The following is a 54,048-nucleotide window of genomic DNA, read 5'->3' on the forward strand; positions in this document are numbered from 1 at the left end:
GCCAAAATCATCGAAATAAGCCCCGTGATAGACCAGAATTTTACCCAATCCCAAGAAGACCCGTAAATCTTGGCCATTCCAATGGGGCCGCTCACATTCTTGGCAGACACCTCGCCCGTAAACATTTTGCCCATGGCCCTCGCATTCACGATCACCACACCAAACGCCCGTTTAACCCCCAACGGAATAGACTCTGCAAACGAATATTGTTTCCTAATTGGCTCCAAAAGGCTTGCAACACCGATCCCAATCGTGTTGTTCTCACTGACCTCAGGGGTCACCGTCATAGGATTTCCGTCACGTTCCAGCGATACTTCCACCCGTCGGTTGGCCTTGTCTTTCAAGGCCTCTTGAAGTTCGTCAAAATAATACACTTTCTGGCCATCGATAGCGGTGATCCGATCTCCTTTTTGCATGCCGGCTTGGGCGGCCCCTTGTCCCGGCACTACCTCACCCACCTCAAAGGGAAAGCGTATCTGTATAAACTTCGACATACTCTCCTCGTTAGAGAACGAGTTGATAAATCCTCTGGGAATGGACACCTGTAATCGCTCTCCGTCCCTATCCACCGTATAATACCCGTTAGTGCTCAAAAGGGCGGTTCCACTGCTCAATTCGTTGATAGACTCGTAGGGCTGCCCGTTGATATCCAAAATCCGATCTCCTGTCCTCAGCCCTATCTGCTCGCCGATATCGTAAGCTACGATACCATGCTCCAATACCTGATCCCTGGAGTAATAGGTCTCACCCCGATCATATACCAAAAACACAAAAATCAATATCCCGGTTACCACGTTTACGATGATACCGCCTAGCATTACGATCAACCGCTGCCACGCAGGTTTTGCCCTAAACTCCCAGGGTTGGGGTTCCGAAGCCATCTGTTCCGTATCAAGGGACTCATCCACCATACCCGAAATCTTCACAAAGCCCCCCAAGGGTATGGCACCGATAGAATACTCTGTTTCTCCGTATTTAAATCCAGCAATTTTTGGCGGAAAACCGATGGAGAATTTCTCCACCCGCATGCCAAACATTTTGGCTGCCAGGAGGTGTCCCGCCTCGTGCAATCCCACCAAAATTGATAATCCAAGTAGCAACTGTGCTACCATTATGAGCGTTTCCATATTATTTCTTTGTGATTAATGCTTCTGTAATTTCTCTCGTCTCACGGTCGGTTTCGACCAGATCAGCTAGGCCTGGCGATGCTATAAAACCGATTTTTTCCATACTCTGTTCAATTAAGTCGGACATTTCTAAAAATCCAACCCGGTCTTTTAGAAACGCATCGACGGCAACTTCGTTGGCGGCATTCAACATACATGCCGCATTTCCTCCCTTTTCCAAGGCCTCATAAGCCAGTTTTAGGTTTCTAAAAGTATGCATATCCGGCTTTTCGAAAGTAAGTGCTGGGTAATCCACGAAGTGAAACCGGGGAAACTCCGCTTTCAGCCTATCCGGATAAGAAAGTGCAAACTGTATGGGGATACGCATATCTGGAAGCCCGAGTTGTGCCTTGATGGACCCATCTTCGAATTGGACCAAAGAATGTACAATGGATTGCGGATGAACAACCACCTCAATCTGCGGAGCAGAAAGGCCAAAAAGCCACTTCGCCTCGATCACTTCCAGGCCTTTGTTCATCATCGAAGCGGAATCAATGGTGATCTTGGCCCCCATGTCCCAATTGGGATGTTTCAGCGCCTGTTCCTTGGTGACCGACTGAAGAAACTCCCGGTCACGGCCACGAAATGGCCCACCGGAGGCCGTAAGGATAATTTTTTCTATGGGATTGTGAAACTCCCCCACCAGACATTGAAAAATGGCGGAATGTTCCGAATCCACCGGGTAGATATTCACGCCTTTTTCCTGCGCCAATCGGGTGATCAGCTCTCCGGCTACCACCAAGGTTTCCTTATTGGCCAAAGCGATGGGTTTTCCTGCCTCGATGGCCCGAATGGTGGGCATCAGACCCGCATATCCTACCAAAGCAGTCAACACCACGTCGATCGATTCCATCTCCACCACTTGGGCCAGGGCAGCTTGTCCGGCATATACCTTCACTCCAAGGGGAAGCAGAACTTCGCTTACCCGATGGTAATGCGCTTCATTTCCTATCACCACGGCATTTGGCACAAACTCCAAGGCCTGTTGAATTAATAAATCGGCGTTATTTTGGGCGGTGAGCACCTCCACCTGAAACCTGTTGTTCTGACTGCGAATTACATCGAGTGCTTGTGTGCCTATGCTGCCCGTAGATCCAAGTATGGCTACGTTTCTCTTTTCTGACATTTAAACGAATTTTTCACGACACCCACCTCTTTCCTGCCAAAACATTGAACAAAAAGTACTGACATGGCAGGTATCGGCTGACAAATTTACAAGGTTACGGGAGTTTTTCGGTTTTTTTCACCGGTTTTTCCTAGATAATGTTTTTGGCATTAAATTCGTTTCCTAGGATAACCGTCTGAGACCTTATCCCGTTTGCAAGCAATAGGAAATAGCAAACCGATGTTGGTTTAAAAACTGAGAAAGCATGCAAAGACATTTCACAACCCTGGCAATTGCAGTGCTGGGAGGTATGTTCGGAACGTGGATTTATTTGGAGATATTTGACCCACATACCTCTACAACCGAAAGCGGGGCGTACGCCGACGAACTACTTTGGAACAAACAAACCTCCTGGATGGAAGGGTTCCGGGATAATTCAGAGGCTGCATCGACACCCCAATCCAGCCAATTGGGCGTAAACTCACCCGTATCCTTTGTGGATGCATCCAAAAGAAGTACCAACTCGGTGGTATTTATCAAGAACTTCTCCGGGACCGATACCCGAAGGTACAGTATTTTTGACTACTTTTTTGGCCAAGGGGTACCTCAGCAACGCGTAAGTACCGGTTCTGGAGTAATCATCTCCAAAGACGGATACATTATCACCAACAACCACGTAATAGACCGGGCAGAAACCATCGAGGTGGTTCACCAAAAACGAACGTACCAAGCAAGCCTGATTGGTGCAGATGCCAATACCGATATCGCTGTATTGAAGATTGAGGCTAACAACCTACCCGCTATTGAAATAGGCAGCAGTCGGGAACTGCAAATAGGAGAGTGGGTCATTGCGGTAGGCAATCCATTCAACCTAACCTCGACTGTCACAGCAGGAATCGTCTCTGCAAAAGAGCGGCAGATAAACATTATGGGTGGAGAATTTCCGCTCGAATCCTTTATTCAAACCGATGCCCCCATTAACCCAGGAAACTCCGGTGGTGCATTGGTCGATGTGGAGGGCAAGTTGGTAGGCATCAACACGGCTATTTTGTCCCGTACCGGCTCCTATACCGGCTATGGCTTTGCCGTTCCGGTAGATATTGCCACGAAAATTGCCAATGACTTGATCAAATACGGGGAGGTTCAAAAAGCTATTCCCGGAGTAGACGTGGTAGAAATCACACCGGAACTGGCAGAAGAGATGAACCTCAAATCACTGGATGGCGTGATTGTCTCCCACGTGGTACGCTCAGGGGCGGCTGAGAAAGCCGGACTGCAACGAAACGATGTGATACAGGCCATCAATGGAATCGCCATCACCGGCAAGGGAAGCTTTGAGGAAGTCCTTTCGTACTTTTACCCGGGAGACGAAATACGACTGAACTATCTCCGCGAAAACAATACCCGAAGCACGTCCCTTACCCTCCAAAACCTGCTGGGAGGAACAGGCATCATCAAACGGGAATTTTACACTTCTACGCTGCTTGGCGCGAAACTGGAAAACGTCAATACACTGGAACGTGACCGGCTGAACATCGAGTTTGGTGTAAAAATATCCGGTATGACCCGTGGATACCTCCGAGACCTTGGCTTGGGTAATGGCTTTGTGATCACGCATTACAACGGCGAAGCAGCCAAGGACCCAAAAGTATTTGGAAAATTTCTGGAGGAATTCAGTGGCAGATTAAGACTAGAGGGACTAACTCCCAACGGCCAGCCATTTATGCAATCCTATAACATTCGATAAGGAGGGGTTACCACCACCCCCTCCTTATCCAACTTGATCAAACGACGCTTTAATTTTTGTGGCCAACCCCTTCATTTCCTCTGCGTCCAGCTTCAGCTTGGGGCGTGAAAAATTGATATCTCCCATGGTCCTTAGCGGAACCAAGTGAATGTGAACGTGTGGAACTTCCAACCCGATAACTGCCACACCTATGCGCGTGCAGGGGATCACTTTTTCTTGGGCAATGGCAACTTTTTTCGCAAACCGCATCAGCGCGGCATAATCTTGCTCCTCTAGATCAAAAATATAATCTACCTCGACTTTGGGTACCACCAACAGGTGCCCCTTTACCAAAGGCATAATATCCAGAAAAGCGATGTTTCGGTCGTCCTCGGCTACAATATAACCTGGAATTTCGCGATTGATGATTTTCGTAAATATGGAAGACATGGTATTTATCTAAGTGGGTTTACAAGGGGCTAAGGTATGGAAAATTTAGCGTGAAATAAATTATTGTCAGTGACCACTATAGTATCCTGAACGCATAGGGGCTATCCACTAACTGTCTGCCTGCTAATTTTTTTTTGAAAATCCGAATGCCGAACATATTAAAAAATAAAATTGCCACCCATGAAATCGGGATATGGGAAATCTAAAGTATATTGCCTTTCCGGCACGGTGTGAATTCACTTTTGTTTTACCGACTACATTAACTTCATGTTATCACGTAAGGAAAATTTGACCCTGCTCCAGCACCTGTTGGACAATACCTCCGATGCTACGCAGGTTTCCTTGGAAAATGGCAATCTCTTCTATATCAATGCGGAAGCATCCAAGCGATTGGGAATAAAACCTAGTGAGGCACACAACTACTATGTGTGGGATTTCGAAGAAATATTCGTGGACCGATCCGTTTGGATGGCTCACGTGGAGGAGTTAAAGCAGATTCCTTACATGGTGATAGAAGGTACCAATGTGAATCAGGTAACCGGAGAGAAATTTCCGGTAGAGGTCACCGTCAAATACCTTTGGATTGACAACGAAGGCTATGTCGTAGCCAATTCGCGGGATATCTCTGAGCGGAAAAAGATCGAAGAAGAGTTGGTTCACACCAACACCTTTTTATCGCGGGCGATGAAAATGGCGAAAATGGGCTCCTGGGAATTTGATTTAGTCTCCAAGGACCTAAAGTGGAGTAAAAACCTCTACAAGATCCACGAGCTTCCTGATGACACGCCAATTACGCTAGAGTTGGCATTAAGCTTTTTCTCTAAAAAGGACCAGATCACGCTTTCTAGGATTACGGAGGAGATGTTAAAAACCGGTCAGGAGGCTGAATTCATCGGTAAAATCAATCTGAGAGGAAGACTGTCTAAATGGGTAAAAATTAAGCTTCTGTTGATTCGGGAAGATAATCAACCCGACAGATTTGCTGGACTCACCCAGGATATTACGGAAGAGCAATTAGCCAAAGATGAGGTGCTCAGACAAATCGAGTTGCAAAGACTCATGATTGACATTTCCTCCACGTATATCAATACAAACATGGAGGATTTGTCAAAGACAATTAGCGAATCCCTTTCCAGAATATGCCGCTTTGTACAGGCAGACCGTGGCTACGTATTTGAGTACGATTTTGTTAAAAATGTCGCATCTAATACCTACGAGTGGTGTGCCGACGGTATAGCACCTGAAATAGATAACCTCCAACAGCTACCGGTGGAACTGATACCCGACTGGGTCGGGCACCACCAGCGTAAAATGACTTTTGAAGTTCCGGACATAGACACCCTCAAGGATATCAGCGTAAAAGAAATCATTGAACCTCAGGGGATCAAAACCCTCATTACTCTACCTATGATCCATCAGGATCAACTGATGGGGTTTGTAGGATTTGATTGGGTAAAAGAAAAACACACTTTCAAAGATGCGGAGAAAAAATTATTGAAAATATTTTCCGAGCTACTGGTGAGCGTTGAAACAAAAAGCAGCCTGGAGCTGTCTCTGATTCTCGCCAAGGAAGAGGCTGAGAAATCAACCCGAGCCAAGTCCGAGTTTTTGGCAAACATGAGTCATGAGATACGGACCCCCTTGAATGGAGTAATAGGGTTTACGGATTTATTGATAAATACCGAGCTATCCGAAGTACAGCTTCAATATGTCCAAAGTGCGCATTCGTCCGCACACTCGTTGCTCGGAATCATCAATGACATCCTGGATTTTTCAAAAATAGAAGCTGGGAAGCTGGATCTGGAAGAAATTGAAACCGATATCGTTGCGCTCATCGAACAAACAGCAGATATCGTCAAGTTCAATACCTCTTCAAAAAACTTAGAGTTTTTGATGGATATCCAAGTAGATATTCCCCGTTTAATGGTAGTAGATGCCATTCGTTTAAAGCAGATCCTTGTCAACCTGTTGAGCAATGCCCTTAAGTTTACCGACCAAGGGGAAGTTGAACTGAAGGTATCCTTTGAAATGGACGAAGAGAATCCATCCGAAGGGCAGTATACGTTTTCCGTGAGGGATACAGGAATCGGTATTTCAGAAGAGCAGCAGAAAAAACTGTTCAAGTCGTTCTCTCAGGCCGATTCGTCTACCACCAGAAAATTCGGAGGGACAGGTCTGGGGCTGGTTATCTCCCAGATGCTTGCTGAAAAAATGGGCTCGGGAATACACCTTGTTAGCGAGGTCGGCAAAGGTTCTACTTTTTCGTTCACTATTAAAAGGCCATTCATCCAGTCGGCCGATGCCGTAGTAAAGGAATTTTCCAGTATCAAAAGAATCCTGGTGGTAGATGACAATGCGAATAACCGACGGATTCTGCGGGATATTTTATTCCATTGGAAAATTGAAACCGAAGAAGTAGATAATGGGCTAAGTGCACTTCACCTACTGGACCAAAACCGGTCATTTGATGTGCTCATCATCGATTACCAGATGCCCTATATGGATGGACTTACCACCATTGCGGAAGCCAAAAAAATTCTGTCAAAATACAAGGGGAAAAAACCGAAGATCCTGCTTTACAGCTCGGTGGATGAGGTGCAGTCCGATGCCCGATACCAAGACCTGGAAATCGACGCAAAACTGATCAAACCAGCCAAAATATCCGAGTTGTTCAATTGCCTGCTAAGCCTTGCGGAAGACCGTGTCTTTGGTCCCAACGAGAAGGATCTGCACTCTAAAGCCGTCCATTTGACTTCCCATGATCCCCTGAAAATTTTGATCGCCGAAGATGTGTCGCTGAACATGATTCTTCTGAAAACGATTTTGAGGGCGCGGTTTCCGAATTGTCAGATTTTTGAAGCTCAAAATGGCCAGGAAGCAATTGACGCCTATGCTTCGCAAGCCCCTGATTTGATATTTATGGATGTACAAATGCCCATAATGGATGGTTACCAGGCCACTAAAGAAATCAGGAGATTGGAAGCCATCTCTGGGTCAGAGGTGCCCATCATCGCGCTTACCGCGGGTGCACTTCCAAGTGAAAAAGAGGCCTGCCTATCTGCAGGCATGAACCATTTCATGACCAAGCCATTGGAAAAACAAAAAATTCTGGATCTGGTTCAGGAGTTACTTCTTCCAGATACAGCCGCTGACCTTTCCTATACCCAGAAGGAATTTGATCAGCAAGCGCTGCTGAACGTCCTGTCCGGAGACGAAGTGCTACTTAGAGATATTATGTATCAGGGATTGGCTGAGATCGAAGATGCCTTCCAAAAGCTCCTAAACCCCACCCTTTCAGACGACCTAGAGGTTCAAAGCCTACTTCATAAAATCAAGGGGCTATCCGGAAGCTTGTGTCTGTATCGACTTGCAGAAGAGGTAGCAGAGATGGAATCCATAGAAGATCCGATCGTTGTACTTGCTATTGGCAAAAAGGTACTTGCATCATTCAAGGAGCTGAAAGCCAAGATCGCGCAAAAACTTTCGGGCGGTCTAGCTACGTAGAACTACCCGCCCAACGAAAAGTCAAGAATGGGAGATCTCCAGGATTTCAAATTTCAACACTCCTGCAGGTGCCTTTATTTCAGCTATTTCACCCTGTTTTTTGCCTAGAAGCCCTTTCCCAAAAGGGGAGGCTAAAGAAATTTTGTTGGCTTTCAAATCCGCTTCCTCTTCAGAAACCAGTGTATAGGAAACCGTCATTCCATTTTTAACATTTTTAATCTTTACCGTGCTCAGAATACCCACCTTAGAAGTGTCCAGTTTTGAATTGTCCAATACCCGGGCGTTTCCGATCACTCCTTCGAGTTTGGCAATCTTTAGCTCCAAGTGCCCCTGCGCATCTTTGGCTGCATCATACTCAGCATTTTCACTCAGGTCTCCTTTATCTCTAGCCTCGGCAATCTGCCTGGCTATGTCCGCCCGACCTTTTGTCTTCAACTCATGAAGCTCGTCCTTTAGCTTCTTAAGTCCCTCCTCGGTGTAATACTGTATATTTCCCATAATCGCTATTCGTTAACTCCCAATAAATAAAATAACGGTCTCAGCTACGAGACCGTTTCATATACGTTTTCCATATGTAAGTAGTGCAAAGATATAGCAACTATTATTAATTCACAACGCAAGCGCCCAAAATTTGATCACCTGGGGAGCATCCATTTCCCTGCAATCTTCTGTACAAGTACCTGATTTATTTTGACATAGGATTCTACCGTCCACCCGGCTACGTGAGGGGAAAACAGGACGTTTGGCCGCTCCGTCAACCGCTGAAACGAGATCTTTTGCGCACTACTTAGTGCTTGAAGGCGCTCGTTTTCCAGCACGTCCAGCATTGCACCCTTCAGTATGTTTCTAGAAAGAGCCTCGTTTAGCGTGTCAAAGCCAATGACCTCTCCACGTGCCGTGTTGACAAGGTAAAGGGGCTTGCGAAAGCCTTCCAACACCTCCATGGTGAAGAAATTGCGGGTCTCCGGTGTAAGTGGCACATGAATGCTGAGGATGTCTGCCTCCGCCTGTAGCTGCTCAAACGAGGCCTCCTTTACCCACTCATCTCCAAAATCAGACAGGTACTTGTCGTAGGCCATTATGCTAACGTCAAAACCTCTTAGCCTTTTGGCAAAGGACCTACCCATATTCCCATAACCGAAAACCCCTACCGTTTTACCGGAAAGTTCCTCTCCTCGATTGCCCTCTCGATCCCAGATCCCACTTCTAACCTGCCGATCTGCCTGCCCGAGCTTGTTGAACATCATCAGGATCATTCCTAGCGCATGTTCCGCTACGGCATCTCTGTTCCCCTCCGGGGCGTGATGCAACTCGATGCCTCTTTCCTGTAGAAACGTGAGGTCTATATTATCCAACCCCGCCCCGGCCCTAGCCACAAACCGAAGATTTGTGGCCAGCTCCAATACCTCTCTGTCGATTGGGGTTTTGGATCGAATGACCAACCCATTGTAGGCCCCAACACACTCCAGAATCTCCCTTCGGGTAATGTCCGGCCGGTAATCTACATCATACCCCTCCGCTTCCAGCAAGGGCACAATACTCGGATGCATTTGATCGATGATTAACACCTTCATGTATCAGGCCTTTATAAATTCAACAGTAACATAGCCACGGAGAAATAAACCGCCAACCCCAGCAAATCATTTGCCGTCGTGATAAACGGACCGGAAGCCATGGCCGGATTTATACCAATTTTATCCAGCACAATGGGTGTCAGGGTACCCATAAAAGACGCCAATAGCACCACCGAAAACAAGGCAATAGAAACCACCAGTCCAAACTTCATGGGCTGCCCGTAGAAGAATACCACCGTGATAAACACGAAAGTGGCCAAGACCACGCCATTTAGCACTGCTACCACCAATACTTTAATGAATCGCTTGGTGAGGCTGTCTTCGAATACGGATTTGGCAGCCAAAGACTGCACAACCAACGTGGAAGACTGAATACCCACATTTCCGCCTGTAGCTGTGATCAGGGGAATAAAAAATGCCAAGGCCGTTACGGCACTTAGACCTTCTTCAAAAAAACCGATAAATCCGGCACCCAGCAGGCCTCCAACCATTCCGATCAGCAGCCATGGCAGGCGGGCTTTGGAAAGACGGTAAACGGAATCTGATTCCACTACGTCATCGGAAATACCCGTCATGGCTTGTATATCCTCTTCGGCCTGCTCCCGAAGTAAATCAAGGATGTCATCCACCGTGATCCGACCTACCAGCTTGTTCTTTACATTGACGACAGGAACAGCCTCCAGGTCATATTTCCTCATTATTTCAGCTACCTCCTCCCCTTCCATATACGTGGGCACAGAGATAATATTCTCATCGTACAGGTCTGCAATCTTGGTGTCAGAAGCCGCTAGAATGACCTTCTTGAGTGCAATTCGGCCCATCAGCTTCTCCTTGTTGTCCACCACATAGATGGAGTAAATTTTATCTACGTTTTCGGCTTGCCTCCTGATCTCGTCGATGGTCTGCACCACGGTCCAATTCTGATTGGCCTTGATGAATTCTTTGGCCATCAGACCGCCTGCGCTATCATCGTCGTACCTAAGGAGCTCCATGATGTGGAGGGTCTTCTCCTTTTTCTCCAAGTGGCCGATGACTTCTTCTCTATCCTTGACAAGCAATTGATTTAGGACGTCCACCGCGTCATCAGACTCCATTTGGTCTATCAGCAGGGCCAGCTCGGAAGGCTCCATGGTCTTGATGACCTTGTACTGCGAATCCTCATCCAATTCGATAAGAATGTCCGCAGCGACGGCGGGGTCCAGCGCCCTTAGCACAAAAAGTGCTTCCTCCATGTTGAGTTCATCCAAGATGGCCGCTATGTCCGCCTTGATGGCATCCTCCATGGAGGTTTTTATGAAGGCGATATCCGCGCCTTGTATACTTTCTTTAAGCCTTTCCAGGTATTCTTTGGAAAGCTCAAACTTTACGATTGATTCCAAGAGGCTTGTAGTTTATTGGTTAAGTATATAAACTCCGGTACACCTAGCTGCTCAGCCCGCAAATCCAACATGGGGTCTAAGCTGAAATCACCGGCTCCGCCGAGACTCTTGAGCGCATTTCTCAGCATTTTTCTTCGGGTGCTAAATGCCTGCTTTACCACCCGGAAAAACAGCTTTTCATCGCAACCCAGGGTGCTCACCTCGTTACGCCTGAGTCGGACCACCGCGCTGTTCACTTTTGGAGGTGGGTCAAACACATGCGGGGGCACATCAAACAGGTACTCCACCTCGTAAAAGGCCTGCAACAATACGCTGAGGATTCCATAGGTTTTGTTGCCTTTTTTCGACGCAATACGCTCTGCAACTTCTTTTTGCAGCATGCCAACTACTTCACTTACGCGGTCACGCTCCTCCAGCACTTTGAAGAAAATCTGCGAGGAAATATTGTACGGAAAGTTTCCCGCTACCACGTAAGGGACAGGCAAAACCTCTCTCAAAGGCGTCTTGAGATAGTCTGCATGCACGATCCGATCAGTAAGAAAAGGATATTTCTTCTGTAGGTAAGCAACCGACTCGCCGTCTATCTCCACCAAGTATAGGTCCCAGGCCGCCGCAAGGAGAAAATCTGTGAGCACTCCCATCCCCGGACCAATTTCGAGTACCGCTTTTGCGTCCCTATGGCCGGTAACTGCCTGTGCGATCTGTTCAGCGATCCGCAAATCTTTGAGGAAGTGCTGCCCCAAATGCTTCTTTGCCCTTACTTTATCCATGTTGTGCCGTTATTGGGTACCGATATCCAAAAGTAAAACAATATTACTGAATGACCACAGGTAAGCCGTTACTATCCGGGAAATCTACCCTTTCCCGATGAAGGGTAGCTCCGGCATACCGCCATGCGTGAGGCTTGAGCATAGTAAATGCCAATATTTTACTAACTTGCACTCCGTTCATCCGTCGCAGGCGACGGATATTCATGTGTAAGCGAATTACGACACTCTATGAACATTCGAAAAAACAAGCCGGTAATCGGAATCAGCATCGGAGACATCAACGGCATAGGCGCTGAGGTCACGATGAAGGCGCTACAGGACAACCGACTCCATAAATTAATCACTCCCGTCATCTACGGGCACGGCAAGGCCCTCAGCTTTTACAAAAAGGCTCTGGGCCTAGAAGATTTCAACTTCATGCAGATCCGAAGCATCGAAGAAGTACATCATAAAAAGGTAAACGTCATCAATGTGGTGCCCGACTGTCCAGAGATACATCCCGGAGTGGAAACCGTAGAAGCCGGTAAAATGGCATTTGCCGCATTAAGCCAGGCCACCGACGACCTGAAAAACGGCCACATCGAAGCTCTGGTGACTGCTCCGCTGAACAAAAACAATATACACACCCCAGAAAACCGGTTTATCGGACATACCGAGTTTCTTTCCGAAGCCTTTGAAGTTGAGAAAAGCCTCATGTTCATGGTTTCCGACGATATGCGGGTGGGGCTAGTAACCTCGCATGTCCCACTTCGACAGGTCAACGAACTATTGACTCCCGCCACTATCCGGGAAAAGCTAAAACTAATGATTAAGTCTCTAAAAGAAGACTTTGGCATTGCCAAACCACGGATAGCCCTACTGGGACTGAATCCGCATGCAGGAGAGGACGGTCTGCTTGGGACAGAGGAGCATGAAATCATCCAGCCCGTGGTAAAGGAATTCAAAGACAAGGGCATCTTGGTCTTTGGTCCGTACCCTTCTGATGGTTTTTTTGGCATGATGCACTATAAGAAATTTGACGCGGTGCTAGCCATGTACCACGATCAGGGACTGATACCGTTCAAAACGATCTCCTTTGAAACCGGCGTTAACTTCACCGCCGGGCTACCAGCGGTACGTACCAGTCCGGACCACGGCACAGCCTACGACATCGCCGGAAAAAATACCGCCAACGAGGGATCCATGAGGGCTGCGATCTTTCAGGCGTGTGAAATTCTAAAGCAAAAGCAGGGCTGGCAAGAAAGCTCAAATAATTAAGCCCCGCTTTTTTATTATCAAAAATAAATCTCTAAATTTGCGGTCTTAATTTAGGAAAAGGAGGGAGAAGTGAAATTCTTGAAGAATTTTGACATTGATATCATTCGCCTAAAGGATGGAGAACACGCTTTCCCTTTTGAAATCAAAAGTGATTTCTTTGCATACTTTGCTGGCAACGATTTCGTTTCGGACGGAAAGCTGAAAGCCAATGTCATCCTGAAAAAGCAAGCAGGCGTCATAGAAGCTTGGTTTGAGATCAACGGGACGGTGCTTTTGACTTGTGACCGAAGTCTCGACGAGTACGACCATGAGCTGATAATCCGCGAGCGTATTCTTTACAAATACGGTCCGGAGGAGGGGGAGTTGAACGAAGAGGTTTATCTCATTACCAACGAAACCGCCCACATCAATGTGGCCCAGTTGATATATGAGTTTATCCTCCTAGCGATTCCCGCCAAAAGGTTGCATCCTCGATACCAAGAGGAAGAACTCGACGACGAAGATATAGAGGGGACGTTGGTATACAGCAGTGCGCCGGACGAACCGGAAGAAGAAACGGAACCCGACAATAATCCCCTTTGGGAACAATTAAAAAAATTAAAGAATAAAGAATAATTAACCATAACTGAGAAATGGCACATCCTAAACGGAAAATTTCGAAAACCAGAAGAGATAAGAGAAGGACGCATTACAAACTGAATGCTCCTGGGCTTTCACAATGCCCTACCACAGGTGAAACCCACCTACGACATAGAGCTTTCTGGCTAGATGGCAAGCTGTATTACAAGGGACAGGTAATCATGGAAAAAGAGGTATTGGCCTAATAGCCGTTACCCTGTTTTTCGTACAGATACAAACAGCCAACCTGATGCCAGGTTGGTTTTTTGCGTTGGAGCCCGGCGTAACGGGCAGCTAGACCTGAGTGATTATTTCTCCACCTCCATTTTTTCCCGAAATTTCTCCTGAATGATTTCCTGTACCGATCGGTTTTCGATTTTGCTCTCCAGCCAAGATATGATATCCAAATAGAGGAACGCCCGTTTTTCATAGGGATGCTGCTCAAAGGGTTTCAGCCGCTCACGCAATGCCACGAATGCCGCCTTGAGTTGATAATCATATATCTGACCCAGCTGACGAATAAAAGCCATCATCTCCCGCTGGACTTGGTGTAGGTCATTCATCTTTACCAGTACTTTATACACATTCCTTATCTGCTGATCCAGATCTTCGTCCATCCCTGCTTCGTAGCTGGCAATCAGCTTCAGGATATGGGCAAAGCACTGCAAATCCTCGCTTAGCCCGGCCCCCGTTTGCTTGATTACTTCATCTAAGTAGAAGATTGCCTCCGGGTTTTCACCGGCGCCAAAATATAGACAGGCTACTTTGTAGTTCAACACTGCCTGATGATGTACGTCTAGCTTGTTTTGCAGTGCCTGAAATTCTTTTTTAAAGGTCGGCATAATGGCTTCAATGCCCAATGAAAACTCTCCACGCATAAACCGTATGTTCAGCGCGTTGGTGTAATAATATAGAAATGCCAGCACCGATCCGTTTTCGTCCAGTTGAAAATCCGGAGTCCTCAGGTTGTCCTCAAACTTTTGCAGCACTTCGGTAAACCTTTCGTAATACCCCAGGTAAAAAAGGGTGTCCAATAGGTAATGATACGCCTTCAAATAGTTGCCTGTGGCCACCTTTCGCATATCTGGAAATTCGTCAAAGAGGTCCACCCATCGCTGTGCCGCGCGGTAGCAAAGGGGGAAATCCTGAACAATATGGAAAAACCAAACCTGTGCCTGATACAGGTAAAGCTTCTCATAAAACCCCAGCTCCTGAATCTCAAACTGAGGCATATTGGCCGCATAAAATGCCTCCACCCGCTTTCTATCTTCCGCGTCTTTTACATACCCTGTTTTCAGGTACAATCCGTATAACTGCAACGAAAGATTACTGAACGCATTCTTCCTGGATATCTGTACCGACATGTCCGTGGCCTGCTGACTTAGTGTCTCTGCCCGATCCTGCATACTGCGCGTGATGTGCTGGGATTCGATCACCTTTTCCAACTCGACTATACGGAGCACCAGCGTGTCTAAAAAATACCGGGTGGCCAGTTGCTTTGCCTTTTCCAGCACTTTCAGGCTCTGCATATACAGGCCCTTTGAATACAAAATACGGGCGAAGTCAATTTGCTCATTTAAGTGTAATTCAACATTTCTATCTGCATAGATCAACCGCAAGCTCACCAGTAGCTGCTTATATAAATGGGATTTCAAGTTGGCCAGTTGTTTTTTGGCTACAGGAAGTTTCTTAAGAAGGGCTCCTTCGTCGTAATGAGACATCTTATCCAAGACATCAAAAAGCTGCACAAACTTGGCATTTTCATTGGCCTCCATCCTTTTGGCAAAAAGCTTGAAACTTCTTTTTTCAGCCGGGGAGAGATTTTTAATCAGCTCAAACAAAAAATCTTTCTTGGAATTGGATATCATATTTTCAAACCATACATTATATTGATTTTCAACACTTTAAATAAACAACTAGCTTCGTTGGATATCAGAACATTAAAGATATACCAATTTTCGTTCCGTGCACAAGGTTTTACATTAGATTTTAGAAAACCAACGGACATATGGATAAAGGACACGTTTTAATTTTTGACACCACCCTAAGAGACGGGGAGCAGGTCCCCGGATGTAAGCTTAACACTCCACAAAAAATTGAAATTGCCCAACGTCTGGAAGAACTTGGCGTAGACGTTATCGAAGCTGGATTTCCCATCTCAAGCCCGGGAGATTTCAAATCTGTCGTAGAAATTAGCAAAGCGGTGACAGAACCCATCGTATGCGGGCTTTCTCGCGGCGTTAAAAAAGATATTGAAGTGGCCGCTGAGGCCTTGAGATTTGCCAAGCGCCCCCGAATCCACACAGGGATAGGCACCTCGGATCATCACATCAAATACAAATTCAAAAGCACCCGCGAGGGCATACTGGAATGGGCTGTGGATGCTGTTGCACACGCCAAAAAGCACGTAGAAGACGTAGAGTTTTATGCCGAAGATGCCGGCCGGACAGACAATGAATACCTAGCCCGCGTATGCGAAGCGGTCATCAAAGCCGGGGCCACGGTATTAAATATTCCTGATACCACCGGATACTGTCTACCCGATGAATACGGCGCGAAAATTAAATATCTGGTAGACCACGTGAGAGGCATCGAAAACGTGATCATCTCAGCCCACTGCCACAATGATTTAGGCTTGGCAACGGCCAATGCGATAGCTGCCGTAATGAACGGAGCCCGGCAAATAGAATGCACCATCAATGGCATCGGAGAGCGGGCAGGCAATACCTCCCTCGAAGAAGTGACCATGATCATGAAACAACATCCCAGGCTTCAGGTCACCAACCGAATAAATTCCAAGTTACTAAATCCAATCAGTCGGTTGGTCTCCGAGCGCATGGGTATGCAGGTTCAGCCCAACAAAGCCATCGTCGGATCCAACGCCTTTGCACATTCATCGGGCATTCACCAGGACGGCGTGATCAAACACCGGGAAACCTATGAGATCATTGACCCCGTAGAGGTTGGTGTGGATGAATCTACCATTGTCCTTACCGCCCGTAGCGGACGTGCCGCGCTCGCCTACAGACTGCATAAAATCGGTTATCCGGTAACAAAACTGGAATTGGACGGTATCTACGAATCCTTTTTGGAGCTAGCTGACAGACAGAAAGAAATCAGCGACGAGGACCTACGGACCATCATGTCCGAATCTGAGGTGACCCAGAAACAAGAGGCCTAGACGGTCTGATCCATTCATCTAGCATACGGAAGAGCATCTTTTGAATCAAAAGATGCTCTTTATCTTTTCACCAATTGGAGTGCATAGTCGGTGCAAGCCTGGGTGGGTGTTTATTTTCGGTGCCCCCCATTCGGGTCATTTTATCAGCCATAACTTGAAAAATCTTTGGTGGTGAGGGACATTTTAAATATTTTTGCCAGTCCGTTTCAAATATAGTTTTTGAGAAACGAAACAAAACCACACATAGGATCTTGAAAAAGGGGCACAAATGCAACGTTCAACCGCATCGTCGGGATCCTAATTTCCAATAGAAGTTTGATGAATCAATGAAGAAAGTCAGAGCGGTAATAACCGGAGTGCAAGGATGGGTTCCTGAATATGTGTTGACCAACCAAGAACTGGAGACCATGGTAGATACCAACGATGAGTGGATCACCTCCAGAACAGGTATCAAGGAAAGAAGAATTTTAAAAGGCGAAAACCAGGGCACATCCGTAATAGGCACTGAGGCGGTAAAAGGGCTGCTCGAAAAGACAAATACCCGTGCAGAAGACATTGACCTCATTATCTGCGCCACTGTGACACCCGACATGTTCTTTCCCTCCACGGCCAACTTAGTGGCCGCCAATGTAGGGGCGAACAATAGCTACGGGTTTGATATCTCTGCTGCTTGCTCCGGCTTTCTTTATGCCCTTACCATGGCGAGCCAGTTCATAGAGACAGGTATGCACAAAAAGGTCATCGTGATCGGCGCGGACAAGATGTCCTCTATCGTCAACTACGAAGACCGTACTACATGCATCATCTTTGGTGACGGCGGGGGTGCCGTTTTATTGGAGCCCACGACGGAGGAACTAGGGATTATGGACTCTATGCTACATTCAGACGGAAAGGGTGCCGACTTCCTTCATATGAGGGGCGGGGGCAGTCTACACCCGGCAAGTTTAGAGACCATTGCAAACAAAGAGCATTATATTTATCAGGAAGGCGCAACCGTATTTAAATTTGCGGTCACGAACATGGCCGATGTAAGTGCCAAAATCATGACCAAGAATCACCTAAACGGAGATGATATCGCTTGGCTGGTCCCGCACCAAGCCAACAAACGAATTATCGATGCAACAGCAAACCGCATGGGCATTGGGCCCGACAAAGTGATGCTCAACATCGAAAAATACGGAAACACCACTGCCGGTACGCTCCCCTTATGCCTTTGGGATTACGAACCCCAACTCAAAAAAGGGGATAACCTGATTTTAGCGGCGTTTGGAGGTGGCTTTACCTGGGGTGCGATCTACCTGAAATGGGGCTACGACCCTAAATAACAGTAATCAACTCAAAACCAACAAAATAACATGGCAAGTACCGCAGACTTTAAAAATGGCTTGTGCTTGGAATTCAACAACGACATCGTCAGCATTGTGGAGTTTCAGCATGTCAAACCTGGCAAAGGCCCCGCCTTTGTTAGGACCAAGATGAAAAGCCTAACGTCCGGAAAGGTTTTAGAAAAAACCTTTAGTGCTGGTGAAAAAGTAACTACCGCCAGAGTGGAGAAGAGGCCACACCAATTCATCTACGCAGATGACATGGGCTACCATTTCATGGACATGAATACCTTTGAGCAAATTCCCATCGAAGAATCGCTGATCGAAAGACCCCAACTTCTAAAAGAAGGGCAGATGGCAGACATCTTGATCCATGCAGAAACCGAAAAACCATTGGGTGTAGAGTTGCCTCCCTTTGTAGAATTAATGATCACCTATACCGAACCGGGGATCAAAGGGGATACCGCCACCAACACCCTAAAGCCCGCTACCTTGGAGACCGGAGCGGTGGTTATGGTGCCCCTTTTTGTGGAGCAGGACACCATGATCAAGGTAGACACGCGTGACGGCTCCTACTCAGAAAGAGTAAAGTAATTACCAAAACTTTGTGATTTTTTCACTAAATTTCAAGGTTACACTAATCAACTGTAAAAATAAGCACGCCTAGACCAACCCCTAGCGGAATGTGTACTGGCAAAAAACGATAACGTATGAAAGCGAAAGAGATACAAGAATTGATTGATTTCATATCACAGTCAGGACTCGCTGAGGTGAAAATAGAGACAGATGAGTTCAAGCTGTCTGTCAAAAAGAGTGTAGAACCAAGTTCGGCAAAGGCTCCTGAGGTATATGCAGCTCCCGCCATGCCGGTAGCCACCGCTCCAGCCCCAGCTCCGGCAGCTCCAACCCAGGAAACCCCTGCTGCAAGTGGAACCTTGGTGGAAATCAAATCACCCATGATCGGAACCTTTTACCGGACACCAAACCCGGATTCTCCCTCATTTGTAAATGTAGGCGACACCATTCAAGCGGGCCACACGGTATGTATCATAGAGGCGATGAAGCTATTCAACGAAATCGACTCCGAAGTGTCTGGAAAGATCGTCAAAGTATTGGTTGAAAACGCTTCTCCTGTGGAGTTTGACCAACCTTTGTTTTTAGTAGATACAGCCGGTTAAACCTTGTGAAACCTGAATCGAATAAACGTGTTTAAAAAAATATTAGTAGCCAACCGAGGAGAAATAGCGCTGAGGATCATTCGGACCTGCAAAGAGATGGGGATCAAAACAGTAGCTGTATACTCCACCGCTGACAAAGACAGCCTACATGTACGTTTTGCGGACGAAGCGGTGTGCATAGGTTCCCCGCCGAGCAGAGATTCCTACCTGAATATCCCCCGAATCATTGCCGCCGCAGAGATTACAAATGCAGATGCCATCCATCCCGGATATGGCTTCCTATCCGAAAACGCCGAGTTTTCCCGGATATGTGAGGAATACAACATCAAATTCATCGGGGCGAGCCCCGAGATGATCAATAAGATGGGCGACAAGGCCACAGCAAAAGCCACCATGGCGGAAGCGGGTGTACCCACCATCCCAGGATCCAAAGGCCTACTCCAGGACATGGATCAGGGTATCAAAGTGGCCCTGGAAATTGGGTATCCAATCATCCTAAAAGCCACCGCGGGTGGTGGCGGACGCGGGATGCGAATTGTGAAGCAGGAGAGTGAGTTTAAGAAGGCTTGGGATGACGCCAGACAGGAATCGGCTGCCGCCTTCGGAAACGACGGGCTTTACCTAGAAAAATTCGTAGAAGAACCGCGACACATTGAAATACAGGTCATAGGAGACTCCAGGGGTCGGGCATGCCACCTATCGGAAAGAGATTGTTCCATTCAGCGTAGGCATCAAAAGCTCGTTGAAGAAACGCCCTCCCCCTTTATCACAGACGAACTGAGGGACCAAATGGGCCAAGCTGCCATCAAAGGAGCTGAGGCAATCGCCTACGAGGGTGCCGGCACCATTGAATTTTTGGTAGACAAGCACCGCAATTTCTACTTTATGGAGATGAACACCCGTATACAGGTGGAACATCCCATTACCGAGGAAGTAACGGACTTTGATCTGATCAAAGAGCAGATAAAGGTAGCAGCAGGAGAACCCATCAGTGGTAAGAACTACTACCCTAAGCTATATGCCATGGAATGCCGTATCAATGCGGAGGATCCAGCCAACAACTTCCGTCCAAGCCCTGGGAAAATCGTAAACCTTCACCTACCAGGTGGCAGAGGTGTGCGAATCGACAGTCACGTGTATGCTGGGTACGTCATCCCACCCAACTACGACTCGATGATCGCCAAACTCATCGTGAGTGGTCAATCCAGAGAGGAAGTGATCGTTCGGATGAAACGTGCACTGGAGGAGTTTGTCATTGATGGTATCAAAACCACCATTCCCTTCCACCTGGCACTTTTGGAGGACGCAGAATTCAAAGCAGGCAACTTTACTACCAAGTTTTTGGATACCTTCGATTTTTCGAAGATTAAAAAGTTCAACTAAGGAAGCGGGGCTGCTGAATGGCAGCCCTGTTTTTTCTCCGGTTTTTCTTAAGGCCACCGGATTCCAAGAAATGGCCGTTTGCCACTTTTCAGGTCAATTTTTAATCCAGACCCCTTGCACTTTGCCATTTCCCCGTCAATAAAAAAACACTTGTTATTTCGCGTAATTTTGCTCATTTTGGGGATTGAAAAATAAACTCATCCGTCCCAACAATGCCCAAACAGTTCATTTACGTAATAGCACTAGTTGTCATCTCTTTGTCCGCATGTACGAACAAAAATTCCGATCAGGCGGGAAACCTAAAAGAGAGCGACCAACTCAGCTATAATTTTCACGTACGCCCCATCCTTTCGGACAATTGCTTTGCCTGCCATGGACCGGACGCCAACAAGCGGGAAGCAGGTCTAAGACTGGACACGGAGGAAGGTGCCTACGCAGCCTTGAAGGAAAATCCTGGCGCACATGCCATCGTTCCTGGCAAGGCGAAGGAGTCTGAAGTGATCAAACGACTGTTTTCCGACGATCCAAACGAGGTAATGCCTCCACCCGAGTCCAACCTCAAGCTCACCGAGGAGGAAAAGAACATCCTCATGAAATGGGTTTCGCAGGGCGCAAAATACGAGCCTCACTGGGCATTTGTTCTGCCCGAAAAACGAGCACTTCCTACTACCAAACATACAGATTGGGTGCAAAATGAAATCGACCATTTCATTGCCTCCAAGATGGAGTCAGTAGGCCTTACACCCAACAAACGGGCACAGAAAGCCCACCTGCTCAAACGGCTTAGCTTAGACCTTACGGGCCTTCCCCCTTCCCTGGAACTAATAGAAAAGTACCTGAAGGACGACAGTCCGAAGGCAACAGAAAACGTAATCGACGAATTACTGGCCGATCCTGCCTTTGGGGAGCGTATGGCTGTATTGTGGATGGACATCTCCCGCTACTCCGACTCCTACGGGTATCAGGACGACAATATCCGTACCCAATGGCCTTATCGGGACTGGGTCATCCATGCGTTCAACAAGAATATCCCCTACGACCAGTTTATCACTTGGCAGCTTGCCGGCGATATGCTACCCGATACCAACAAGGAAACCATTCTTGCTACAGCCTTTAACCGTAATCACAAATACACCGAAGAAGGCGGGGTAATCGAAGAAGAGTACCGGGTGGAGTATATTGTGGATAAGACCAATACGTTCACCAAGGCGATATTGGGCCTTTCGGTTGAATGTGCGCAGTGCCACGACCACAAGTACGATCCCATCTCCCAGGAAGACTATTTCAGCATGTATGCATTCTTTAACAACACCCCCGAAAAGGGATACGAGGGTGATGTGAGCGTTTCCAAACCGGCCAAAACGCCCATTATGTGGATAGAACGCAAAGACTTGCAAGATATATTGGGATTCGTAAACCACCGCGACACCAGCCGAATCATGGTTTCGGTAATGGAGGATTTCAAGGATACGCTACGGACCACCTACATTTTGGACCGTGGTCTCTACGATGCTCCCAGCCGCCCGGTCACTCCAGCCACTCCAGTTTCCGTGCTGGCTTTTGACGAGCAGCTTCCAAAAAACCGGTTGGGACTGGCCAAATGGACCTTTGACGAAAAAAACCCCCTCACTGCCCGGGTATTTGTTAACCTAATGTGGCAGGAACTTTTCGGTGTGGGTATCGTAAAATCCGCCGGAGACTTCGGCATGCAGGGCGATCTGCCTTCCCACCCTGAGCTGTTGGACTGGTTGGCAGTAGATTTCCGCGATAGCGGATGGGACATCAAAGGCCTGATCAAGAAAATGATCTCTTCAGCGACCTATCAGCAGTCTGCCGAGGTGACTGCCAAAAAGCTGGAGATCGATCCCGAAAACCAATATCTATCTTGGTCTCCAAGGATCCGGCTCAATGCAGAACATATACGTGACATTGTCCTGGCAAGCAGTGGTCTCCTTAACCGGGAGATCGGCGGACCCAGTGTGAAACCCTATCAACCCGAAGGGCTTTGGGAGGCATCTACCTCCGGCAGGGGTGAGTTGGCTGTTTACCGTCAGGACAAAGGCGAAGCGCTGTACCGAAGGGGGCTTTATACCTTTATTAAGCTGACCTCACCGCCTCCCAAACCGATCATATTTGACGGAAGCAACCGGGATCTGTGTGAGGTCACCCGGGGAAGGACCAACACCCCACTTCAGGCACTGGCTATGTTAAACGATCCGCTGGTGCTCGAAGCCTCCCGGGTACTTGCCTACAAGCTGCTACAAAGCCACGGCGATAAACAGGACCCAGCGATCACTGAAGCATTTACACGAATCCTGAGTAGACCACCCCATCAGCAGGAAATGGAACTGTTGCGGGATTTCTACCAGGACGAATTGACCCGGTTCAAACAACGTCCGGATGACATTACACCTCTCATTAGCATTGGAGAGTTTCCAATAGAAGAGGGTATGAATAAACCTGAAGCAGCTGCTTTGATGCAATTGGTAGTTGCCCTGTACAATTTGGAAGAAGCAATAACAAGGACCTAAAATGGAAAAAGAACGATTAGAAGGCGGACTAAACGAGAATAGGCGAAAATTCCTATCTAAAGCCAGTATTGGCTTGGGTAGTTTGGCTCTCGGTTCTCTATTGATACCTGATTTGTTTAAGGGAAGCTCCTCACTGGACACCGAACGGATTATGGCCAACGTTCCACACTTTGCCCCCAAGGCCAAGCGCGTAATTTATTTATTTCAAAACGGGGCACCCTCCCAGTTGGAGTCCTTTGACTATAAACCAACCCTCAATCAGCGCATGGGGGAAGAACTGCCTGATTCGATCCGGCAGGGGCAACGTCTCACGGGCATGACTTCTGGCCAGGCGTCCTTTCCGTTGGTAGGTTCCTATCACAAATTCAATCAGTACGGTCAGGCCGGTGCCTGGGTCAGCGACCTGTTCCCCTATACTTCCAAAATTGTGGATGACCTTTGCATCATCCGCTCCATGCATACCGAGGCGATCAATCACGACCCTGCGCTTACTTTCTTCCAAACTGGTGCCCAGGTGGGCAACCGTCCAAGTATGGGGGCATGGCTGAGTTATGGACTGGGAAGCGATAACAACAATCTGCCCAGTTTTTGTGTGCTGCTTAGCCGTGGCAAGGGAAATGGCCAGGGTGTGTATTCCAAGCTGTGGACAAATGGATTTTTGGATTCGGTGCATCAGGGGGTGCAGTTTTCCAGCGGCGAACAGCCGGTGCTTTACCTTGCCGACCCTGAAGGGATGTCTAAGGAAGACCGCAGAAGAATGTTGGATAAACTGGCTCAACTGAACCAGATGAATTACGAATCTTTCGGTGACCCCGAGATAAACACCAAAATCCAACAGTATGAAATGGCATACCGCATGCAAACGGCGGTTCCAGAAGTGACCGATCTGACCAAGGAGCCGGACAGCATTGTCAAGCTATATGGCCCTGAATGTCTGGTACCCGGAACCTACGCGGCGAATTGCCTGTTGGCCCGAAAACTTTCGGAGAATGGCGTCAGATTCGTCCAAATATACCATCAGGGATGGGACCAACATGGTAACCTACCCAATGAAATGGCAGGACAGGCACTCGACACCGATCAGGCCTCTGCCGCTCTAATTACAGATCTCAAGCAAAGGGGTCTGCTGGATGAAACCTTGGTTATCTGGGGCGGAGAATTTGGTCGGACCAATTACTGCCAGGGCCGCTTCTCTGCTGACAACTACGGACGCGACCACCACCCACGAGCCTTTTCCATCTGGATGGCCGGCGGTGGCGTGAAGCCGGGCGTTGTCTATGGCGAAACCGATGAGTTTGGCTACAACATCGTTAAGGATCCCGTGCATGTGCATGATTTCCACGCCACCATGCTGCACCTGCTGGGTGTGGACCACGAAAGGCTCACCTTTAAACACCAAGGCCGACGCTATCGGCTGACCGATGTGCATGGACATTTGGTAAATGATATCATTGCCTAACCAGAACCTCCCTAATAACCGTTACTTTATGATTTCAGAAAAATGGAAAACAATCGCCGGGCAGGTGCTCTTCGCCGCCCATGCGTTTGTTTTGGTGTTGGTTCTCGCCGAAGGCCGACTGGCAATCCCCGCTTGGCTCCATGTGTTTGGCCGGCTACATCCGCTGCTTCTTCATTTCCCCATCGTCATCCTATTGCTGGCACTTGTGCTGCTTTTGTTTCCCCACTGGGCCAAAACCAAGGAGGACGGAATGGAATACGGCGAAAACCTGCTGCTCCTAGGATGCCTTACCACCGCGTTCACAGTAATTGCAGGGCTGTTTTTGTCTCATGAGCCGGGATACGATCAGGAACAACTAGCCTGGCATAAATGGTCTGGGCTGGTGGTTTTTTGGCTTTCATCCCTTTTGTATACCTATCTCAACCAACCCTTCCCGGTCTGGCAAAAAGCCGGCATGGGAGTGATTGCTGTCAGTCTGTTGGTATCTGGTCATCTAGGTGCCTCCATTACGCATGGTGAGGGTTTTGTGACGGCCCCACTAGCTTCCGACGCACCGCTGGTGGCGTTGGAAGATGCGGAGGTTTTTTCGCACGTAGTCATGCCCATACTTGAGCAGAAATGTGTGAGTTGCCACAAGGCCTCCAAACAGAAAGGAGGTCTACGCATGGACAAGCCAGAGTTACTCACCAAAGGCGGCGACTCGGGCCCAGCCTTCGTAGCAAATGACCCCATGGGAAGCCTGATGGTGCAGCGGATGTTATTGCCGTTAGACGATGAAGAACACATGCCTCCCAAGGGCAAACCCCAACTCTCGGAAGACGAAATAGCCCTGCTGGAGGCTTGGATAGCGAGTGGATCCGATTTTGACCGAAAATTAACTGCATTTAGCGACACGAGCTCTCTTTTCCTGCTGGCAGTAAGTAAATTTAGCAACACCAAATCCTACGATTTCAAGCCAGCCAGTGCCAACACGGTCAAGGGCCTTAATAATTTCTATCGCAAAGTACAGGCATTGGGAATGGATTCTCCTGCCCTGTCTGTAAGCTATTTCGGCCGTTCCGCATTTGATCCCCAGTCGCTTTCCGAACTTAAAGATATCTATCAGCAAACTGTCTCCATCAACCTGAACAACATGCCTTTGGAGGATAAGGACATGGCCGTACTGGGCAATTTCCCTAATTTGGAGCGGTTATTCCTAAACTTTACAGACATAACTGGTGAGGGAATAAAACACTTGCAAGGGCTGGAGCAACTTCGTTTGCTCTCATTGGCAGGGAATTCATTGGATGCAGCTGCCATCACACACCTTTCCGAGCTGAAAAACCTGAACCACCTCTACGTATGGAATACGGGTTTGGAAGAAGCACAATTACAAGCTCTAAAATCTGCCCTACCAAATACTACAATTGAAACCGGCTACAAAGATGACGGCACCGTTTACCAATTAAATCCTCCCGTAATCAAGTACGACCGTGCGTTTTTCAGGGATAAGCTAGAAGTGAACATACAACACCCCATACAGGGCACCAGTATCTTCTATACACTTGATGGAACAGAACCGGACAGCAGCAACCACATCCTCTACGAAGGACCTGTAGAGATAACCGAAAACCTGACACTTAAAGCCCGGGCTTTTGCTCCTGGCTGGACGGGCAGCGCATTGACAAGCGCAGAATTCATTCAGTCCGCCAAGAGCCCGAAAACCTATTCACTCAAATACCCGCCTGCGGATCGCTACAAGGGCGACGGTGCAAAAAGTCTTTTTGATGGACACAAAGCGGTTAGAGATTCGTGGAACCTCAACTGGCTGGGCTTTCGGTTTACACCCCTGGAGGTAGAGATGGAATTCGAAGAACCCACTCCCATATCCGAAATGGCCTTGTCTATCTGGTATAACAGCGGCGGCTGGATGTTTCCCCCCCAAGAAATCGAAATCTGGTCCAAAAAAAGTGAAGGAGACGATTGGAAACTGGAAAAGAAACACAGGCCTAGCCAACCTCGAAAAGAAGATCCAAGCATGTTGACACGGGTTCCCATTCCCTTTCAAGCTGAGGATACCAGGTTCCTCAGGTTGGTTGCGCACCCCATAGCCGCTCTTCCCGAATGGCATGGAGCAAAAGGCCAAAAAGGATGGATCATGGTGGATGAACTGGTAATTAACTAAAAACCAATGTATGCCTTTCGACTGGAAAGCGCATTCACACCCCTACCAATACAACTACAAAAAAGATCGCAACTAAACAGGTATTCTCCCGCTAGGTATCATGGGAAGCCTGTTTAACCGCTGTCCGGTTGCGTCGTAGATGGCGTTACGGATAGCAGGCGCCACGCATACGATGGGAGCCTCGCCTGCACCAGCAGCGGGCAGATCTTTGCGGTCCATCAAGACTACTTCAATAGGTGGAATATCCTTAAACCGAGGAACACGGTAACTGGATAAAAACGGATTTAAAACCTCTCCGTCTTTGAAATCCACTGCTTCGAACAGTGCCCCCCCCCAGACCTTGCAGTACACAGCCAACTACCTGACTTTCCAAATGCCGGGGATTGACAATGGCGCCGCATTCAAAGGAGACTACCAGACGCGTTACTGTAACCTCACCGGTCCCGGCGTTGACTTCCACCTCCGCACAGGTGCCCACATATCCTCCTTTTACGGTACCGCAAGCGATGCCAAACCCAACACCCGGAGCTTTTGTTCTACCCCAACCAAACTTCTTTGCCGATGTCCGCAATGCGTCCAACAAGCGCTCATCCGACAGATGCCTTTCCCGGAAAATCAACGGATCCACCCCAGCCTCTACGGCAAGATCGTTAATGTGAGACTCGATGGCAAAAATATTGGCAGTTGATGCGAGTGCGCGATAGGACCCCTGACGTAGTGGTGTATCTGAGGGGATAAACTGATGATGTGTAGCAGAAATATCGTAGGGTGCTTCAATACCGGCACCACCGGAATTATAATTATAGAATTCCCATACTGACAGCTTGCCTTGATGATCTAACGCAGCACTTACCTCTATCACTCCCGCGGGTCGAACATAGGCCCACTTGAATTCTTCCTCCCGGGTCCATGTCACCTTTACAGGCTTTCCTATGGCTTTTGCCAGACGGGCAGCTTCAATCCCTGCCTCTCCGGTGTGCTTGCCACCGTATCCCGAACCAGTATCCGGCATCATCACCCGGATCTTTTCTTTGGGGATGTCAAAAGCCCGCTGAAGTTCCTCTTGCACTCCAAAAGGACGCTGAGTCCCTGTCCAAACGGTGAGCTCCTCCCCTTTCCATTCAGCCACTCCTGATCTCGGCTCTAGGGGAACGTGTGCGATATAATCGATTACATACGTATTCTCCAGCTTCTTTGAGGCCGCAGTCAGTACATTGGAAACGTTTTGTTCTGGACTTTTACCGTTGCGGGCAGAAGATTTCAGATGATCAAACAAGGCAGCCCGTGAAACCTGAGGAGTCCTGTCCCACTCTGCTTCTATCAAGGCGATCGCTAAGGAAGCAGTTTGTGAATCTGCCGCAGTAACTCCTACAAAATCACCGTCCCGTACTACTTTCACTCCGGGCAATGCCTCTGCCTTTGCCGTATTCAATGACTTAAGTTTGGCGCCATTGGCAGGGGCACGCAATACCTTGCCGTATTGCATAGACGGCAATACCATATCGGAGACGTAGCGATGCTTTCCGGTAATAAACATCGCACCGTCAACTTTCGGAATGGATTTGCCGGCAACTTTCCATTCTGTGGCCGGCACCAAGGAACCGGTTGGATCAATCGGTTTCAGCAGTCTCTTACCCTTTGATAAATCGGCGTAGCTCAGCCTTTTTCCATTGGTGGGGTGAAATACAATCCCCTTCTCCAACTGCAGCGACCCCTTAGCCACGGACCAATCATTCGCCGCCACTTCCTTCAACATCTCTCGGACGGACGCCGCTGCTTTTCGAAGTATAGGGGCCATCTGAGGCGTAGTCAAACTACCAAAAGTACCCCTATCGTAAGGGGTCAACTGAGTATCCCCCATAATCAGACGTATATCCTCCATGGAAACAAACAACTCCTCCGCTACAGCTTGGGCCAGGGAAGTCCGAATGTTTTGTCCGACCTCCACCTTTCCGGTAAAAACGGTGATTTTCCCCTCCTCATTCACGTGAATCCACGCCGCAATATTGTTTTCATCCACCGGGGAATCCAAAAAACCTATCGCTTGCGCAGACAACAAGTCAGATACCACTACAAAAGAGGCAATACCGAGTCCCATCCGCTTGAAAAAACGTCTCCTACTAAGAGGCGTCCGGTTAAATCCCTGTTCAAACAATTCGTATTGCTCTGGGTATAAATCGGTCGTTTGACCTGCTATTTGTTTCATCTTTTTCTAGATTTCGGTTACGCCAATTTCTTACTAGCCTGATATATCGCCTCGACTAGTTGAGGATAGGTGCAACAACGGCAAATATTACCATTCATCGCATCTACGATTTCCTCACGGGTAGGAGCAGGATTTCGCTCTAAAAAAGCGACCGCGGTGACAATCATGCCAGAGGCACAATACCCACATTGGAAGGGATCCACTTCCAGAAAAGCCTGCTGCACCGGGTGAAGCTTTCCTTCTTGCTCCAATCCCTCAATAGTTACCACACTTTTCCCCTGTGCCGATACGGCGGGCGTAATGCAGCTTGGAACGGGATTACCGTTTATCATTACCCTGCAGGCCCCGCAAACGGCCTCCCCACACCCGTATTTTGTGCCGGTAAGCTCTAATTGCTCTCTGATTACTTCCAGCAACATGGGATTTCCATCCACTTGTACGGTTCGCTCCTTGCCGTTTATATTGATTTTCATCTGTTTATAATTTGTTCTTTAACGGTCAGATGGAATCTCGCACGAATTACAATCGTTCCTCCGTGTGTCGCTTGCGTCGTGCTCGATTTCATGTGTCTATAATTGTTTTTTGGGGTACCCGCCTGATGGTTAAGAACCTTCTGACGGGTTTTCATCGGTCGATAATGAATGAGACAGAATACCTAAAGTACGTATTAATTAGCTTAATACCAAGCAAAAAGCGCTGGACGGTACAACCTCCGCTAGCCTATTCGGGCACTTCTACACCCAATCACCTTATCGTGATGCCGCCCGTTTTCGGAAAGTATACCTCCTTTTACCACAGCCAATACGCTACGTTTACCCTTTAAAATATGCATTTCATATAGTAAAATTTCTCTTTTAAAGAAGATAAGCAAAATTCTATCTCATTAAATTGATAATAAAAACTAAATTATTTATCTTGATATGGTTTATGCGTCACATACCTAACTAATCATTCAATGAAAAATTTACCGAAAGAATTAGCCATTAAACTTGAAAAGTTCGACCTATCAAAAGCAACTGCGCTTCATTTCCAGATGAAAAGCGGCTGTTGAAAAAGCATCGAATGGCAGGGATTTACCTGAATCCAACAGGTAAATCCCTTTTTCTTTTTTCATCCTATGGAAACCAAACAGCAATTACAGACACTTAGTCACGCAGTGATTTCACGTATTCAATCAATTGGTCTGCCAAAAACGCTACGAGATCATGTATTGGCTGAGGATGTGTTGCGAAATCACCGCGGATACCTCATTCCACTTTGTTATGCGCTTTCTCCCGCGTTTGGGAAATTGGAGCATGATGAACAGGTTACCATATGTACAGCCATATTTCTAGGTGCCATGGGTGTTTACGCATTAGACCCCGTACTTGATCTTCAAATTACAGGACATGGCGTTAAAAAGCCGATAAGCGACAGCTTCCTGCTAATTAGTGCCTCACAGCATCTGCTAAGCGAGGTGATTCCTCCAAAATCAAGGTTTTGGAAGAAATACCAAGAACGCCTAAAGGACCATTTCCTAGAAATTGAATTGAGCGAAGTCAGTGAATCAGACCAAAGAGAATGGAATCAAGCAGCCTACCACGAATTGCTCAAATTCAAGTACTCCCTATTTTACCTTCCCCTGGACATTCTTTTCCACCTTACCGGTGAAAGAGCCAAAACCAATTACTATTATCTCAGAGAGGCATTCTTCCAATTTACCATCGGTTTCAACATCCCCAATGAAATAGTTGGCTTTACATCCGACAGTTCTCTTGGCTTGAAAAACTACGCTTGGGTACGACTAGCCGAATACCTGGAGAAAGAAAAACTGGACAAACACCTATTCACCACCGAAGAACTGCATAAACTGATCTACCTTAGCGGCATCGCAACGGAGTTATATGATGAAGCCCTTCAAGCCTTTGAAGAATGCCTTTCCATAGTCAAACCCATGAAACTGCCTCTGTTTGAGAAAATCGTCAATGATCGAATTAAAGTCACCTTCAAAGAAAAGGAAGCTCTTAAAACCTACCTGCAAAACATTTCCTAAGCCATGGGTTTACTGGAGGCTCGCCTGTTGCTTTATGGAGTGATCTTTGTCCTCTACCACTTGACAGAATTTGGTCTTCACCGGTTTATACACGGTCGCTTCGAGTACCGTTCCCTGCTGTTTTCTATTCCCTACGTTTTGGCCCAACTCACCCTGATAGGTGAATACCTTCTCACCCAGCCCTACCTCTCCACACCAACCTGGACGTTTTATGTGGGAGGTTTCGGTATCTTGCTGGGTCTTGGCTTTCGATGGGTCGCGATGCTAACCGCACGTAAATCCTTTCATCACCTCGTCCAAACAAGACGAAGCCAGAACCACCACCTGGTGACTAAAGGGCCATACAAGCTAGTTCGACACCCCGCCTATTTGGGCTGGTATCTATACAGTCTGAGCGTTCCGCTATTTTTAGGGACACAGGTTTCCCTGTTCCTTTTTGCAGGTATTGGCTGGTATTTTTTCAAACAACGAATCGCCTACGAAGAAGAATGGTTGATTTCCTTTTTTGGAGATGCCTATCGCTCCTATAAAGCTCATACGCACTCGGGGATTCCATTTATCCCCTAATTGAATCGCACCTATTAGAAATTGCCAACAGAAAAAACTAACCTTTATTTCACATCATACGTATATCATTTTGATATCATTTTAACACTTTAAAAATCATGGAAAAAATCGTCACTCCCTCTTCCGGCTATACTATGTTGGGCAGCGCAGCCCTCCTTGCTACCGGTGCTGTGCTCTCTATTATGTACAAGATCCCCCCTACCGCTGTAGTATGTACGTTGGGCACTTTCTTTCTGATCCCCGGATTCTTTACCCTTCAGCCTAACAAAGCCGTCGTTTTGATCCTTTTTGGAGCCTACAAAGGCACCGTTAAAGACAACGGCTTTTTTTGGGTGAACCCCTTTATGCTCAAACAAAAGATATCCCTTCGGGTACGGAATTTTGAAAATAAACCCCTAAAAGTGAACGACAAAATCGGTAACCCGGTCATGGTAGGTACCATCGTGGTTTGGCAGGTGGAGAACACATTCCGTGCGACTTTTGACGTAGAAGATTATGAAAACTTTGTGCACCTGCAAACAGATGCCGCCGTGCGAAAAATGGCCGGAAAGTATCCTTACGATGATTTTGAGGCAGAAAATGCCGAAATCACCCTGCGATCCGGCGTAGAAGAGGTCAACCATTCCCTAGAAGAAGAGATCTCTGACCGACTGAAGCATGCGGGCATCAAGGTGATAGAAGCTCGAATTTCCCACCTGGCCTATTCCTCAGAAATTGCTTCGGCCATGCTTCAGCGGCAGCAGGCAACTGCAATCGTAGCAGCGCGGCGCAAAATCGTGGATGGCGCCGTCGGAATGGTGGAAATGGCGTTGGAGGATCTCAAGCTAAAGGGCATCATCGATTTTGAGGAGGATAAGAAAGCGGCCATGGTGAGTAATTTGATGGTGGTGCTTTGTTCAGATCGATCGGCCAGTCCCGTGTTGAATGTTGGAACGCTAAATAACTAGCGCCATGGTTGTAAACGAGCGCCAGGACTTTCGGGGCAGCATACTCATGTGGGGCATTATCATGCTGGAAGCACCCACTTTGATCCTGTTAACTACGCTCTATTTCACCGGACACCTGGGCGATGAAGGGTGGAAAGTCCTGCTCGTGGTATTTGGAATCATGGCAGCCACCTTTTTCTTTGTATTAAGTATCTCGGTGGAGCTTCGGGCAGATGAAACAGGCATTTCCTATCGAAACCCACCTTTCTTCTATACTTGGAAGAAAATACCTAAAACAGATATACGCTACGCAGACGTTAAAAAATCGGGTGGGATGATGGACTATGGGGGTATGGGAGTCCGGGTTAGCAAAAAAAGAACGGCATATATTTTCTTTAGCGACCATGTATTGGAAATCCAGAGATGGAGCAACCCGAAAACGCTAATTTTCAGCACGCACCGACATCGGGAGTTACAGCAGTTAATCGAAGTTTGGCAAGTAGAGCAGGATAAATCATGAGCAAAACACTATTCAAGGAGACGCAAAAATTCAAAGATCTATGGATCTGGCTAACCATCTTTCTTACCGCAGTGCTGGCGTTATGGATCTTGGCACAGGCCGCGCTGCAGGAGGATATGACCGACTGGAAGGGAGCTATAATTGCGGTCATCGTATTGATATCCGTGGCTGTGCTACTGTTTATAATGGAGTTGGATGTGAAGATAGACGAACGACACCTAAGGTTTCGCTTCTTCCCTTTGCTTGCCGAAAGAACCTATCCCCTAGAAGACATCGAGAGCCTTTCATTGATCCGATACAATTCCCTGCTTAAGTTCGGGGGTTGGGGGATCCGAACAAATTTCCGGTATTGGGTATACAATACCGGTGGCAACCATGGAATAATGGTAAAAACCAAAAAGAAACAATTCTTGTTGGGCACCCAACAACCCGAAGCAGCTGCGAGGGCTGTCAACTGGTTTAACCAACAAAAACTTCAGCGAAATGCCGAATAAGAAACCCTTTGCTTTACGGATCGACGAGCGAATGATGAAGGCCGTGGAAAAATGGGCCGCGGACGAGTTTCGCAGCACCAATGGCCAACTGGAATGGATTATCCATGAAGCACTCAAAAAAGCTGGCCGGCTCCCCAAAGGGGATTAACTCCCTTTTTTAGTTACCGAGGTTTGGTAAACCGTACCACCTTCGGTAGTTTTGTTCACTCACTCAACACCCTACTCCATGAAGATCCGGGCTATTTGTACCGATATAGACGGGACATTATTAGATAAAAACCGACAAATTTCAGCCAGAACCAAAGCGGCCTTTGCCCGTTTACCGAAGGATTTCCCAGTGATCTTGGCCTCCTCCCGTATGCCTTCGGCCATGACGCACTTGCTCGAGGAATTGGGCCGGCCCGACCAGCCATTGATATGCTATAACGGAGGATACCTTTTGGCACCAAACATTCAGACCAAGCAGCCACATCCGATTGAATCTACCGCGATATCCTTGGCCCATTGCGCCGAAATTTTGAAGCTAGCGAAAGACACATCCATCCATGTGAGCTTCTACGCCGAAGACCTTTGGTATGCACCAAGAATCGATGCTTGGACAGAAAAGGAAGAAACCGTCACCAAGGTAAAATCCGTCCTCAAGCCCGGAGAGGAAGTACTTGATTATTGGAAAACGTCCAATACCGGCGCCCATAAAGTGATGTGTATGGGTGATTCCGCCGAAATCCAGTATCTATACGACCGGCTTGAAAGTCTATTGGGCAACGAATTACACCTATACCGTTCAAAGGATACGTACATCGAAATTGCCCCCAAACAGGTGTCCAAGGCATCGGCATTGGAAACTCTCTTGCGATCCCATTATTCGTTTGGAATGGAGGAGGTGATGGCCTTCGGAGATAACTACAACGATGTGGACCTGATCGCACGGACGGGATTTGGCGTTGCGGTAGCCAACGCACGCGATGAAGTAAAGGCGGTGGCCAAGCATGTTACCGCCACTAACAAAGCGGATGGGGTAGCCATTGCGATCGAATCATTTTTACTGTAAGGTTCGTTGGTTCTACCAAAACCTGCGCCCCGAGCCTGTTTTTCATCAAATCAACCCACTCCCGTCCTCTACATCTTCCAATGCCCGGGACAGAAAATCATTCAATGGCTTTGCCCGTTCAAAAGCCTGCAACGCAAGCATCTTGTACACGCCATTGCTTACTTGTTCATCCGTGAGTGGCTTAGAAAGTATAAAGCTCTTGTGCCTCAGGTAGTCAATGTAAGGGTGATCGGCAGGATAATCTCTGGGACTGGTTTTTAATCGATCACCCTCAAGGCCGTTAAAATACCCTTTTATCGTAGGTTGCCTCAGGAACTGATCCAGCTCTGCGCCGGAATAGTCGATTTCCTGCCGGATCCGCTTTAACACATCCGCCGGAGGCATCCAAACTCCACAGGCCAAAAAACTGCCCCCCGGCTCCACGTGCAGGTAATAGCCGGGACCGGTACTTTTTTTACCACCCACCGCGAAATACGCAGCCATGTTGGTCTTATACGGTCGCTTGTCTGCCGAAAACCGGATATCTCGATTTTGCCGAAACACGCAATCCTTCGGTTTGAGGGGTTCCAGCATCGGCTCGAAGGATACCAATCCGTGCAAAAGCTCCGCTACCTCAGAAAGAAGGAATTCCCTCGCCTGTAGGTATCGTCTCCTATGGGCATCCATCCATTCTTTGTGGTTATTTTCGGCAAGATCTTGTAAAAAGGGAATCAAGGGATTTTCCATATAGGGTCGGATAACTAGGGTTTTCTTTATCACTACAAAATGATCTGAGCAAATTTAGAAAACTTTTCATCTTTAGAAATGACGGTCATCCTTTCAAATTTAGCTTGTGCGATGATAATTCTATCAAATTCAACTAGAATATCTAGATCACTCCCGTCCGTCAGTTGATTTCTGGCATAGGAACCAAAAATAGCTAGGTTTTTCAAGCCATATTTACGGCTGAGTCTTAGCTTGTGAGCAATAAGCGTATCCTTTACGGTTTTTAAATGCAACATATTCAAATGTATGAAATGTTTGATTTTGATGCAATCAACCTTTGCTGCCTAATCGGGTCAGGCAGAGGAATCTACTCACCATCTTTAGGATTTTTAGCACAGCGTCCGTGATTTTCAATTTACCCTCAGCTTCACCCTGCACTCCCAAAAACCGGAACAGGCTGTGCGTGAGATACTCACCTGCTTTCCTCGCCGGGACAGCCATTTCCATTTCGGTTATTAAAATTGACCCGATACCTTTTTTTGTCCATGCTCTTGATGGTTGTCGATGGTTTGATGTGACCTTATTTCCTTGATCGTTAAATTGTATCTTGGAGAAAAACCACATGCTTAATTTATTTTCCGCCTTGCAGATTTTGGCGTGAAGAAATCCGGGCAGTGCGGTGACAAAGGCAGAGGCATGTCTGACGAGGTTTTTGGGCTGTAAATTATTTTTTGAAGTACTTGTACTTTCCAAAAACCGAGGAGTTTGCCTATGCGCGGGCTGAGCCAGGATTTTAGCCAAAAGATGCACAGCTGCGGGGTTTTTTGGTTACTTTTTTGACCTGTGGCAAAAAAGTAACAAGAGTTCAATATCCTTAAAGTTGGCCATCTGAAGGCAAACGGCCTCTACACCGGTTCATTGCGATAATACCTGAAAAGCTAACCTTTTGCCTTCATTTTACTGACGGGGTTTTCATGCTTGGACACGACCCAAAATAGCAACAACGATGACTGGGACACCCAAATTTATCAAAAATACGCCTTGGGAGTGTCTAAATACACTATCGCAAATCTACCGAGGAAAACAGGAAAAAACCGATTATGTTGAGTTAGGGCTTCTAAATATGAGCAAAAATTGGGTCAGGCAAGGGAATCTACTCACCGTTTTTAGGATCCTTAGTGGTGTCCGTGATTTTCAATCCGCCTATATACACCTCAACTAAGCAACCCGCTAGGCTTCTGTTCCGCCGCGGCGGACGGGCATCACAGGCTAAGCCAGAAATTTCGCCGCGCTCCACTTCGGTTTAGCCTTGTATGTTTGGGTGCATATTCCCTCATTCTATCGTAAAGGATACTTTTTTGCCCAACCCGATTTCAAGAATCCTATACAATGTAGATAGCTGAATATCACTTTTCCCATTTTCAATCCTTGAAATGAAGCTCTTTTTTGTCCCGGTTTTCAGCGCAAGTTGTTCCTGGGTCATGTTCGAAAGTCTTCTTTCTTCCTTTATAAGCTCCCCAATGGCAAAAGCCTTCGCCTTTGCCTCAAATGCTATTCTTTGATCGGTTCCCGGTGCCCCATATCTTTTTTCTAAGTGTTCTTCAAAGGTTGTCACATGCTTTTTATCCAAATTTTCCATCTTATCAGAGGTTTTGCTTTTCTTTAAAGTAGTCAGCGTTTAGTCTCAATGCTTTTTCTATTTCCTTTCTTGGTGCCTTTTGGCTCTTTTTCTGAAAGCCATTGAAGAGAATCACCAAATTACCGTCATCAAAGCAGCAAAAAATTCGGTAAATGTCGCTGCTGAACTCCACCCTGATTTCGTAAAGACCATCGGTACCCTTCATATGTTGAAAAAATTTTAAGGGGATTCTTTCCAAGACCATCACCAAATACAGTACTTGGTCTATTTAATCCTGGACCTTCACCGGCAGATTCTCGAAGAATTCAGAGAAATAATTCTTGTAAAAAATCAGGGTTCTCTTCCTATCTATCCCGTAAAGTTAACGAATAATGGTACAAAAATCTTGAGGATCGTTCATTTTTTTGGTATTTGGATCTTTAAATGCACCCCAATCTGGTCAGGCCCGGAAACCTACTCACCATTTATCGGATTTTGCGGCGTTCGCAATTTTCAATTCACCCTCAACTTCCCACGGAACTCCCGAAAATAGGGACAGGCTGTGCGTGAAACGCTCACCTAACATCGATGTATCTAAGGCTCATCATGCTTATGCCGATCGGCAGTCAGGTTAAAAAATTGCCCGGCACTAAGATGTACTTAAGGTCGAACCAATTTTCCAGTTTCAAATACTCCCGGAGAGGTTCCGTGCTGAACATTCAATCCGGAGTTATTCAAAGTTCCCGCAGATGCCGCAGATTTGCTTCCGACCCACCTGCGTAATCAGCTGGGAAATAATTCAGCTGCGCTCAACTTCAGTTTAGCCCTACAATGTTACGGCCAGTAATTTAGATCTCATTTAGTAAACCGTCAATTTGAATTTTTAAGGCTGGTAGTTCTCTTGTAATAATTGTCCAGATAACTTCATCTGAAATATTATCATAACCGTGTATGATTCTGTTTCTTGTACCAATGATATTTTTGGCGTCTTTTAATGGGAATTTTTGATCCATTTTTAGGATTCTATTTACAGCCTCACCTATGATTTCCAAATTTCTTTCGACCGCCTTTTTTGTCTTTATGTCTTTGCGATATGAGAAAAAATCCCGATTCTCTCCTAAGAATTCATATATCTCGTCGATTGAGTCTTGGATGTCAAGAAGCCACGCTTTAATCTTGATGTCCATATATCAAAACTTTACTTTTCTCAAGTTCTTGACGAAAAAAACGATTTCTTATGGCTCTTTCTTCTAATAGGTCAACTTGTCTTTTTAACAAATCTTCAAGCTTTTCCTTAAGATTGAAATATAGATCAGTGTATCTGAATGGGTCGTTCTCCTCAAAGTCAACGATCAGATCCACATCTGAGTTTTCATTGAAGTCGTCTCTTGTCACGGAACCAAAGGCAAACAGTGTCTTAACCTTGTTGTTTTTACAGAGCTCCTTGATTTGATTTATTGTTCGTCCTTCAATTTTCATATTCAAAATTAGTTAAAAATCCGAATTTTCGTCAAACCACTATTCATAATCGGGTCAGGCAAGGGAACATTACCCTTACCTTCCCACGGATCCGGACATGAAAGTCTCACTTCATCCGACTCTTCACGTCTAAAAAGCGCGCGGTACTAAATATACCTAAGGTTGAAGTGATTTCCAATGTTCAACTACTCCCAGAGAGGTCCCGTGCTGAACATGCAATCTGTAACCATCCAAAGCTCCCACAGATTTTCGCGGATACGATTTCTGCGGCCATCTGCGTAATCAGCTGGAAAATAAATTCCACCACGCGTTACTTCGGTTTAGTCCTGATATGTTAGCGGCTCGGACTTCCTCGTCCACGAAGGTTTGAAGTCTTGTGTTTGTCGTTATGTTCCTGTTTACTTTCGTCCATAGTCCGCTGGAATCTGTCCCCAAGCACCAGTGTTCCATTTTAAAATTTTGGTGTCGTAGTGATTGTTTTGAAGCCAAGTCTCTGCTCGTTGTTTGAGTTCAAAAACTTTCTCATTTGTGTCTGTTTTTCTATATTTGGTTTTACATTTTTTCTGTTTAACCCAAGAAATAGCGTTAAAACTGTCGCTGTAAATAATTTTAAGTTCTTCACCCTTTTTCTTATAAAGAGCAAGTGCGTGAACAATGGCTAAAAACTCGCCAATATTGTTTGTCGCTTCTTCCAGTTTAAGTTCAAATATTATCTTCTTTGTCTTGGTGTCAACACCACGGTACTCGGTTGGTCCAGGATTTGAAATTGTTGAAGCGTCAACGCAAATACTGTCAAGAATCGGCTCGTCATCAGTAATTTCTAAATTAACATCTTGGCTTGAATCGTTCCCAGTAGCAACAAAAAGGTCTGTCAATGTGTTCTTAATTGTCTTTAAGTCATTCGGTAGATTTTTCTTGCCAGACATTACTTTGCCTAATTGCTCTGCTTGTTGGAAGTCCTTAGAAAACTTGACATCTCTTGAATGCTGAAACGAAATTGAATGTGAGTTTGCTGTAAGTACTTTGTCCAACTCAAGCCAAAGGTCAACATGCTTTCTCTTTTTAAACCCTTTCTTTTTCCATTTCTCTAACCAGCCTTTGGTCAAGGTGTCAATTACATAACCATTGGTCAAGTAAACAATAATGTTACTTGCCCCCCTTACTCTTTTGAGCCCTTCAGTTATTCCAACGATGTCCATTCGTGCATTTGTCGTGTTGGAGAAGCCGCCCGAAATTTCTTCTGTCCGTTTTCCGTTAGTGCATATCACAACTCCATAACCACCATTACCAACAACCTCATCGCTGTCAAGTCGCTCGGAAAAGTGGCATGAGCCATAAACAAATATTTTCACTTCATCTTTCATTCGTCGTTGCTGTTTTTATTACTGTCCGCCGGGTTACGCGTCATAGCATGGCAGCTAACGTTTCGGCGCATGGAGCAGCGGCGAATTTCGGATTTGTGCTGCCCTTTGGCGTCAGTAGTACACTTCATTAAAATACCACAGAAGCTGATGCGAGGCAAAACTTACCGGCAAGGCAGGTGTTCAATTAACCACATGTTGTGCTGAGATTGCCGAAGTATCACCTGCAGTTGAGCCAAACGCCTGTTAAACAAAATCTTCGCTAGCGTCGCCTTTCCGATTCCTTCCCTAAGATATTGAAATTTTCGAATAAAAAGGTATACACAGACCTCACTGTCATGGCTTTTAAGAAGAAAATATTCACGACCACCGTGCAGTAGGAATAGGTCATCGTGGCGGGATTCGGAGAGGCTTTATCACGGTTTGAAGAACCTCAAAAACAAACGGAAGATCAGCCAACAAAAAGATCCGGAAAGGCGCTGGAAAATTGCAAACCATCAAATAATCACATCGGACTCACAAGAAAGGATCAAAGGAGGACTGAGCATTAAGAATAATCTTATAGGAACTTCTTAGCGAGGGGCTTAGCTGTGGGAAGGAGGAGACCCGTACTTCCTGTCCCGAGTATCGGGATCTAGTGGTGTGGGCTTATATTCCGATAGGGAGGATCTTCAACCTGAGCTATTTAGCTCAGGTCGGGCTACCTCATTAGCAGCAGTAGTTTTTCGCTAAATTCCAACATCAAATCCATTCTCTTCTTTGTCAGTAATTAAGGAATGTCCTGTTTTAGGGTAGTCTTTTATTCTCACACTAATGATACTATTATCCCAATTAGGAATTATTTCATAAGTTATTCGATGATCTTCATTGTCATTATTTACAGTTAGTTCAATTGGTTCATTTATTTCTTCAAAAAGGCTGGGATCTGTCAAGTTACTAATTAGACCGCCCGAAATGTTAAAACGTTCTTCGTCTATTTCTCTAGTATGTCTCCAAAGAATTGAAGCGTATTTGTTTTTAGAAGTGTTCTTGATATTGAGAGAGACATTATGATCACCGTATTTTTTCATAATACTATTTTTATTAACTGACTAATGCTGCTAACCTGAAAGCATTGGCGATGTGGCCCGATTCATGGCTTCGTCCACCTGGCTACCAATGCCCGATAAAGGTAGAATGGTTAAATTCTGCTGCCAAATAGCGTAACTTCTGCCGGAACTGAAGCCAATTTGCAAATCGTTTGGCCAATGCCTTAACGTCCTGCCGGCCATAATGCCAATGCAATGTGAGTGCCCAGCATGGGCATCTGGTATCGAAGATACCATAATATTCCAGAGGCTGCAATACCTGTCCCGATCTCTCGGGATCCCTCATCCCAAGAGCGACAGGGCCTTAGCAGGGTAACGCCCTAAAGCGTTAGCCCCACTAATGCGGGATTTCCACTTTGTTCCAACAAGTCGCATAGTCTGCCTTGTATTTCACCGGGGTGGTTTCCCTTGCGAGAGACAAACGTTTTATAATAAACCCTATAGGTTATTTTAACGATAGTCTGTCCTGATAGCGGAGTGTATCGGGAGGCCAGGATGCAGGAAAGAAACATAATCCACACTGCCTGTGGTGTGAGAGCCTCAACCTGAGCTATTTAGCTCAGGTCGGGCTACTCATTGGGTTTAGTTTTTGTTTTCTTTAAGTTTTAGTGTTCCCTAATTTTTTATCCGGCAATATCCGGCAAGTTCGTATTGTCTTAATATCGCGTAAATAGGCTGATTTAGCTGTTTCAACTTAGCTATCCGGCAAAGTCCGGCAAAACTCCTAACAAACCAATTTAATCCATTAACTGGCATTATCCGGCAAAAGAACATTCTTGCTTAATATCTTAAATGGCTGTATATCTGGGTGTAATTATTCATCCGCTACCATTATCCGGCATTATCCGGTAATTTTTTATTAGTTTTTGAATATCTCGTCTGAGGACCATCTCCAATCTTTTTAAGCCATCCCCCTTCGGTCAGTTTTTGAAGATCCATTCTGGCTGTTCTATCCTTAATATCTCCCATAAAAAACTCCATATAATCTTCGCTCGAATAAGTTTGATCAGGATTCATCTCACTAAGAAATTGAACCATTCGGCTACTCACTTTAATTTCTTCTTTTCTGCCATAGAGTGTCAATTTGGTATAACCACTTTGAAAAGTCCATTCGGGAGATTTTAAACCTAATTCGTCAAACTGCTTTTTAATAAGTGAAAGACCTCTGCCAAGCTTCTCCATTTTTCCTCTCAGGAAAAACATGTGGGCAATGGTTGGATTTCTTAGAACAGAATGATGAGATTCTATTCTGTTTTTGCCTTTTATTATGTCAGAAGGAATTTCACCCGAATTGATAATCTCAATTTTGTCAGAATGGATATTGATAGTTATCTCACCACCCATATCGCCATAATCTCGATGAACCATTGCATTCACAATGGCTTCATCTAAAGCGGCAAAAGGATACTGTTCACGATCTTTTCTTATTGGGCTATCAGCACTAAACTCACTTATAATCGGGTTGTTCTTTTTGAAATAACTCATTACTCGATTGAAAGAGATAAAGAGATTGTCTTCTATTATTTCAATGTCATTGAACTTATCACCAGTAGAACCCTCTGGCATATTGGTAATACGAACTCTACACTGCGTAAAGAATTTGGTAGGTTCATGACCATACATAATAACCGCTCCATTCTTCACTGCCGAATAATCAACTAGCTGAAAGTAGCTCAAGAATTCTTTAGGACTTTCGGGCAATGAACTGGCTTTTCCAAGTTTATGCGCCGCTCGTATGGTATTGTTAATTTCTTCCTCATTGAGGTCTCTAAAAGTTGCATCAATGGCAGTCTGTTTTTCCCAACTGGAAGTATATTGATTCGCTGATCGTAATATCAAACTAATGTCATCAGGGCTTGCTTCTTGGGTATGACTGGCTCTTCTGATATAATATTTCTTATTATACGAATAAGGCTGTCTTGATCCTTTCAGAACATTTAAAAGCACCACAGGATTTTCATTAATCGTTTCTAATTGAACATAAATAAGTGGTTGCGGAAAAATATTCTCCAAGGCATTTTGCTTGAGTTGATTTACTTCTTGCTCATTAATGTCAGGTAACCCAATTATTTCTTTTTCATTATGTCCAATAATTATCCAACCACCTTCTGTGTTTAGAAAAGCACAAATGGTTTTTAAAATAGCATCTACATTCCAATCGCTTTTAAACTCTAGGGAGGAATGTTCTTGCTGGCTGATTAGCTCTTTTATAAATGATTTTGCACTCATATTTCAATTCCTTTAGACTTGTCAATTAATTTTTGAACGCGCTCTGGATATTTGAACTGACTCTCTAAATGCATCTTTATATCATCATAGCTGATATAAGGCTGCACCCAATTACCGGTTCTTTTAGATGCAGGTCTTTCCTTATCTTTTATAGCTTCATTGTACATTCTGATACATCTTGTATCCATTACACCATTGTCTTCAAATGATATTTTATCGAAATCAATCTTTTTTGAAGTCATATCTTCAATAACGAATGAATCTTTAAATAAGGCTCTTGTAAACTCAACCCGATAATCGGCTAAAACGAATCTTGGAATGTTGCGATTAAAGGCTGTTTCAAATTCAAAATGGGTGATTGATTTCCCTCCCTTATCTAAAACGCCCGAACCATAGTCTGGCCTGATGAAACCAACAAAAACATCACATTCTTCAACACCATCCGTGCAATTTTTTAGATTCGATTGTAAGCTATCAAGCAAAATGGTGCCTTTGTGCGACATCAGTACGTCATAGCCGTAACTATCCAACTGCTCATAAATTTGCTTTAATTGGTATTCAAAATTGTATACCGTTGACGCAACAAACACTCTTATATGATTCCGTTTTGCTATCATAGTTGAACTTTCGTCTTTAATTTCTTTTTTAGCTTTTTCACTTCTTATCTTTTTTTCAGCATGACGCACAACGGTATGTCGCTTCCATCTGAGCGGAATTTATGGCGGAAATCTTTGTGATGCAATGAAAGTACTTAAAATCCACAAAGTTGCCAAGGCACGGTTGGCCCCGCTTTGATGGAAGTGACATGTTGTGTGTTGTTTTCCTCCGGGGGGCCTTTTTTGCGCGTTGGCCTTCATTTGATCTGGCAGTCGGGGAAAACACGTCAGTTTCTAAAAAACTCATTCCTCTCTCCACTTCCTCGCTGCTTTAGCTTTTGCAATGCCTGTAATCCTGGGATTATTGTCGTTTCAAAAGCGGGGTTGCGGCCCCATCACAACGCCATCCGACGGGCGCTACACATGACTTTGGGTTTGCAAATGGATCTATCCTCCCCTTTTTTTGACCAAGGGCCATTCAGGAAATCTACAAGCCGATACGGCATTCCAAGACTTCCGGCTTATCTTTCTTATTCTTCTCCTCTACGTTGGCCTGAAACCTATTTTGCCCAGGCACATCCTACAGGCTAAAATGCCGGCTTTCTCCAAGAAAAGTTTGTTTCTAAAATTAAGGCTTTCTTCCATAGGAAAAAATACCCTGATAGGGGTATTTTGTATGGGCTAGGAGAGTTGTCCGGTTTAGTTGAAGCGATTTTTACCCTCTAGCTGCCGTTCGCCAAGAGGATGCAACCTACAGCCAATCCCGCGGTAGATAGACCAAGTGTAGGAAGCTGGGGGCTGAGAATGCTCCAAAATTGGAGGGTAAAAAAAAGGAAAAAAGGGGATTCTGCTTTACATTTCTTTGTTTCCTCCAAAGCGGAGTTCTTAAAGAAGGAACTACTTCTCTGGTATTATTTTTAAGCGGATTAGATGGTTGGCCTATTATCTCAATGTGGGATTGATTGTCGCACCTTTGGTGCTTGCGGGGATGGAGATGACATGTCTGCATAGCCCTGGCAGGCCATGCTAATGATTACCGCACCGATGGTGCTTATTGAATTACCAGCACCAACGGTGCAAAATCATTAGCCTTGGGCAACGCCCAAGGAAGAATGGGAATACACCACCCAAGCGCCAAAGGCGCGGAATCAATAGCTTGGGACATCACTCCGCTTTGGAAAATTAGTAGGGCGCAGCACTGCCAAGCGAAGCCGACCTTATCGGATCCAAGTGAAAAAATGAGGAACTTCATCAGCAAATTATGCCTGCTGCACTATGATGGGACAAGTCAGAACTAGCTCCAGGAAGAAGGCATACTTATTATCCGGGATGTTGATCGTAATCTTTCTCATGGTTGGATAGGCATTTTTTGAGCATTTCCATTGGTTTTCATAGAACATCACCCCCGAATCTTTGGACCCTGCGTATTCCGAATAATAATTTCGGGATTAATCAACTTTTTATTTTCTAACCGGAGCGCTGATGACCCCCAGGTACCTTCCCATCCAATACGGAAGTAAATAGGTATCTCCTGCACTGAGCTCCGATCTTCTGTCGCCTGCGTCCAATTTGAATAGGTTTCGGTTATGCTTCAGTTCAGGCCGCTCGTCCGGAGGAAGCACCTCCGCCGTCAGCTGTCCCCAAAATCCAGGCTCCGTCATCAGCTCGATATCCTTCCGATGGCTGTTTTCGGTTTTATATTCGATCATGTCCAGGGGAAATTCCTTCAGATGCCAGATGGACTCTTCCAGGTCAAATTCCTTCGCCCCCGTCATGGCATAGCAGAAATTCCAAAGTGCGTTCTTTTCTGGCCGCTCAAATTCCCAGTGATCTTTGATCGCTTCCCGGTATATCGGCTTTAGAGTATCGTGCAAGGCATACGGATACAGTCCCCAATAAGCCAGAAAGTACATTTCGTCGTCACTGTGGTTCCATTCCTCGGAAAGCATCTTGCTCCATGCATCTGCATCCTCGGGTGCCTGTGCGATTTGGCTGAAAGGTCGGGTCAGGTTTTCCAGATACCCGTGATTTCGGAGCAGGTCCTCTGCACTATGCTTGTAGATTTCCTTTCCGGTAAACTTGTAGGCAGCCTGCAAAAAAGCGATCAGGTTGGACGAATAGACTTTTCGGTCCCCGATCATGGTGCCAAACCGGTTGACGAATTCGGGATTCCACCTGCCCCAGAGGGAGGGTTTGCCATCCACATCCACCAGGGTATAGTTATTGGCTACGATATAGCCCATCAGGTCGTCCAGCAGCGTGATGGCCCGGTTTCTCCAGTCTTCCTCATCGATATACTCCGCTATCAGGATCAAGGCAAACATCTGCCCCACGGCCTGATCGCTGCTGGCAGAAGCCCTCCAATCCCACTCCGGATCTTCGGAGTGGTTCCAGCTGACGTTATTGTTATAGCCCTCATACCAATAATTTTCCACGTAATCCCGGTATTCCTTTCGGAATTCATGATAGCCGCTACGCTCGAAAGTCCTTCCAAAAAGGCCCGGAATCTGGGTAATGTGATGCAACCTCTCCATGGCCTCAAAAGCCTCGTAGCAATTTTGCTTGGCCTCCTCGGATTGGGTAACCAAGTAGCGGAAAAGCTGACTCCCCAGGTACATCCCTGTCCAGAGATTGTCGCTGTCGGCGATGCTGTTTTGTGTGGTTGCCAACTGATGGTTTTGTAGACGACTTACGTTCGCATTGATGCCGTAGCGGATATGACGCTGCCTCACCTGTTTTTCAAACACCATGGCCTTGTCCTCCAGCGTCATTTCTTCAAAGACGATCTGACCCAATCCTCTGTCGGTAAGAATCAGCACCGACTGTTCAGGGCCCTTGGAGATATGAATGACCCGCTCCCCCGGAAGCCACCGCTCCCCATGGTAATAATTGAACTTCCCATCCTCTTTGAGCATAAATGCTCCTTTGGTAGATCCAAACCACAGCTTTCCGTCAATCTCTTGGATGGCAGTGAGTGCCGGCCAAGGCAATTTAGCGTTAAGAGGTCGAGTCACTTTGCCTAAGGCATCGACCACCACATATCCTTCCTCAGTGCCCAAAGCGATTTCCCCGGAAGCCATCAAATCAAAGGCTGTCAGCCCCACACCGGAATAAACCTGCCGTTGCGCTCCTGCATTTTCCGAGATCCGGTAGAGGGCAGTGGAAGTCAGCACATAAAACTGGCCGGTTTTCGAATCGTACTTGCTGTCCAAAACAGGCGATTCGACCTGGCCTGAGAATTGTGTTTTTGAATCCCGGATCAAGTTATAGGAATTTCCTGTGGCGATCAGAAAAGAAAAGTCCTTGCCGCCTGCCAACACATCGGCTTGCGAAATTTGATGCCTGGAAAACAATTTTCCGGCCCAGGCATTGCTAAATACTGCTTCATCATCCAGATAGACAAACTGATTTTGGTACAGGATGAAATCAGCAACCTTTTTGTCAAGCATGGGCCGGTACCGGATGTCCGGATCCATGGTGCCGGGGTATTGAAAATGCCCGTTGACGGGATTCATCAAGCCTTTGGAAGTCAGGATTTGGATGATCTCATTTCTATCGACAAAAACCTTTTTGAACGTTAACTGCTCATCATCCGAATAAAATTTGACCGCAAAATCCTGTTGGTAGGCCACATCCTGATAAACCGAAAGGGATTCCGTTTCCTGTCCTGCTTTTTCCCCGCAGGAGAATAGTTGTAAGACAACAAAAGGAAGGAGGTACACTAATTTCTTCATGGCGTTGGACGGGGGATAGCTTGCATTTCTAAGGGTCCTGAAATGAACATCCAGGATGGGGTTCGTATGGGAACTAGGAATTACCGTTTGATCAGCCACACATCGGATACTCTGGAGTAATCTCTCCAGCGGATATGAGACTCTTCGGGACGGTCAAAACTTACCGTGATTTTACCGTCACCGACCACATCCCTGGGCACGATAAATTCCTTCATTCCGCCCAATTCCTTTTCATACACCAAAGGTTCCAAACGCCTGCCATCTATCCGTATTAAGGCCTCCCCAAAACCGGTCACCCGAATCAGATAGCGGGCATTGGGGTCCAGATCGTCATATTTCAGAATTGGCTCGACCTGGTAGGTTTGGGAAGAAAGTCTCCACCGGCTATAGCCACTGTCCCACCATCCAAAATCCACGGCATCATATACTGTAGTGGTGACATGAGGGCTTTTGGCGATATTGGATACGTCGTCGTAATAGCCACCTTCGCCCGGATTTTCCCAGTTGGCGATAAATTCCAGCCTATCTTGCTTTTGTTGTTCTGAATCCAGCTTGCGAATGCCTTCAAACTGGTCTGCCAGCCACCACCTGTTGTTGAGGGGATAATCTACAAAATCCAGGATGCATCCCCTTTGGGAATTGCTCGCCTGGAACTTGTCTACACTGGTCTGCAGGCCAATAGACGTAAACAGGGCGTGGGCATAGTCCTCGATTTTCTTTCTGGATTCCCGCTGAATAGGCTGGGAATCCGCCAGGTTGACCAGTTCCAACGCCCGATCCATGGCGGCTTCTACCCCAAGTGTTGGATATTGGAGTAGGACCTTATTGGCTTGCTTTTCTAGGTCGGTTTCGTAGATTTTTCGCTGACGCACATAGGCATCGTAGTAAGCCCTCATCACCAGCATCTGCCACCTCCAGTTGCCGGCAAGCTGGGGATTGCCCGATTCCAGGTTTTTCCAATAGGCCAGGGTTGGCTCTATACTCCCGTTGTCTATGATGGAACCGTCCCAGTTTTTTTCCAAACCCAAAATTCCCTCGGCAGCTTTTCTATCCAAGCTGGCATCAAAGAAATACCGGGAATACTCAGTGAGAATATCCAAGATGTTCTTGTCCGGATCCCAACCTCTTTGGCTCCAAATAACTTTATTTACATCGTCATGAGCCCCATCCGAGTAGGAAACAAAACCGTCTGTAAAAGGAGCATATTTGTTGTGAACCTGTCCATAGAACACCGGCATCGGGTTGATCCCCTCCCGACCAATGGTCAGGGCAAAAGCTTGGTCAAAATTTGGTACCGGGTAGTCACACCGCACATTGTGCGTGATATCGGGATAGTGCCTGTGCTTATACTGCTTGGGAAGCCTGAAGCGGGTCTCTGCAATCGGAGGACTACTGGGCCCCGACACTACGCCCCGAAGCCAGGTCGGTTGGTGTTGATCCAAATAGTGGTAAAAGTAATCCACCTGCTCCTGACTAAATCCCTGAAGGGAAATCCAGATGCCTGCGTTGGGATGGTATTTGATCAGCCGCGCATGCAGATCCCTGAGAAACGGCATAACCTCCCTAGGATGATTATGTCCGGGGTCTCCGCCCGGGAAAAAGATATTGTCCAGCCTGGGCACTTTGGGGTAATTGGCCTCGTGGATGTCCAGTTCTTTGGCCCGAATCGCCGGATCGCTCAAGTCCACGGTGGCCGGAGTCCAAATCCAGTATTCGATATCGTACTTCTCACAGATCTCACTCATCTTCACGTTCATCTCCTCTCGGGAGATTTTGAAATGTGGACTGTTGTCCTGGCCTCCGTCCGGAGGAATGTTTTCGATGGCATTGGTGCCAAACAGTACCAGATCACGGATATATTGATCGTATTGCGCCACCGACCAAGCATCGTAGGAATTGGCTATATTTCGGTAACCGATTTGATGTCCTCGCAGGGAGTATTTCGGTGCAGAGGCGAAGTCGAGTTTGTCGTCAATCAAAAACTGTCCTTTGCCCAAAGTGGCGGTTCGGAGCAATTCTCCAATTCCGAAGATCACTGCTCTGGAATCTGCCCCGATAATCCAAAGGACATTGTCCTCCCAGACTATCCGGTAACCTTCCGGCTGCATTTCAGGCGAATTACTTCCCTTGGATTTCGGGAGGTTTTTCCCTTCCAATTGGGCCGAAGATGATAAGGCAAGTGCGATCGTATATTTCCCGGCTGCATTCCAATTCTCAATCGGTCTTACGCTTAGTTTGCTTCGCTTTCCGATTTCTTCCCGCAAAATCTCCAGTGCCGAAGCCCGGACCTGGGATTTGATATCCGTGGATATAAGGAGGTTTACGTTGGATAAATTGATAGATTCCGCAGATGCGGTTAATCGGAAAAGAAACAAGCAACAAAAGAGTAAGGCGATTTGTATTCTCATGGACAATGTGGCTGACAGAATGATTGGATTTCGGTAGAGTGATTTTTCAATTTCTCCCACACAATACTCGCTGTTTCGGAATTTGGGCTATCCAATAGCCTGTACGTACCGAAGCACAGTATGTTAGGTAGAAATTTCAGTGCTTCATTTATCCCCTTGAAACGCCCTTCAACATACACGAATCCATATACCCAACGTCAACCTGCCGGACAATTCCCAACCCTTGGAAATTCCAATCCAATTATTGGGGAAGCCACGTAACCCAATCTTGTGAATGAAAAATCTGTTGAATATTCTACTTCTTTTCCTTTTGATGGGACTTCCAACTGCCCGACTTTGGGCCGAAACCCTACCTACTCTTGAGTTCAGTCAGGTAAGCATCGTGTTGGGTAATGAGTCAGGAAGTGTTGAAAAACGGGTGGCAGCATTGCTCAGAAGCCGGATACTCGATAAATCGAATATCCAAATTTCAATCACGCAGGAAGATCCTGGCACTACGACAAATGGCCTGGTCGTCCTATTGGGAAGGCCGGAGTATCATTCCTCCATCAAGGCTCAATTCGACCAAAACAGGATTCCTGTATTGACCGACTTGGCTCCCGGGAACGAAGGTTTTTTGCTCAAGCAACTGGGCCCTAAACTGCTTATTGCAGCCGGCATAGACGACCGGGGCTGCCTCTATGCGGTGGGGGAACTGCTCCGGCAGCTTCAGTTTGGAATGGATTTTATCAGAATCCCTGCTTCCCTACACATTCGCACAGCTCCGGCTTTTGAAATCCGGGGGACACAGTTTGGGCAGAGCGGAGTGGCAAAAAGCTTGGCGAAAGTCCGAGACTGGACCGATACCGAGACCCAGCGGGTAATTCTTGATTATGCACTTGCCGGAGCAAATACCTTCAGCGTAGATAAGGGGCCGATGGTTGATTTCATTCAGTCCTTTGGTCTGATGACCCAGGGAGGATTTGGGGCCAATACTGCGCCTGAAGTCAAAAATCCGGTTTGGAAGGCGTTCGAATCCATCGGCAGGGAAGGCTACGTCTGCCCCTCCGTGCCTGCGGCCAGGGAATACATGCTTCAAAAGTTTGAGGAATTTGCCAAGGCAAGCCCCTCCTTCGACCTGCTCAAATTCCATGGAGGCGATGGAGGCGGATGCGAGTGTGACCGCTGCGATCCCTATGGACTGACGTTTATACAGTTAGTAGAGGACATGGCGCATTTATTCCACCAATACCATCCCCAGGCAAAGATTTACTTCACCAATCAGAAGTTTGACAATGCAGACGATCAGGCCATCTTCCACTACCTCCGGGAAAAACCCAGGGACTGGCTATGGGCCTGGGGCTATGGCCCGGGTTCGGATGCGACCACTTGGCAGCCTGGACACCGCCAGACACATCGCATGGATTTGTTCCGATATCCGGGATTTGGACCCTATGGGTTGTATCCCCAAGAGATCAACCGGCAAATGCCACCGCAGCACAGGCTCTTGTACTACAACGAACTCACCCACTGGAAATACGCCCAACATGCCTACATTCAGATGTATCCCCGTGCCGACAAAAACGGCGACCTGCCGCCCCATTGGGGCCATGACATTTATGAGCGCCGACCCGATCAATACCTGACTCAAGTTTATAACCGGCTGACTTTCTACGCCTGGCCCAAACACTACTATCGGGTGTTCCATGATCTGATGCGTCATGGAATCGGAGACATCACCCATTCATCCGGCAATCACGATCACTTCAATCAATGGATGTGGCAGCGATTGCTGTGGAATCCAAGAGCCTCGGTAGAGCAGGTGGTAGCCGAATATGCCAAAAACTGGTTTGGTCCCGAAGCAGCTCCGCAGATGGCCAAGGCGATTTTCCAGCTGGAAGAAAACCTGGAAGAAATCCCCGGTAAACCGCTGCCAGAAAAAGAAGGCATCCTGTCTTACTACCAGCTGGTAACCGAAGCCGGCAAGGTGATGCCCGAAAATTGGAAGAATGAAAACTGGCTCCGGAGAGTGTACCTGCAAAAAGGTGCGTTGGATCGCTACACCCAGCTAATGGTCAATCAACAATTGAACCTGCAAAAAGAAATCGAGGAGTTGCTACGAAGCCATCTGAAAAACGGAGTTACAAATTCGGTACTACATCAGGCTTTGCAAAAATTGAAAGCTATGCACGACGAAAGCCCCGAGATGGTGGCTTTGAAGTCGTTGGCTTCTCAGCTGGGAGAAGAAAGCAATACCCTATTTGGTACCCGAAGCGAAGGACTTTACAACTTGGAGCACGATTTTATCGGTTTGGGGTGGCTGGATCGTCAGCTTCGCCGGGCTTTAACAGCAGAAGGAAAACAACGAGAGGAGCTTCTGTTCCTGATCACGGATTATGACAATCCCGGAGAAGGCGGACAGTACGACAATCTCGGCACTGCCAATCATGCCCCCAACGTCGTTTTTGGCTATCCTTATGACCATGGGCAACCTTATGTGCCGCAGATGCTTTCCGAGGGCAATCGCCCCAGTCAGCGATCCATGCACTTCACCCAAGACGAGTCTCAGGGGGTTACCCTACACTACCGCGATCTCGATCCCGATGCCCGATACAAAATCCGATTTACCTTGGTGCGTCCTTGGTATCAGGAGCGCTATGCCATGCGGATGAACCAGAAATTCCAAACCATCTTTGCAGATGATCAGGTACTGGCCCAAGACCTGGAACTCCCGCTGCAGATGAGCGATCACTTTACCTTTGAAATTCCTGCAAACCTGACCAAAGACGGAGAGCTCGTCATCCGGTTTCAGAAAGCTGCCGATGTGGCCAATGGTGACCGGGTCACCGTGGAGCAATGGCGCAACTCGGGGGGATGGGGAACCTTGGTATCTGAGGTATGGCTGATTCGGAAATAGAAACAGGCAGAAGAACATCGGCTCTTTCCTCACCGTCCTATCCCATCTTTACTTGCAATAATCAGCGTGTTTCTTGCAATTACAAATTGGTTTGGATACTTGGGGGCTTTTTTAATCAATAAATTTCAGTAGCGCTTTGATCTGACTATCAGAGATATTCTCCTTGTCGGACTTGTCGTAGATGGAAAGCATAAAGACAGTGTTTTCAGCCACATAGAAATGAGTGATCACCCTTGCCCCTCCGGATTTTCCTTTCCCTTTTGAAGCAATGATGAGGCGTATTTTGTAGCAGTTATTCCCGAGAGCTGTTCCTAAAGTGGGATCAATGGAAAGTTGCCTGCCGAGTTCCGCTAGTTCGTCTTTAAGTGAAGGGTATTTTTTATTAAGCTTTTTGGCCGCCTTGCGGAAAGGAGCAATGGTATCTACCTTATAACTCATTAAGAAATTCGCTTAACGGTTGTGCCTTTTTCTTTCCGGCCTTGATCTGGTTAACTTCCTCTATCGCTTCCCTCAATCCTTCCAGCACTTCAGCTTTGTGAGGAGAAAGCGGCTTTGCCTTCACAAACTTGAAGTTGCTGAGCAGTTCCATGATGAAAGCTGCTTTATCGTCGTTTATGTCCAATAATACCTTCATTTTTTTTTGAGTTATTAAGTAAATATTGTTTTGACTTTTACGTTCTGGATCACGTTATCGGTGAGAAAGAACAAGGACTTTTTGTTCTCTAGTCTCGCCGTTTAATATCGCCATTCCACACAGTTAACTCTTTGTCCTAGCTGGAAAGTTCACCTTCGTCTATTACGGAATACAACCGTACGGGTGGGATTGAAAATACGCTGTCTTTTCTCTCGTATTTCATTGCAAGATAATCAAAGTGTGTCTTCCAATTACAAAATAATTTGGATACGAGGGTGTAGTTGCAAACTACACCTCTAGTCAGGGGGCGGTGAAGAACGTCATTGCGATCGACGCAGGAGCGAAGCAATTTCGTTTTTTGTTGAATCGTCGATCTGTCGAATCGTTGGACCGAGCTGTTTACCATCTCGATCTTAAGCCTGTCTCATATCTTACCTCTTAAGTCTTACCTCTTCAATGGGGATTGTTTCGTTGCAGCCCGTCATTGCGAGTGACGCAGGAGCGAAGCAATCTCAATTCGGGGGTTCAGGCGGCAATATAGGATCGAAAGTTTCGCGAGTCTGACGTCTTATGTCTTAAATCTTACGTCTGGACAAGGAGATTGCTTCGGCTTGATACTACTTATCAACCTATTGAACGATTCCGATTGTATCCTACTCCGTATCTGAATTACTTCATATCTTCAAGCCTCGCAATGACGGGGAGTGCATTGGCTTAGATTGGGGTCGCTTCGA

General features: G+C 46.6%; 48 protein-coding genes (1 of these 48 cut by a window edge). 21 read left to right on the plus strand and 27 right to left on the minus strand.

Annotated features, from left to right (window positions below; all coding sequences use genetic code 11):
• Window positions 1-1,127, minus strand: partial view of an RIP metalloprotease RseP gene (rseP, locus tag JJU34_RS04015; RefSeq protein ID WP_228691036.1) — the 5' portion only. It extends 193 nt beyond the left edge of the window; only the first 1,127 of its 1,320 coding nucleotides appear in the window; the start codon lies at window positions 1,125-1,127; the stop codon falls past the left edge of the window.
• 1 nt (window position 1,128) lies between these two features.
• Complete coding sequence (locus JJU34_RS04020; protein WP_228691037.1) at window positions 1,129-2,292, minus strand: 1-deoxy-D-xylulose-5-phosphate reductoisomerase; 1,164 nt, start codon at window positions 2,290-2,292, stop codon at window positions 1,129-1,131.
• A 244-nt stretch (window positions 2,293-2,536) separates the two neighbouring features.
• On the opposite strand from JJU34_RS04020, the gene JJU34_RS04025 reads away from it, so the two are divergent.
• Window positions 2,537-4,018, plus strand: coding sequence for a trypsin-like peptidase domain-containing protein (locus JJU34_RS04025; RefSeq protein WP_228691038.1), 1,482 nt, complete (start codon window positions 2,537-2,539; stop codon window positions 4,016-4,018).
• 24 nt (window positions 4,019-4,042) lie between these two features.
• Here the strand turns inward: JJU34_RS04025 and JJU34_RS04030 are convergent, their stop codons facing one another.
• The gene (locus JJU34_RS04030) at window positions 4,043-4,447 is read right to left on the minus strand and encodes an HIT family protein (RefSeq protein ID WP_228691039.1); all 405 of its coding nucleotides are present in this window, start codon (window positions 4,445-4,447) and stop codon (window positions 4,043-4,045) included.
• A 267-nt stretch (window positions 4,448-4,714) separates the two neighbouring features.
• Here JJU34_RS04030 and JJU34_RS04035 point away from each other — a divergent pair, with 267 nt between their 5' ends.
• Window positions 4,715-7,951 (plus strand): response regulator, encoded by a 3,237-nt coding sequence (locus JJU34_RS04035; RefSeq protein ID WP_228691040.1) that lies wholly within the window; start codon window positions 4,715-4,717, stop codon window positions 7,949-7,951.
• 21 nt (window positions 7,952-7,972) lie between these two features.
• On the opposite strand, the gene greA is transcribed toward JJU34_RS04035, so the two are convergent.
• The 5 genes from greA to JJU34_RS04060 all read right to left on the minus strand — a co-directional run bounded on the left by greA (window position 7,973) and on the right by JJU34_RS04060 (window position 11,879).
• On the minus strand, window positions 7,973-8,449 hold the full coding sequence (greA, locus tag JJU34_RS04040; RefSeq protein WP_228691041.1) for a transcription elongation factor GreA: 477 nt from the start codon (window positions 8,447-8,449) through the stop codon (window positions 7,973-7,975).
• Between the two features lie 137 nt (window positions 8,450-8,586).
• Window positions 8,587-9,525 (minus strand): 2-hydroxyacid dehydrogenase, encoded by a 939-nt coding sequence (locus JJU34_RS04045; protein WP_228691042.1) that lies wholly within the window; start codon window positions 9,523-9,525, stop codon window positions 8,587-8,589.
• Between the two features lie 11 nt (window positions 9,526-9,536).
• Entirely contained in the window at window positions 9,537-10,904 is a 1,368-nt protein-coding gene (mgtE, locus tag JJU34_RS04050) for a magnesium transporter (protein WP_228691043.1), read from the minus strand.
• Window positions 10,889-11,674, minus strand: a complete 786-nt coding sequence (gene rsmA, locus JJU34_RS04055) for a 16S rRNA (adenine(1518)-N(6)/adenine(1519)-N(6))-dimethyltransferase RsmA (protein ID WP_228691044.1) — start codon at window positions 11,672-11,674, stop codon at window positions 10,889-10,891. The genes mgtE and rsmA overlap by 16 nt, the downstream gene beginning before the upstream one ends.
• Window positions 11,675-11,717: 43 nt before the next feature.
• Window positions 11,718-11,879, minus strand: a complete 162-nt coding sequence (locus JJU34_RS04060) for a hypothetical protein (protein WP_228691045.1) — start codon at window positions 11,877-11,879, stop codon at window positions 11,718-11,720.
• A gap of 23 nt (window positions 11,880-11,902) precedes the next feature.
• Between JJU34_RS04060 and pdxA the strand changes: the two genes are divergently transcribed.
• From pdxA to rpmF, 3 genes are all read left to right on the plus strand, one after another.
• On the plus strand, window positions 11,903-12,931 hold the full coding sequence (pdxA, locus tag JJU34_RS04065) for a 4-hydroxythreonine-4-phosphate dehydrogenase PdxA (RefSeq protein WP_228691046.1): 1,029 nt from the start codon (window positions 11,903-11,905) through the stop codon (window positions 12,929-12,931).
• A gap of 69 nt (window positions 12,932-13,000) precedes the next feature.
• Window positions 13,001-13,546 carry a YceD family protein gene (locus JJU34_RS04070; RefSeq protein WP_228691047.1) on the plus strand — a complete coding sequence of 182 codons (546 nt, stop codon included), beginning with the start codon at window positions 13,001-13,003 and terminating at the stop codon, window positions 13,544-13,546.
• A 17-nt stretch (window positions 13,547-13,563) separates the two neighbouring features.
• Window positions 13,564-13,755, plus strand: a complete 192-nt coding sequence (gene rpmF / locus JJU34_RS04075) for a 50S ribosomal protein L32 (RefSeq protein ID WP_209330562.1) — start codon at window positions 13,564-13,566, stop codon at window positions 13,753-13,755.
• A 102-nt stretch (window positions 13,756-13,857) separates the two neighbouring features.
• On the opposite strand, the gene JJU34_RS04080 is transcribed toward rpmF, so the two are convergent.
• Window positions 13,858-15,417 (minus strand): hypothetical protein, encoded by a 1,560-nt coding sequence (locus tag JJU34_RS04080; protein WP_228691048.1) that lies wholly within the window; start codon window positions 15,415-15,417, stop codon window positions 13,858-13,860.
• Window positions 15,418-15,557: 140 nt separating this feature from the next.
• Between JJU34_RS04080 and JJU34_RS04085 the strand changes: the two genes are divergently transcribed.
• The 8 genes from JJU34_RS04085 (at window position 15,558) to JJU34_RS04120 (ending at window position 26,770) form a co-directional block, all read left to right on the plus strand.
• Entirely contained in the window at window positions 15,558-16,730 is a 1,173-nt protein-coding gene (locus JJU34_RS04085; RefSeq protein WP_228691049.1) for a 2-isopropylmalate synthase, read from the plus strand.
• A 326-nt stretch (window positions 16,731-17,056) separates the two neighbouring features.
• A complete protein-coding gene (locus JJU34_RS04090) occupies window positions 17,057-18,055 on the plus strand; it encodes a beta-ketoacyl-ACP synthase III (protein WP_228691050.1) in 999 nt (332 codons plus the stop codon).
• Between the two features lie 30 nt (window positions 18,056-18,085).
• A complete protein-coding gene (gene efp / locus JJU34_RS04095) occupies window positions 18,086-18,649 on the plus strand; it encodes an elongation factor P (protein ID WP_228691051.1) in 564 nt (187 codons plus the stop codon).
• 116 nt (window positions 18,650-18,765) lie between these two features.
• A complete protein-coding gene (gene accB / locus JJU34_RS04100; RefSeq protein WP_228691052.1) occupies window positions 18,766-19,233 on the plus strand; it encodes an acetyl-CoA carboxylase biotin carboxyl carrier protein in 468 nt (155 codons plus the stop codon).
• A 27-nt stretch (window positions 19,234-19,260) separates the two neighbouring features.
• A complete protein-coding gene (accC, locus tag JJU34_RS04105; RefSeq protein WP_228691053.1) occupies window positions 19,261-20,616 on the plus strand; it encodes an acetyl-CoA carboxylase biotin carboxylase subunit in 1,356 nt (451 codons plus the stop codon).
• 212 nt (window positions 20,617-20,828) lie between these two features.
• Window positions 20,829-23,147 carry a PSD1 and planctomycete cytochrome C domain-containing protein gene (locus JJU34_RS04110; protein ID WP_228691054.1) on the plus strand — a complete coding sequence of 773 codons (2,319 nt, stop codon included), beginning with the start codon at window positions 20,829-20,831 and terminating at the stop codon, window positions 23,145-23,147.
• 1 nt (window position 23,148) lies between these two features.
• Window positions 23,149-24,606, plus strand: a complete 1,458-nt coding sequence (locus JJU34_RS04115) for a DUF1501 domain-containing protein (RefSeq protein WP_228691055.1) — start codon at window positions 23,149-23,151, stop codon at window positions 24,604-24,606.
• Window positions 24,607-24,634: 28 nt separating this feature from the next.
• On the plus strand, window positions 24,635-26,770 hold the full coding sequence (locus JJU34_RS04120) for a c-type cytochrome domain-containing protein (RefSeq protein ID WP_228691056.1): 2,136 nt from the start codon (window positions 24,635-24,637) through the stop codon (window positions 26,768-26,770).
• Between the two features lie 72 nt (window positions 26,771-26,842).
• Here the strand turns inward: JJU34_RS04120 and JJU34_RS04125 are convergent, their stop codons facing one another.
• Genes JJU34_RS04125 through JJU34_RS04135 form a run of 3 tightly spaced genes read right to left on the minus strand, consistent with a single transcriptional unit; the run spans window position 26,843 to window position 29,449 of the window.
• A complete protein-coding gene (locus JJU34_RS04125; protein WP_228691057.1) occupies window positions 26,843-26,989 on the minus strand; it encodes a hypothetical protein in 147 nt (48 codons plus the stop codon).
• Window positions 26,990-27,017: 28 nt separating this feature from the next.
• Window positions 27,018-28,976, minus strand: a complete 1,959-nt coding sequence (locus JJU34_RS04130) for a molybdopterin cofactor-binding domain-containing protein (protein WP_228691058.1) — start codon at window positions 28,974-28,976, stop codon at window positions 27,018-27,020.
• A gap of 17 nt (window positions 28,977-28,993) precedes the next feature.
• Complete coding sequence (locus tag JJU34_RS04135; protein ID WP_228691059.1) at window positions 28,994-29,449, minus strand: (2Fe-2S)-binding protein; 456 nt, start codon at window positions 29,447-29,449, stop codon at window positions 28,994-28,996.
• 644 nt (window positions 29,450-30,093) lie between these two features.
• Here JJU34_RS04135 and JJU34_RS04140 point away from each other — a divergent pair.
• The 7 genes from JJU34_RS04140 (at window position 30,094) to JJU34_RS04170 (ending at window position 34,566) form a co-directional block, all read left to right on the plus strand.
• Window positions 30,094-31,008 carry a hypothetical protein gene (locus JJU34_RS04140; protein WP_228691060.1) on the plus strand — a complete coding sequence of 305 codons (915 nt, stop codon included), beginning with the start codon at window positions 30,094-30,096 and terminating at the stop codon, window positions 31,006-31,008.
• Window positions 31,009-31,011: 3 nt separating this feature from the next.
• Window positions 31,012-31,575, plus strand: a complete 564-nt coding sequence (locus JJU34_RS04145; protein WP_228691061.1) for an isoprenylcysteine carboxylmethyltransferase family protein — start codon at window positions 31,012-31,014, stop codon at window positions 31,573-31,575.
• A 98-nt stretch (window positions 31,576-31,673) separates the two neighbouring features.
• On the plus strand, window positions 31,674-32,522 hold the full coding sequence (locus tag JJU34_RS04150) for an SPFH domain-containing protein (protein ID WP_228691062.1): 849 nt from the start codon (window positions 31,674-31,676) through the stop codon (window positions 32,520-32,522).
• 4 nt (window positions 32,523-32,526) lie between these two features.
• The gene (locus JJU34_RS04155) at window positions 32,527-33,021 is read left to right on the plus strand and encodes a hypothetical protein (protein ID WP_228691063.1); all 495 of its coding nucleotides are present in this window, start codon (window positions 32,527-32,529) and stop codon (window positions 33,019-33,021) included.
• A complete protein-coding gene (locus JJU34_RS04160) occupies window positions 33,018-33,515 on the plus strand; it encodes a hypothetical protein (protein WP_228691064.1) in 498 nt (165 codons plus the stop codon). The genes JJU34_RS04155 and JJU34_RS04160 overlap by 4 nt, the downstream gene beginning before the upstream one ends.
• On the plus strand, window positions 33,505-33,663 hold the full coding sequence (locus JJU34_RS04165) for an Arc family DNA-binding protein (protein ID WP_228691065.1): 159 nt from the start codon (window positions 33,505-33,507) through the stop codon (window positions 33,661-33,663). The genes JJU34_RS04160 and JJU34_RS04165 overlap by 11 nt, the downstream gene beginning before the upstream one ends.
• Window positions 33,664-33,741: 78 nt before the next feature.
• Entirely contained in the window at window positions 33,742-34,566 is an 825-nt protein-coding gene (locus tag JJU34_RS04170; protein ID WP_228691066.1) for a Cof-type HAD-IIB family hydrolase, read from the plus strand.
• Window positions 34,567-34,611: 45 nt separating this feature from the next.
• On the opposite strand, the gene JJU34_RS04175 is transcribed toward JJU34_RS04170, so the two are convergent.
• The 13 genes from JJU34_RS04175 to JJU34_RS04235 form a co-directional block, all read right to left on the minus strand.
• A complete protein-coding gene (locus JJU34_RS04175) occupies window positions 34,612-35,292 on the minus strand; it encodes a DUF2461 domain-containing protein (RefSeq protein WP_228691067.1) in 681 nt (226 codons plus the stop codon).
• A gap of 32 nt (window positions 35,293-35,324) precedes the next feature.
• Window positions 35,325-35,567 (minus strand): nucleotidyltransferase domain-containing protein, encoded by a 243-nt coding sequence (locus JJU34_RS04180; protein WP_228691068.1) that lies wholly within the window; start codon window positions 35,565-35,567, stop codon window positions 35,325-35,327.
• A gap of 34 nt (window positions 35,568-35,601) precedes the next feature.
• Window positions 35,602-36,024, minus strand: a complete 423-nt coding sequence (locus JJU34_RS04185) for a hypothetical protein (protein ID WP_228691069.1) — start codon at window positions 36,022-36,024, stop codon at window positions 35,602-35,604.
• Window positions 36,025-36,604: 580 nt separating this feature from the next.
• Window positions 36,605-36,910, minus strand: a complete 306-nt coding sequence (locus tag JJU34_RS04190) for a helix-turn-helix transcriptional regulator (protein WP_228691070.1) — start codon at window positions 36,908-36,910, stop codon at window positions 36,605-36,607.
• Window positions 36,911-36,914: 4 nt separating this feature from the next.
• Window positions 36,915-37,154 carry a type II toxin-antitoxin system RelE/ParE family toxin gene (locus JJU34_RS04195; protein ID WP_228691071.1) on the minus strand — a complete coding sequence of 80 codons (240 nt, stop codon included), beginning with the start codon at window positions 37,152-37,154 and terminating at the stop codon, window positions 36,915-36,917.
• A 583-nt stretch (window positions 37,155-37,737) separates the two neighbouring features.
• A complete protein-coding gene (locus JJU34_RS04200; RefSeq protein ID WP_228691072.1) occupies window positions 37,738-38,076 on the minus strand; it encodes a HepT-like ribonuclease domain-containing protein in 339 nt (112 codons plus the stop codon).
• Window positions 38,060-38,368, minus strand: coding sequence for a nucleotidyltransferase domain-containing protein (locus JJU34_RS04205; RefSeq protein ID WP_228691073.1), 309 nt, complete (start codon window positions 38,366-38,368; stop codon window positions 38,060-38,062). The genes JJU34_RS04200 and JJU34_RS04205 overlap by 17 nt, the downstream gene beginning before the upstream one ends.
• Window positions 38,369-38,766: 398 nt before the next feature.
• Window positions 38,767-39,732 (minus strand): RNase H family protein, encoded by a 966-nt coding sequence (locus JJU34_RS04210; RefSeq protein ID WP_228691074.1) that lies wholly within the window; start codon window positions 39,730-39,732, stop codon window positions 38,767-38,769.
• A gap of 725 nt (window positions 39,733-40,457) precedes the next feature.
• Complete coding sequence (locus JJU34_RS04215; RefSeq protein WP_228691075.1) at window positions 40,458-40,799, minus strand: hypothetical protein; 342 nt, start codon at window positions 40,797-40,799, stop codon at window positions 40,458-40,460.
• An 849-nt stretch (window positions 40,800-41,648) separates the two neighbouring features.
• The gene (locus tag JJU34_RS04220) at window positions 41,649-43,046 is read right to left on the minus strand and encodes an RNA-binding domain-containing protein (RefSeq protein WP_228691076.1); all 1,398 of its coding nucleotides are present in this window, start codon (window positions 43,044-43,046) and stop codon (window positions 41,649-41,651) included.
• On the minus strand, window positions 43,043-43,732 hold the full coding sequence (locus JJU34_RS04225; protein ID WP_228691077.1) for a DUF4062 domain-containing protein: 690 nt from the start codon (window positions 43,730-43,732) through the stop codon (window positions 43,043-43,045). The genes JJU34_RS04220 and JJU34_RS04225 overlap by 4 nt, the downstream gene beginning before the upstream one ends.
• Window positions 43,733-45,102: 1,370 nt before the next feature.
• Window positions 45,103-47,376, minus strand: a complete 2,274-nt coding sequence (locus JJU34_RS04230; RefSeq protein WP_228691078.1) for a hypothetical protein — start codon at window positions 47,374-47,376, stop codon at window positions 45,103-45,105.
• A gap of 80 nt (window positions 47,377-47,456) precedes the next feature.
• Window positions 47,457-49,784, minus strand: a complete 2,328-nt coding sequence (locus tag JJU34_RS04235; RefSeq protein WP_228691079.1) for a hypothetical protein — start codon at window positions 49,782-49,784, stop codon at window positions 47,457-47,459.
• 274 nt (window positions 49,785-50,058) lie between these two features.
• On the opposite strand from JJU34_RS04235, the gene JJU34_RS04240 reads away from it, so the two are divergent.
• Window positions 50,059-52,680: a DUF4838 domain-containing protein gene (locus JJU34_RS04240; RefSeq protein ID WP_228691080.1), complete on the plus strand. Its 2,622-nt coding sequence runs from the start codon at window positions 50,059-50,061 to the stop codon at window positions 52,678-52,680.
• 111 nt (window positions 52,681-52,791) lie between these two features.
• Here JJU34_RS04240 and JJU34_RS04245 read toward each other — a convergent pair whose 3' ends face one another.
• Both JJU34_RS04245 and JJU34_RS04250 read right to left on the minus strand, forming a co-directional pair.
• Window positions 52,792-53,118 (minus strand): type II toxin-antitoxin system RelE/ParE family toxin, encoded by a 327-nt coding sequence (locus tag JJU34_RS04245; protein ID WP_228691081.1) that lies wholly within the window; start codon window positions 53,116-53,118, stop codon window positions 52,792-52,794.
• Complete coding sequence (locus JJU34_RS04250) at window positions 53,108-53,314, minus strand: hypothetical protein (protein WP_228691082.1); 207 nt, start codon at window positions 53,312-53,314, stop codon at window positions 53,108-53,110. Before JJU34_RS04250 ends, JJU34_RS04245 begins: the two co-directional genes overlap by 11 nt.
• Window positions 53,315-54,048 lie beyond the last annotated feature (734 nt).

Origin of the sequence: Lunatimonas sp., assembly GCF_020832325.1 — a bacterium.
In the GTDB taxonomy this organism is placed as follows: Bacteria; Bacteroidota; Bacteroidia; order Cytophagales; family Cyclobacteriaceae; genus Lunatimonas.

Coding starts and splice junctions, on each gene's coding strand:
- JJU34_RS04165 (WP_228691065.1), top strand. CDS start 33,505: ATGCCGAATAAGAAACCCTTTGCTTTACGGATCGACGAGCGAATGATG.
- JJU34_RS04025 (WP_228691038.1), top strand. CDS start 2,537: ATGCAAAGACATTTCACAACCCTGGCAATTGCAGTGCTGGGAGGTATG.
- JJU34_RS04085 (WP_228691049.1), top strand. CDS start 15,558: ATGGATAAAGGACACGTTTTAATTTTTGACACCACCCTAAGAGACGGG.
- JJU34_RS04155 (WP_228691063.1), top strand. CDS start 32,527: ATGGTTGTAAACGAGCGCCAGGACTTTCGGGGCAGCATACTCATGTGG.
- JJU34_RS04195 (WP_228691071.1), bottom strand. CDS start 37,154: ATGGTCTTGGAAAGAATCCCCTTAAAATTTTTTCAACATATGAAGGGT.
- JJU34_RS04030 (WP_228691039.1), bottom strand. CDS start 4,447: ATGTCTTCCATATTTACGAAAATCATCAATCGCGAAATTCCAGGTTAT.
- JJU34_RS04115 (WP_228691055.1), top strand. CDS start 23,149: ATGGAAAAAGAACGATTAGAAGGCGGACTAAACGAGAATAGGCGAAAA.
- JJU34_RS04135 (WP_228691059.1), bottom strand. CDS start 29,449: ATGAAAATCAATATAAACGGCAAGGAGCGAACCGTACAAGTGGATGGA.
- efp (WP_228691051.1), top strand. CDS start 18,086: ATGGCAAGTACCGCAGACTTTAAAAATGGCTTGTGCTTGGAATTCAAC.
- pdxA (WP_228691046.1), top strand. CDS start 11,903: ATGAACATTCGAAAAAACAAGCCGGTAATCGGAATCAGCATCGGAGAC.
- rsmA (WP_228691044.1), bottom strand. CDS start 11,674: ATGGATAAAGTAAGGGCAAAGAAGCATTTGGGGCAGCACTTCCTCAAA.
- greA (WP_228691041.1), bottom strand. CDS start 8,449: ATGGGAAATATACAGTATTACACCGAGGAGGGACTTAAGAAGCTAAAG.
- JJU34_RS04235 (WP_228691079.1), bottom strand. CDS start 49,784: ATGAGAATACAAATCGCCTTACTCTTTTGTTGCTTGTTTCTTTTCCGA.
- JJU34_RS04200 (WP_228691072.1), bottom strand. CDS start 38,076: ATGGACATCAAGATTAAAGCGTGGCTTCTTGACATCCAAGACTCAATC.
- JJU34_RS04240 (WP_228691080.1), top strand. CDS start 50,059: ATGAAAAATCTGTTGAATATTCTACTTCTTTTCCTTTTGATGGGACTT.
- JJU34_RS04210 (WP_228691074.1), bottom strand. CDS start 39,732: ATGAAAGATGAAGTGAAAATATTTGTTTATGGCTCATGCCACTTTTCC.
- accB (WP_228691052.1), top strand. CDS start 18,766: ATGAAAGCGAAAGAGATACAAGAATTGATTGATTTCATATCACAGTCA.
- JJU34_RS04035 (WP_228691040.1), top strand. CDS start 4,715: ATGTTATCACGTAAGGAAAATTTGACCCTGCTCCAGCACCTGTTGGAC.
- JJU34_RS04215 (WP_228691075.1), bottom strand. CDS start 40,799: ATGAAAAAATACGGTGATCATAATGTCTCTCTCAATATCAAGAACACT.
- JJU34_RS04020 (WP_228691037.1), bottom strand. CDS start 2,292: ATGTCAGAAAAGAGAAACGTAGCCATACTTGGATCTACGGGCAGCATA.
- JJU34_RS04250 (WP_228691082.1), bottom strand. CDS start 53,314: ATGAAGGTATTATTGGACATAAACGACGATAAAGCAGCTTTCATCATG.
- JJU34_RS04045 (WP_228691042.1), bottom strand. CDS start 9,525: ATGAAGGTGTTAATCATCGATCAAATGCATCCGAGTATTGTGCCCTTG.
- JJU34_RS04130 (WP_228691058.1), bottom strand. CDS start 28,976: ATGAAACAAATAGCAGGTCAAACGACCGATTTATACCCAGAGCAATAC.
- JJU34_RS04180 (WP_228691068.1), bottom strand. CDS start 35,567: ATGTTGCATTTAAAAACCGTAAAGGATACGCTTATTGCTCACAAGCTA.
- JJU34_RS04220 (WP_228691076.1), bottom strand. CDS start 43,046: ATGAGTGCAAAATCATTTATAAAAGAGCTAATCAGCCAGCAAGAACAT.
- JJU34_RS04170 (WP_228691066.1), top strand. CDS start 33,742: ATGAAGATCCGGGCTATTTGTACCGATATAGACGGGACATTATTAGAT.
- JJU34_RS04080 (WP_228691048.1), bottom strand. CDS start 15,417: ATGATATCCAATTCCAAGAAAGATTTTTTGTTTGAGCTGATTAAAAAT.
- JJU34_RS04190 (WP_228691070.1), bottom strand. CDS start 36,910: ATGGAAAATTTGGATAAAAAGCATGTGACAACCTTTGAAGAACACTTA.
- JJU34_RS04125 (WP_228691057.1), bottom strand. CDS start 26,989: ATGGACCGCAAAGATCTGCCCGCTGCTGGTGCAGGCGAGGCTCCCATC.
- JJU34_RS04090 (WP_228691050.1), top strand. CDS start 17,057: ATGAAGAAAGTCAGAGCGGTAATAACCGGAGTGCAAGGATGGGTTCCT.
- JJU34_RS04140 (WP_228691060.1), top strand. CDS start 30,094: ATGGAAACCAAACAGCAATTACAGACACTTAGTCACGCAGTGATTTCA.
- JJU34_RS04230 (WP_228691078.1), bottom strand. CDS start 47,376: ATGAAGAAATTAGTGTACCTCCTTCCTTTTGTTGTCTTACAACTATTC.
- JJU34_RS04245 (WP_228691081.1), bottom strand. CDS start 53,118: ATGAGTTATAAGGTAGATACCATTGCTCCTTTCCGCAAGGCGGCCAAA.
- JJU34_RS04145 (WP_228691061.1), top strand. CDS start 31,012: ATGGGTTTACTGGAGGCTCGCCTGTTGCTTTATGGAGTGATCTTTGTC.
- JJU34_RS04175 (WP_228691067.1), bottom strand. CDS start 35,292: ATGGAAAATCCCTTGATTCCCTTTTTACAAGATCTTGCCGAAAATAAC.
- JJU34_RS04150 (WP_228691062.1), top strand. CDS start 31,674: ATGGAAAAAATCGTCACTCCCTCTTCCGGCTATACTATGTTGGGCAGC.
- JJU34_RS04060 (WP_228691045.1), bottom strand. CDS start 11,879: ATGAATATCCGTCGCCTGCGACGGATGAACGGAGTGCAAGTTAGTAAA.
- JJU34_RS04110 (WP_228691054.1), top strand. CDS start 20,829: ATGCCCAAACAGTTCATTTACGTAATAGCACTAGTTGTCATCTCTTTG.
- JJU34_RS04120 (WP_228691056.1), top strand. CDS start 24,635: ATGATTTCAGAAAAATGGAAAACAATCGCCGGGCAGGTGCTCTTCGCC.
- JJU34_RS04205 (WP_228691073.1), bottom strand. CDS start 38,368: ATGAAAATTGAAGGACGAACAATAAATCAAATCAAGGAGCTCTGTAAA.
- JJU34_RS04160 (WP_228691064.1), top strand. CDS start 33,018: ATGAGCAAAACACTATTCAAGGAGACGCAAAAATTCAAAGATCTATGG.
- rpmF (WP_209330562.1), top strand. CDS start 13,564: ATGGCACATCCTAAACGGAAAATTTCGAAAACCAGAAGAGATAAGAGA.